This is a genomic window from Nonomuraea sp. H19 (genome assembly GCF_052068215.1).
In the GTDB taxonomy this organism is placed as follows: Bacteria; Actinomycetota; Actinomycetes; order Streptosporangiales; family Streptosporangiaceae; genus Nonomuraea.
Map to the genome: position 1 here is coordinate 1 of NZ_JBQHCV010000022.1, position 56,060 is coordinate 56,060.

A 56,060-nucleotide genomic window follows, 5' to 3' on the forward strand; every position below is an offset into this window, starting at 1 on the left:
ACCTACAACGAAGATGTCGCCTTCCAACCGCGATCGAAGGCCATGGCTTGACAACTTGGGCAGATCGGATGTCTGCGGCACCCGCTTAGGGAGAGCGGTGCTCCGGGCTAGTAGCGGTGCGGTCCGACGTGCCCCTCGAACAGCAGGCACGGCGCCGGCTCGTCCGCGTAGGGCGAGCGCGGATCGGCGTCGGGGTCGGCGCGTTCGGCCGGGCACGGCGGTAGCGTGAGGAGTTCGCGGGCGCGGATATTCCAGCGGATCCAGATGAACCGGTCCGGCTCGGGCAGCACCTGGACGTGCGCGGCGTGGGCGCCCGGGTGGCCGGGCTGCAGCTCGCACCCGTAGACGGGCTTGCGCTCGCGTGCGCCGCCCTCGGCCAGCGGGGCCCACTCGGCGTCGGTGAGCACGTTGTAGTGCGGGCAGTCCTGCTCACCGGTGTGCCGTTGCAGGCCGGTGGTCAGCGCGGCCGCCAGCCCCGCCGCGGTGAAAACCTGATGCACGGCATGGTGGACCAGCTCGACGTCGTCGTCGCTCAGCTCCGCCGCACCGAGCTGGTCGGCCAGCAGCCGCACGTGGGTCGCGAAGTGCCGACAGGCGTCGACCAGCGCGGTCACCGGAGTCACCGCGTCGTGCGGCGGGTCGGCCGGCGCGTCTTGATGCGTCACAATGACCACGCTACGCCGTCCTCCGGTCACGCGCACGACGGCGGGCGGTGCCGCCGGAGCCTGGCGAGGCCGCATGGTGCCGGGCCGTGCCGCTGGAGCGCCCGGTTAGGTCAGTTGCGCGACATTGAACCCGGCCAGCAGCTCGCCGTCGGACGGGATGACGCCGTAGCTGCTCTCCGGGAGCTCGTTCCAGGCTCCCGGCAGGTCGCCGAGCGGCTCGGACACGACCAGACGGGTGTCGCCGGACAGCCCGCGCAGCCACGCGACATCGGGGTGCAGCGCGCGCAGGGACTCGACGCTGGAACTGTAGAACAGCGTGCGCGACTCACGCCGGCTGGAGTAGCGGAAAACCCACACCCGCTCGCCGTTCGACGTCGCGACCGTCATCTGCAGCGGGAACTCGATACCGTGGTCGTGGCCGAGCCGTTCGACCAGGCCCGCCATGCGGGCCACGGCCCCCGGCGGATCGTCTTCCAGGCCGAACGTCAGCGCCAGGTAGAACATCACCTCCGAGTCCGTCGTGCCCTCGATGCGGGAGAACAGCGCGGGGTCGACGGCCATGCACAGCTCCCGCCGGAGCCGGTCGAAGCCCGCGACCACGCCGTTGTGCATCCACATCCAGCGTCCGTGACGGAACGGGTGGCAGTTGGTCTGCTGCACCGCCGTGCCGGTTGACGAGCGGATGTGGGCGAAGAACAGCGGCGAGCGGACATGGTAGGCGACCTCCCGCAGGTTGCGGTTGTTCCATGCCGGGCCGGTGTCCCGGAAGATGGCCGGGGTGGCGATGTCACCGGTGTACCAGCCGATGCCGAACCCGTCGCCGTTCGTCGTCTCCACGCCCATCCGGGAGCGCAGACTCTGGTCGATCAGCGACGGCTCCGGACGGTACAGCACGTCGCACAGCAACACGGGCGTCCCCGAGTAAACGAGCCATCGGCACATGAGCCACGCCTTTCCTCACCGGGTCGTACGATCTCAGCCGTACCCCCTCGCCCGCGTGGTATGGCGCGGCGGGTTCAGCGCATGACGGCCCGGCGGGTGAACAACTGGTTCCAGAACGTGAACTCCCGCGTGCCGCTGACCAGGCGATCGCATGTGCACATGTTGAACGACTACTTCCAGGACGTGGCCGACACCGCCGTCAACGCCCGGATGGGCGCGCAGGTGCTCGCCGAGGGGAACCAAAACGCCCTCCGCCCGCAGGATGCCAGGACACAGGTCTGCAGAACGCCGGCGCCGGCGTCATCGACGTGACGCCGTAGGCGGCGTCTCGCACGTCCGCACCTGCGGCGTGGCAAGACCAACGTGCGTCGTGGCGTCGGTGGCCATCCACTCGTCCAGGTCCCGTAAAGGGGGCGTTCGCCCGCTGGAGTCGCGCCGGTGAAAACGGCTTGTCGCGAGCAGGCATGATCGTGATAGTGGTTGACGATGGCGAAGCGAGCGAACGCACTGGATCGGGTGCTCAGGCAGGCGGGTGGCCCGGAGATCCTCGACACCCTGGCCGAACGCCTGCCCGGCGCCGACCTCACCACGCTGCTGCTGGAGGTGATGCGGCGGCGGGCGCGGGCGCTCACCCCCGCTGACGTCCTGCGCCGCTATGGCCAGGACCGGTTCGTCGCGCCCGCCCCGATCCCGTTCCGGCGGCTGCGGCGCGCGGAGGACGCCGTGCTGTCGGCGGTGCCTGACGGCGTCGAGCTGATCACCCTCGCCCCCGTGACGCCGCTCGGCGCCCACTCGGCCGTGGGGCCGGTCGATCAGAACAAGGTCGTCTCCACCATCAGGAACAGCGAGGTCGCCGCCGACCCCACCAACGCGCTCGCCCTGGAGGCGGCGCTACGCCGCCGCGCCGCACCCTCGCCCGAGCCGGTACGGCTGGCCACGGTGCAACGCGTCGTCCGCGCCCAGCGTTTCGAAGGCGCCGTCAGCTACGCGCACTTCACCCTGTTCGCGCTGGTGACCGCGGGCCGCGACACCGGTGACCTGGCGTTCGAACGACAGCACGCGGCCGAGCACCTGGCCATCCTGACCAAGGCCGTACGCGCCTGCGGAGTGCAGGCTCCCGAAGCCCGGGTCACGGTCCTGGACGAACGCTTCGAGCGGGTGGCGGCGCCGCTCGACGCCACACCGGACCCGGACCGGGAAGGCGGCCGCGGCTACTACAGCGGCCTGTGCTTCAAGATCTACGGCAACGGGCTGGAGGTCGGCGACGGCGGGTTCGTCGACTGGACGGCGCGCCTGCTCGGCAATCGCAAGGAACGCCTGCTGATCAGCGCCCTCGGCGTCGACCGGCTCGCCTGAGAAGGCAGCACGTCACAGGCCGCCGCCGAGGAGGGCGCGCTCGGCGGCCAGCTCCTGCTCCAGGCGCACCTTCTTCGGCACGCACATCCGCCACGCCTCCAGCACCAGCTCGCGCATCTCCGCCACGTCGATGGCCGACATCCGCACGACCACCCAGTTGAAGCGCAGATCCGACTCCCTCGGCATGAGGAACCTGTCCGGCTCGGCCGCGACCAGCGCCGCGCGCTCCTCCTTGGGAAACCCGAAGCCCATCAGCGTCTCGTCGCGTGAGAACGCCACGTAGACGATCTTTCCTACACGGAACTTCACGCGGTCCCTGATCAGGTGCTCCGACGAACGCGGGAGCGTGCGCGCGAACTGCCGTACATCGTCGACTGTGACCACGTGGCCACGTTACCGGTTGCCCTCCGCGGCCGAAATGTCGGCGAGCGCCGAGTTGGGGTCGCGTTCGAGCGCGAGGTCGCCGAGGCTGATGATGCCGACGGCGCGGCCGTCCTCGACCACCGGCAGCCGGCGCACGGCGTGCGAGCGCATGAGCTGCACGGCCTGCTCGATGCTGGTGTCGGGCCCGACGGCCTCGACGGACGCGCTGCACGCCTCGCGCACCGGCGTCTGCGGCGCCTTGTCGTCGGCGACCACGCGCACAGCGATGTCGCGGTCGGTGATGATGCCCTGAATGCGGCCGTTGTCGTTGACGATCACGGCGCCCGCGTCGTTGTCGCGCATCAGCGCCGCCGCGACGGACACCGGCTGGTCGGCCTCGACCGTCGCCGGGCGGGCCGTCATCACGTCTCCAACGGTCTTCGCCATGGGAATCCTCCTGTCGGTCGGGTTGAGCCGACCCCCTACCCGAGCGGATAAGCGATTCACGGACTTTGTCGGTTCTCTGCGTTCGGGCTAGAGGGTCTTGGCCGCCAGCCGGATCTCCTCGAGCAGGATGGTCAGGTCCTGCTCGGTGGTGTCCGGGTGCAGGAAGCAGGCGCGTAGCGCGGCGCGGCCGCCCAGCCGGGTGCCGGTGAGGAACGCGTTGCCGCGCGCCTGCACCGCGCCCGGGATGGCGTGGTTGAGCGCGTCCGACCCGGGGGCGTACCGGAAGGCGGTGATCGACGTGGTGACCGGGGCGAGCAGTTCGAAGTCGGGGTCATCCTCGACCATGGCGGCCAGCGTCCGTGCCAGGCCGGTCGTGTGGTTCACCAGGCGGGTGATGCCGGAGCGCCCGAGGTGCGACATGGTGGCCCAGGTCTTCAGCGCGCGGAACGGGCGGGTCTGCTCGGGCCCGTACTCGGCGAACCAGCCCAGGTCGCCGGCGTTGTCGTCGATCAGGTATGACGGCACCAGGCTGAACGCGGCCCGCGCGGCGGCCGGATCACGCAGCAGCGCGCAGCCGCAGCCCACCGGCACGCCGAGCCACTTGTGCGGATCAAGCGCCAGCGAGTCGGCCCGCTCCAGCCCGGCGTAGTGCGGGGCGGCGCCGTCGGCCAGGACGCCGAACGCGCCGTACGCACCGTCCACGTGGAACCAGAGCCCGTGCTCGGCGGCCACGTCGGCGATCTCGCCGAGCGGGTCGACGGCGCCGGAGTTGACGGTGCCCGCGCTCCCGGCCACGCAGAACGGCCGCAGTCCCGCTCCCAGGTCCTCGGCGATCATGGTGCGGAGCGCGCCCACGTCCATCCGGTAGGAGCCGTCCACCGGGACCGTGCGCACGTGCCGCGCCCCCAGGCCGAGCAACTGGGCGGCCTTGTGCAGGCAGCTGTGGCCCTCCGCGGTGACGTACATGACCATGGCCGGCCTGCCGGACAGTCCTTCCTCACGGGCGTCCCAGCCGTCGGCGAGCGCGGCCCGCTGGCGGGCGGCGGCCAGGCAGATCACGGTGGCCATGGACGCGCCGCTGGTCAGCAGCCCGCCGCCGGGCGGGTGCGGGAAGCCGACGAGCTCGGCCAGCCAGCGCACCACGGCGCGTTCGAGGTGCGCTCCCGCGTGGTCGCCACCGGCGCAGCTCGGGTTCAGCGCGGCGGCCAGCGGCTCGACCAGAACGCCCGCCGGGTTGGGCGGCGGGTTCACCCAGCCGAAGAAGCGGGGATGCCCGTTGCCCATCGGGTACGGCAGCACGTGATCGCGGGCGTCATCGAGGAGGTCGTCGAGGGCGCGGCCGGTCTCGGGCAGTTCCTGGCCGGTGAGCCGGGACCGGTCGGCGGCCGGCATCGGCTGCCAGACCGGCCGATCGCCGAGGCCCGCGAGATGATCGGCCACGATCGCGGCGGCTTTGACCCCGGCCGCGCGCAGCTCGCTTTCGTCCGCATCGGCGCGTCGCGGGCCGCCGCTCGCGCCCGTCCGCCGCGGGTCGTCCCCGTTCGCGTCGGCCTGGCGTGGGTCGTTCCCGTTCGCGGCGGACCGGTGCGGGCCGGGACCGTTCGCGTCGCGAGGGGTGAGGTCGGTCTGGCGCGGCTCATCCATGGAGCGGTTCCTTCCGTGCGTCGTGGTGCCCGGCTCCGCCCAGCTCCATGGCGAGGTAGTAGACGCAGTCGGCGGTGCCGTCGTTGGCGAAGGCGTGGCGGCAGTCGCCCGGGTAGTAGACCGAGTCGCCGGTGTCCAGCACGTACGGCCGGTCGTTGATGGTCAGCCGCAGGCTGCCGTGCTCGACCGCGAGATACTCCCGCGACCCCGGCGCGTGCGGCGCGAACTCGCCCGCGTCCACGCCCGGCCCGATGGTCGTGCGCATGAACTCGAACTCCACGTCCCCCAGCACCGGCGACAGCACCCGCCGCTCCCACCCCGACGGGTCGCGCAGCACCCGCTGCTCGGTGTGGCGCAGCACCCGCATCGCCCCGTGCGCCGGCTCGTCGAGCAGCCGGGCGATCGAGGTGCCGAGCGCCGTGGCCAGCCGGTCGAGCACCAGCACGGTGGGCGTCTTGGCGCCCCGCTCGACCTCCGACACCATGCTCCTGCTGATGCCGCTCAGCTCGGCCAGCCGCTCGACGGACAGTCCGCGCGCCCGGCGTTCCGTACGGATCCGCTGCCCCAGCTCGGCCAGCGACAGCCCGCTGGACAGCACCCCTTCGCCTGTCATTCCTCCACTATAGCGGCGGAGTCTCCACTATGGTGGAGTGGGCCTCCCGGTACGCGGCCAGCACCTGCTTGCGCCGCTTGGCCGGCAGCCGGTCGATGTAGAGGTGCCCGTCGAGGTGGTCGGTCTCGTGCTGCAGGCAGCGGGCCAGCAGGCCGGTGCCCTCGACCGTGACCGGGTCGCCGGCCGCGTCGAAGCCGTGCACCCTGGCGTGGTCGGGCCGGGGGAGCGGCGCGTACTGGCCCGGGACCGACAGGCAGCCCTCGTCGTCCGCGTCGAGCCGGCGCTCGCCGATCTCCGGCAGCTCCAGCGTGGGATTGACGACGACGCCCTTGTGATGCCGGCCGTCGGCGTCCGGGCAGTCGTAGACGAACACGCGCAGCGGCACGCCGATCTGGTTGGCGGCCAGGCCCACGCCCTCCGCCGCGTACATGCTGGCGAACATGGCCGCCACCAGCGCCGCCAGCTCGTCGTCGAACCGGGTGACCGGCTCGCACGGGTGGTGCAGCACGGGGTCGCCCACGTGCACGATCGGCCGTACCTCTGCCACGACCAGCGCCCTTCCTGGAGTCGCGAACGTTCCGCAGCGAAGTCTACGGCTTACCTCGTCTCGTATAGCAAGACATTTCTTCTTGGATTATGAGACAGACGCTAGGGTGATCGGCATCGGAGCAAACGAAGGAGTTTGGCGATGGACGCCGTCTACACGCATGGCCATCACGAGTCCGTGCTGCGCTCGCACCGCTGGCGCACCGCGGGCAACTCGGCCGCGTACCTGCTGCCCCACCTGAAGCCGCACATGAAAGTCCTGGACGTGGGCAGCGGCCCGGGCACGATCACCGCCGACCTGGCGGGCCTGGTCGCGCACGTGACGGCGGCCGAGGTCACCGAAGAAGCCCTCGGCCTGGCCAGGGCCGAGGCGGCCGGCAGAGGGCTGGACAACGTGGACTTCGCCGTGGCCGACGCGCACGCGCTGCCGTACGCCGACGCCACGTTCTGCGTCGTGCACGCCCACCAGGTGCTGCAGCACGTGAGCGACCCGGTGCGGGCGCTAAGGGAGATGGGCCGGGTGACCAAGCCGGGCGGGCTCGTGGCCGCCCGCGACAGCGACTACACGGCCTTCGCCTGGTATCCGCGCCTGCCCGCGCTGGACGAGTGGCTGGCGCTGTATCAGAAGGTGGCGCGGGGGAACGGGGGCGAGCCGGACGCCGGGCGGCGGCTGCTGTCGTGGGCCGGGGCGGCGGGCTTCGCCGACGTCACCGCCACCTCGTCCACCTGGTGCTTCTCCACGCCGGAAGACCGCGCCTGGTGGGGCGGCATGTGGGCCGAGCGGATCCTGCGCTCGGCCCTGGCCGAGCAGGCCCTGGCCACCGGCGTGGCCACGGAGGCCGGCCTGCGGCGGATCTCGGAGGGGTGGCTGGAGTGGGCGGACGCCGCCGACGGCTGGCTGTCCGTCCTGCACGGCGAGATCCTCTGCCGTGTCTGAGACCGCCTGCTACAGCCCCAGGGTCCGGGCCCGCTGCCACTGCGGGTCGCGGTAGAGGACCATGTCGGTGCCGAGCATCTCGTCCGGCGCCGACAGCATGGTGATCTCACCCGCGGCCTGCAACTGCAGCAGCAGGTCGCGCACGCGCGGCCCCACGGGCAGCCGTCCGCCGGGCAGCCCTAGACCCTCCCTGACCGTGTCGGCGATCTCCGACAGGTGGAAGGGGCCGTCGAAGCCCGCCACGACCCCGCGCACGATGGTCATCGTGATCAGGTGCTCGGCCTCGGCGTAGGCGAGCTGCCAGGTGATCTGCTCCCTGCGCCCCCCGGTCCCCGCGCACGCCGGGCAGGGGCGCGCCAGGCCGGGCACCACCTGCTCCTCCGCCGAGCCGAGGCAGGCCGAGCACAGGTCGTTCTCGGCGGCGTGCAGCTCGGCCGTCATCCGGTCGGCCAGCATCGTGCCGCACTCGCAGGCGAACACGTCACCCAGGATGCCGGTCTGCGGGAAGATCACATGCTTCGTCACCGAGCCGACTCTACCCCGGGCCGCATCCCCAGCGGCCCCAGGGCCGCCGTCATGCCCGGATGTCCGCCAGTCCGCGCAGCCGCCGCAGCGCCTTGCGGGCCGCGGCCGCGACCCGTTCGTCCGGATGGTGGTCGATGAACAGCTGCAGCACCCGCCCCGTCCACGGATGATCCCCGAACGCCAGGATCGCGATCGTGCCCGCCTGCTCCTCCGCGCCCATCCCCATGGCGATCGAGTCGATCACCTCGCCCGTCTCGCCGCCGAACTCCAGCAGCGCCGCCGCCATGTCCACCAGCACCCAGGCGATCTCGTCGGGCGCCGGCTGCCGCTCCTCGCGCCCGGTCCTGGCCGCGATCACCGCCCCCAGCTTGGGCTCCTCCAGCAGCCGGGAGAGCGCCTGCCGGCCGTCCTCGCCGAAGTCCGACGCCAGCAGCTCCACGCCGACCGCCCGGCTCAGCGGGCTCACCGTGCCCAGCACCGAGGCGATCTCGGCCGCCGCCGCGTCCGCGTCCCGGCCCTTCAGCCATCCCGCCAACTCCTCGCCGCGTTCGGGCTCGGGATAGGACCGCAGGCCGTGCAGCAGCGCCGCGGCGTCGCCGTCCGCCAGCGACCCCATGACGGGGATGTCCTGCCCGGTGGTGTCGGCGATGATCAGCCGTGCCGCCCACAGGCCGAGCCAGCTCAGCGTGTACGGCTCCGCGTGCCGTACCAGCCCCAGACCCGACAGCGTCTCCGGCACGTCGCCCTTGAGCGGCTCGCGCGACAGGAACAACCGGATGAGCTCCAGCAGCAGGCCCTCGTCGGCGGCCAGCCGCTCACGACAGTGATCCGCCCAGGCGGCCAGCACCTCGGCGTCGTCGCCTTCCGGTTTCAGCTCCGCCGCCAGCGGGGCGGCGCGCACGGCCGCGGCGAGCGTGGCCTTGTCGGGCAGCCGGACCGGCGGCTGCAGGGGCAGCGTGTCGTCGTCGTAGGAGCTCACCAGCCCATCCTGTCGTGATATTTCCGCTACGGTGCTCGCTGACGCTGAAAAATCGGAAGAAAGGAGGCGCTGAGATGTTCCGCATTGCCCTGGGCGCTCACCGCGCCCGTTTCCATTCCTCGGAGGAATCGTGCATTTCCGTCCCGCGGTCGAGACCGATCTAGACGACCTGCTCGGGTGCGTCGTCGACGAGTCCATCAGCTGGGCCCATCCCGACCGTTTGCTGTCGTTCCTGGAGAGCGGCAACTACCGCTATGACCACATGTGGCTCGCCGTCTCGGAAGACGACGGCGAGATCCTGGCCCGCGCCGTGTGGTGGGGCTTCCCCGGCGGCGACCGGCCGCTCGCCATGGACTGCCTGTACGTCCACCCGTCCGTCGGCGACCGCGTGGAACTGGCCGCCGAGCTGCTGCGCCGCGCCCACGCCGCCTTCGGCACCAAGCCCGCGTACCACGTGTTCGTCTCCAACGGCTGGCGCGAAGACCCGAAGGCGCTGGCCGCGATCGGCTGGCGCTGGGAGGCCGCCGGTCGGGCCGGGCTCACCGAGGAGCTGGAGCGCCTGCGGTACGAGTGGACCGCGGACGAGCCCGTACCGGAGCAGTCGGACCGGCTCGTGTTCCGCGGCGATGACGACGACGAGGTGTTCGTGGCGGCGTTCCGGCGGGTTGCCGAGGGCACGCTCGACCATCACACGCGTCAGGCCCTCACGACCATGGATCCGGAGGCGCAGGCGCGCGAGGACGTCGACGGTTACAAGTCCATGCCGGGGGACCGGTCGTGGTGGCGGCTGGCGTACGCCAAGGACGGTGACCTGGTCGGGGTCGCGCTGCCGTCGGCCAACAACGCCGGGCCCGTGGTCGGCTACCTCGGCGTGGTGCCCGGACACCGCGGCCACGGGTACGTCGACGACCTGCTCGCCGAGATCACCCGATTCCACGCCGAGCGCGGCGTCCAGCGGATCATCGCCGACACGGACCTGGGCAACGTGCCGATGGCCAGGGCGTTCGAACGGGCCGGGTACCGCAAGTTCTCCATCAGGCTCGTCCTGTCGGCCGATCCCGTGAACGCCTGATGTGCGCGGGCCGTCGTACCCGCGATCATTGATCCCATGACGTGGGACATTGAGAAGCTGGACCTGAACGCGTACCTGGCGCGCATCGGCTACGACGGCCCGCTCGACCCGACGGCCGAGACGCTGCGCGGCGTGCACCTGGCGCACGTCCGCTCCATCCCGTTCGAGAACCTGGACGTTCTTCTCGGCAGGGGCATCCGTCTCGACCTGAGCAGCCTGCAGGACAAGCTCGTGACGGGCGGGCGCGGCGGCTATTGCCACGAGCAGAACCTGCTGTTCGCCGCCGCGCTCGAACGCCTCGGCTTCACCCTGACCCGGCACCTGGCCAGGATCCGGCTGGGCCGCCACCACCTGCCGCGCTCGCACGCCACGCTCACCGTCGTGGCGGGCGGCCGCAGGTGGCTGGCCGACGTCGGCTTCGGCGGCGAGGGGCTGGTGGAGCCGATCCCCTTCGAGGAGGGCGCCACGCTGGAGTCCGGGGTGTGGCGGTGGCGGCTGGGCTGCGACGGGGACTTCTGGGTGCTGCACTCGGGGGAGACGGAGCTGTACGCGTTCCGGCCCGACGAGCCGCAGTATCCCAGCGACTTCGAGGTGGCCAACTACTACATCGCGAACCATCCGCAGTCGCCGTTCCGGCGGCACGTCGTCGTCCAGCGCACCACCGCCGACGCCCGGATCCGCCTGGAGGACCTGCCGGTGCCGGTCACGACGACGGAGGAGGCGGTGGCGGCCCTGCGCGACCACCTCGGCATCGCGATCCCCGAAGGGGACGCCCACGCCCTGTTGCCGCTACTGCGGGACGAACGGGCCTGAAAGGCCGCGGGCCTGGGCCGGCCGCCGACGGCCGGCCTGGGCGATCCCCTGTCACGTCAGCCACCCAGCCGCGCCCGTACCACCAGATCGTGCAGCGCGCCCTCCGCTGTGGCGCGCTCCGGCAGCACCGAGGAGTCCCGCGCCTCCTCCAGCGCCGCAGTCATCCGCTCGACGTCCGCCTCCAGCCCCGGCATGGCGGGGGCCCCTCCGTGCTCGGCGTCCCTCTTCAAAAGGACCAGTTCGGGCAGGTACGCGGGCCCGTACGCGTACAGCCGGGTCAGGTCGGCGACCAGCTCGCCGGTCCGCATGAGGTGCGTCCCCGTGGCGAGGACGCGGAAGGTGTACAGCAGCGGCTTGAGCTCCCGGGTCTTCTCGAACAGCCGCCACTGCGTACGAGCGAAGCCCAGGTAGTGATGGGCGTGGTGCCGCGTCAGGCAGCCAGAGGCCAGCGCGGCCAGCTCCTCGTGCATCGGCGACGACGCCACGACCAGCGGCGACAACAGCTGCTCCAGCACGTAGCCGTTGCGCCCGAGCAGCAGCCGGCAGAACTTGGCCAGGTCGTGCGTGACCAGGTCCAGCTCCACGCCGTCACGCGTCCACGACCGCTCCACCGTCTCCGGCCCCGTCCGCAGCCCCACGACCTCCACGGCCGGTAACACGTGCACTCCCCGGAGGTCGACGTCGGAGTCCACCGAGGGGAACCCGTACAGGTGCGCGCCGCTCACCGTGGCGAACGCCAGCGGGTACGGCTGCGCGCCGGGGATCTCGGAAAGCCAGCCGGGCAACTCGTTCACAGATTCTCCTTACGCACGTCGATCAGGAAATCCTCCACCCGATCCCGATCCGGCCGCTCCGGCAGGACGCTCGGCGTGGCGGCCAGCTCGGCCGACAGGGCGGCCCGCCAGGCGTCCACCTCGGCCCAGGGCAGCTCGCCGTGCTTGATCGCCAGCAGCCGCTCCCGGTGCGGCCCGACCTGGACCAGCGGCTCGCCGTGGCGTACCAGGTGCAGGCCGCTGAGCAGCAGCCGCACCATGTGCATGGCCTGCTTCCACTTGGGCGCGGCCGGGTCGAGACGGCGGAACTGGGCGTCGGCGTACCCGGCGAACGACTGGTGCGCCCGCGCCGACACGAACGCCCCGCGCAGCTCGCGCAGCCGCCGCCCGGCCGGCGTGATGACCTCCACGATGGGGGACCACAGGCACTCCAGGACGGTGGGGTTGGCGTCGAGGGCGAGCACGCAGAAGCGCTCGACCTCCCAGGAGAACTGCTCGGGCAGCGGCCCGTCCCGGTGCGTGGCCGGCTTGTCCAGCCGCCAGAACGCGGCCGTCGGCGCCGCGAACACGCCCCGCCGGTCGGTGTCCGAGTCGTCCGTGTCGAGCCCGTACGCCCGCGAACCCATGACGACGGAAAGGATCAGGTCATCGCTCACCCGAACATCTTGCGCCATCGGGCCGGGGGCTGGTCTGATCGATAAGTGGGCGGTTATGACGAGGCATATCAGCGCAGCATCCGGCACCCTGACGAGTTCTGGGCCGAGGCGGCGCGCGGGATCGACTGGGACGTGGCCCCGGCCACCATCTTCGGCGACGGCCGGTGGTTCCCCGACGGGCGGCTCAACACCTGCCACAACGCGCTGGACCGGCACGTGGCGGCCGGCCGCGGCGGGCAGGCGGCGCTGATCCACGACAGCCCCGTCACCGGCACCGTGCGCACATACACCTACGCCGAGCTGCTCGACGAGGTGGCGCGGACCGCGGGCATGCTGCGGGACCTCGGCGTGCGGGCCGGGGACACCGTGGTGATCTACATGCCCATGGTGCCCGAGGCGGTGGTCGCGATGCTGGCGTGCGCGCGGCTGGGGGCCGTGCACTCGGTGGTGTTCGGCGGGTTCGCGGCCAGGGAACTGGCCGTGCGCATCGACCATGCCAGGCCCAAGGTCGTGCTCTCGGCGTCGTGCGGGATCGAGCCGGCGCGGGTGGTGGCGTACAAGCCGCTGCTGGACGCCGCGCTGGAGCAGGCCACGCACCGGCCCGACCGGTGCGTGATCCTCCAGCGGCCCCAGTGCGCGGCGCGGCTCGCCGAAGGGCGCGACCTCGACTGGGCGGAGCTCGTACGCGACGCCGAACCGGCCGGCTGCGTGAGCGTGGCCGCCACCGACCCGCTCTACATCCTCTACACCTCCGGCACCACCGGCTCGCCCAAGGGCGTCGTCCGCGACAACGGCGGGCACGCGGTGGCGCTGCACTGGAGCATGTCCGCGATCTACGGCGCCGCGCCCGGCGAGGTCTACTGGGCGGCCTCCGACGTCGGGTGGGTCGTCGGACACTCCTACATCGTGTACGCGCCGCTGCTGGCCGGCTGCACGAGCGTGCTGTACGAGGGCAAGCCGGTCGGCACCCCGGACCCCGGGGCGTTCTGGCGGGTCGTGTCGACGCACGGGGTGCGGACGCTGTTCACCGCGCCGACCGCGATCAGGGCCATCAAAAAAGAGGACCCATCCGGAAATTACGCGAAAAAGTGGGATCTATCCGGGTTGCGGTACTTGTTCCTCGCGGGTGAGCGGCTCGACCCCGACACCTACCACTGGGCCTCCGACCTGCTCGGCATCCCCGTCATCGACCACTGGTGGCAGACCGAGACCGGCTGGCCGATCGCCGCCAACTGCGTCGGCCTCGAACCGTTGCCGATCAAACCCGGCTCGCCGACCAAGCCCGTGCCCGGCTGGGACGTGCACATCCTCGACGCCGACGGCGCCGACTGCCCGCCCGGGACCGAGGGCGCGGTCACCGTCAAGCTGCCGCTCCCGCCCGGCGCGCTGCCCACCCTCTATCGTGACGAGGCCCGCTTCGCCGGCTCCTACCTGGAGCGCTACCCCGGCCACTATCTCACCGGCGACGGCGGGCACCTGGACGCCGACGGCTACCTCTACGTCATGGGCCGCATCGACGACGTGATCAACGTGGCCGGGCACCGGCTGTCCACCGGCTCGATGGAGGAGGTCATCGCCGCCCACCCGGACGTGGCCGAATGCGCCGTGATCGGGGTGGCCGACGAGATCAAGGGCCAGCTCCCGATGGGGTTCGTGGTGCTCAAGGCGGGCGCCGACCGCGACCCGGAGGAGCTCGAAGGCGAGCTGGTCGCCCTCGTACGCGAGCGCATCGGCCCCGTCGCCGCCTTCCGCCGCGCCGTGGTCGTCGCCCGGCTGCCGAAGACCCGCTCGGGCAAGATCCTGCGCGCCACGATGCGGGACATCGCCGACGGCAACCCGTACGCCACCCCGTCCACCATCGAGGATCCGGCCACGCTGCCGGAGATCGCCGAAGCGATAGAAGGGAAAGCGACGGCGTGATCGCGGCGTACAACGCATGATGGGACACCCCGGTCCCCAGGAGAAGGCCATGATCGAAACGCCGAGCTACGCCGACGCCCTGAGGATTCTCGGATGCAAGGACAGCCGGCTCGCCAAGGTGATCGGCTTCGCCGCGGCCGCGGCGCGCACCGGCTGGGCGCTGGCCGGCGGCGGGCAGCTCACGGCGGGCCTGGCCGACATGCGCAAGGCCATCGTCGACTACGGCGAGGACATCGTGCGCCGCCTGCCCGAGCTGCGCACCGGCGTCGACCGGCACACCCGCACCCAGCGCCTGGCCGCGGCGCACACCGTGATCGTCATCTCGGCCTACTTCGAGGCGCTCGGCGAGGCCAAGCTGCCGTTCACGCTGGAGCAGCTCGAGCGGGGGGACCGGATCTCCCACGGCGTGCCGACCCACGAACGGTACGCCAGGCTGATGGCCGGGCTGCTGCTCGACCGGCTGCCCACGCCCGAGCCGCACCTGCCGTACGCCGAGACCCGGCTGGCCGTGGAACGTGCCTACCTGCGCATGTCCGAGGCCGTGGCCGCCTACGTGAGCGGCCTGGCGGTCTGGGACGAGCTCACCGTCGACGACCAGCTCCTGCTGCCCAGGATGCTCGCCGAGGGGCCGCCCGCGCACGCGCTGCGCATCTACGACGAGGACTACCGGTCGCTGGCCCTCGACAGCCACGAGCTCGTGGTCCGCAGTCTCGTCACCGAGCAGCCCTCGCCCGCCACGGCGCTGTCCCGGGTGGCGTGGCTGCTGGCCGAGCTGGCCCCGCCCCGAGTGGGCGACCGCCCGATGATCCACCTGGCCAGAATGGCCGCGAACGCCCTCGACCAGCCGCTCCTGCTCGCCGGCAAGCTGCCCGAGGACGTCAGCCTGCCGCTGCTCGGCGAGGGCTACCTCACCCCGCGCTGCCGCGTCGCGGAGCTGACCCGCGAGGCCGCGCCCTCGCTGCGCGCCTGGTGGGAGGAGCAGCGGCTGCTGCCCGACCCCGAGGCGTTCCTCGTGGGGCACCTCACCTCGTTACGCGCCACCCAGGCGCCCCTGCTGGTGCTCGGCGAGCCCGGCTCGGGCAAGACCAAGCTGACCGAGGTGCTGGGCGCCCGGCTGGCCAGGTCGGAGTTCCTGCCGATCCGGGTGGAGCTGGGCGGCGTGGCACCGCGCGCCGGCGTCACCGAGCAGATCGAGCAGGCCATCCAGGCGGTCCTGGCGGAAGAGGTGCGGTACGCCGACCTCGTGACGGCCGCCGAGGGCGCGCTGCCGGTGATCCTCCTGGACGGGTTGGACGAGCTGGTGCAGGGCGGCGTCAACCGCTACGACTACCTGGAACAGGTCCAGGAGTTCCAGCGCCGGGAGGCCGGCCTGGGGCGGCCCGCAGCGGTGATCGTCACCAGCCGGACGGTGGTGGCCGACCGGATCAGGTTCCCCGAAGGGCTGCTGGCGCTGCAGCTGCAGCCGTTCGAGGACGACCAGGTACGCCAGTGGTTGGACATCTGGGACCAGGCCAACCGCGCCCTGCTGGCCAGGCGCGATCTGAAGCCGCTGCCCGCCGAGGCCGCGCTCGCCCACGGCGAGATGGCCAGGCAGCCGCTCCTGCTGCTGCTGCTCGCCCTCTACGACGCCGGGAGCAACGCGCTCCAGCGCGCCACCCCCGGACCACTCAAACGCGCCCGCCTCTACGAGGTGCTGCTGCGCGACTACACCGAACGCGAGACCGGCGGGGCCCGGCGCGTGCAGATCGACCAGGAGCTGGTCCTGCTCGGCACGGTCGCCCTGTCCATGCTCGCCCGCGGCCGCCAGGTCATCACCGATGAGGCCCTCAACAGGGACCTGCCCGCGCTGTGCCGGGGCGGCGAGGACGACGACCCGGACGAGGACGAGGACCGCGCCGGCTGGGCGCGCAAGGCCACCGAGCGGTTCTTCTTCGTCCGCAGGAACGGCCACGCGTTCCTGCACGCCACGTTCGGCGAGTTCCTGGTGGCCTGGCTGACCATGTACGCGCTGCGCGACTTCGACAGGAGGCGCCGCCAGGCCGGCGACGAGCCCCTGGCCCTGGTGCAGAGCGTGGACGACGACCTGCTGTACGCCGTCATCTCCCACTCCTGCCTGGCCGAGCACGGGCCGACGGTCGGGTTCATCCTGGAGCTGCTGGACGAGCTGCCCGGCGCGGTGCGGGCCCGCTGCGCCGAGCTGCTGGCCGGGCTGCTGCGGCGTTCCCTGCACGAGCGGCGCCGCCGCCACTTCACCGGCTTCCGGCCGGTACGGCACCCGCTGACCCGCCGCCTGGCCGCGTACTCCGCCAACCTGACCCTGCTCATCGTCGCCGCGTCCGAGGAGCCGGTCGCCGTCTCCTCGATCCTGCCGGGACCCGACTACCTGGAACGCTGGTCCGCGCTCACCCACCTGTGGCGCGGCGAGCTGGGGGAGGAGGGCTGGATCGGCCTGACCGCCGCCCTGTCGGCGCACCGGGTGATCGAAGGAGGCGGCGAAGGAGGCGTCGAAGGAGGCAGGGAGGACGTCATGCTCGGCGCCGCCGAGACGGGCGGCATGGGCGACGTCGTGGCCGCGGTCGCCACCGGTCACACGCCCCGGCATCGCCGGCTGCTCGACCTGCTGCTGCGGGCGCTGGGGGAGGGGCGCGGGCTGCCGTACCGCGACCGGGTCGCGATCCTGGAGGAGCTGCTGCGTACGGTGGCGGACCGGTCGCCGGCCATGCACCGGGCGCTGGGGGCGATGTGGACGGAGGAGGGGGCCGACCACGCCGGGCTGCGGCCGCTCCTGCGCCTCATGCTCGCCGACCCGGCCGACCGGAGGGGGACGTGGGAGCAGCTCGTCAAGGCCGGCATCCCGGAGACGGTGCTCTGGGACCTCCACCAGACCGCCGGCTCGCCCCCCGAACACCACAGACCGGACTGACCGGCCCGCCCCCCGCACCGCCCCACCGTCATGGTCATCACGGCCATCACGCCGTCACATCGCGCGGCGTCATGCTGTGCGGGCCGTGGTGAACTGGTCGGCGGGGAGACGGGCGGCTGAACCAACGGGAACGGCCGTCGTGTCGCAGTGGACGGAGCAAGCGGAGCCGGACGTCAGGGAACGGACGCATCGACCGGCAGCTCCACGGTGATCGTCAACCCGCCCTCATCCCTCGGCCGCGCGGTGACCGTGCCGCCGTGGGCCTCCGCGATCACGCGGACGATGGACAGTCCCAGCCCGCTGCCCCGCTCCGACCGCAACCGGTCCCCGTGCAACCTCCGGAACGGCTCGAAGATCGTCTCGATCTCGTACGGCGGAACGTGCAACCCCGTGTTGGCCACGACCAGCTCCACCTGCTCGGTCCGCCGCCGCGTCGTCACCCACACCTCCCCCTTGGCGTGGTTGTGCCTGATCGCGTTCTCCACCAGGTTCTGCACGAGCCGCTCCACCAGCACCGCCTCGCCGGTCGTCGGGGCGGAGTCGAGCAGCCGGTGCATGGTCACCTCCCGGTCGGCCGCCTCGGCCACCGCCTGGTCGAGCACATGCTCGGCCACGTCCGTCAGGTCGAACGGGCGCCGGTCCAGCACCGCCTGCTCGCCCTCGGTCAGCGCCAGCAGGCCGTCGATGAGGCGCTCGTGCCGGGCGTTGACCAGCAGCAGCGACTCGCCCAGGCGCTTGACGTCGTCGGTCGCGTCCGGCCTGCGCACCGCCACGTCCACCAGCGTTCTGTTGATCGTCAGCGGAGTGCGCAGCTCGTGCGAGGCGTTGGCGACGAAACGCCGCTGGCCGTCGAACGAGCGCGCCAGCCGGCCCAGCATCGTGTCGAAGATGTCGGCCAGCTCCTTGACCTCGTCGGGCGGGCCCTCGTACCCGATGCGCTCGGTCAGGTCGTGGCTCTGGGCCACCCGCCGCGCCGTCTCGGTGACGGTCTTGACCGGTCGCAGCACCCACCCGGCCGCCCGCCGGCCGAGCCCGAAGGCACCGCCCGCGGCCGCCACCACGACCAGTGCGCCGACGTTGCGGACGTTGCGGAGGGTGTCGCGCTGGTAGACGGTCCGGACCTGCATCGCCCGCGCCCGCGCGGCCTCGTAGGGCTGGGTGTACCGCTCGAACCAGCCGGGACCGTACTGCGCCGCTATGTTCACCTCGATGTGCGAGGGCGTGAGCAGATCGTCGCGATATTCGAGGCTCTGCCGCACCACGAAGTAGACCCCCGCCAGGACGAGGCCGCCGAGAAGCAGCGAAACCCCGGCGCAGGCCAGGGCGAAACGCATGCGGATGCTCATGGAATGCGATACCCCGATCCCGGCACGGTCTCGATGACCTGGGGTTCGCCGAGCTTCTTGCGTAATTTCATCATCGTCGTGCGGACCGTGTTCGTGAACGGGTCGATGTGCTCGTCCCACACCTTCTCCAGCAGGGTCTCCGCCGACACCACCGCCCCCTGGGCGCGCAGCAGCTCGGCCAGCACGCCGAACTCCTTGCGCGCCAGCGGGACGTACCGGCCGTCGCGGAACACCTGCCGGTGCGCCCAATCCAGCCGCACCCCCGCCCGCTCCAGCATCGGCGGATCCGCCCGCCTGGCCCGGCGGCCCAGCGCGTGCACCCTGGCCACCAGTTCCTCGAACGCGAACGGCTTCGGCAGGTAGTCGTCGGCCCCCAGCGACAGCCCCGCCACGCGCGACCGCACGTCCCCGGCCGCGGTCAGCATCAGCACCCGTACCAGCCAGCCCCGTTCGACCACGGCCTTGCACACCTCGTCCCCGTGCAGCATCGGCAGGTCCCTGTCGAGGATCAGCACGTCGTAGTCGTGCACGCCGAGCCGTTCGAGCGCCGCTTCCCCGTCATAGGCGACGTCGACGGCCAGCGCCTCGCCGCGTAAGCCCTCGGCGATGGAGTCGGCGAGCATCCGCTCGTCCTCGGCCACCAAAACCCGCACCGTTCCCCCAAAGATCTTAAGTGCCGCCAGTCTGGACAGGCTTGCATAACGCGGGCATAACCAGAATCGGTGACGTTCACGCTAGAGGCCTCCCACAGGACTGGCGCGTGTGTGGCTGCTGCGCCGGTCGTACGCCGCCGAGGCAGTGGCACGCGCCGGAGGTCCGACTGCCCGTGACCCTTGACGTCGAGGGCGAGCAGCGGCAGGACGTGCGCCAGGGTCATTACCTCCGCGGCTACGATCATGTTTTGCGTGTTCGCCGCTTTCGGCACGTTCGACGAGCGTGCGCTGCGCATCATGGGCGTGGGGCTGGCCGCTGCGGTGCTGGTCGACGCCACGGTGGTGCGGCTGGTTCTGGTGCCCGCGGCCATGGAAGTGATCGGTGAGCACAATCGGTGGTTCCCGGCCATGACGACTCGGAGGCTGACACTCAAGCGAAATGTTACGTAATATCCGAACATCACGAGCGTTGGGGGCGCCAGGGTGCCAGGACAGAGCGTGGGAGTGGTCGTCGATCCGGCGGTGCCGCCGGAAGTCGCCGGGTTGCTGCGTGCCAATGTCCCGCTGCTGTCCAGGATCAGAGCCGGATGGGTGCCGCCCGCCGACGTACACCTCCCGCGCCGCGCCAGCCCCTCCAGCGCGATGCTGCTGGCCGCCACGCCGGTGGTGATCGCGCTCATGGCCGTCCTGCTCGCCTCGCCGTTCGCGCCGGCCGGGTTCGTGCTGCTCGGCACGTACGTGTTCATCGTCCTCATCAAGATCGCGTCCATGAGCGAGGTGCCCGAGGACGACCGCCCGCACGAGCGCGGCGTGTACGAGCAGGCCCGCTGGTACGACGGCCGCTACCTGCTGCCCGAGGACTTCGACCAGGACGCCAGGCTCGTCCTGACCAGGGCGCAGCGCGCGATCGGCTCGGTCCTGCGCTCCCACGTCAACGCCGAGGGCCTGCTGGACGACGCGCGCAACGCCGTGATGCTGCCCGCCCAGGAGTGGGAGATCGCCCGCCTGCTCGCCAAGCTGTCGGCGCTGCGCGGCGAGCACAGGGAGCTGCTGACCAGGGGCATCGCGCCAGAGGTGCAGTCGGTGATCGAGCCGCTCGAACGGGCGCTGGTCAACAGTGAGGCCGCCGTGGTCGCCCGCGTCGAGGCGCTGGAACGTTACGCCCGCCACGTCGCCGAGGCCGAGCGCGCCTACCACGCCCGCGGCCAGATCGAGGAGCTGCGTGCCCGCCTGCCGCGCTATGAGGAGCTGCTGGCCGAGTCGGGGGCCGACGCGCTGGCGGTGCCCGAGATCGAGCGGCTGGCCGAGGACGCCGACGTGCTGGAGCGCACGTTACGGCGCAGCGTGCGCTCCGCGCACGAGGCGTTCCGCTACCTGGAAAGCTGACGTTCGGACAGAACGGCACATAGGATCAATAACGTGCCCGGACGTCATGCGAAGGTGATCGTCGATCCGGCCGCGCCCGCCGACGTCGCGGACCTTTTACGTGCCAACCGCAAGCTCCTCGTACGCATCCACGCCGGCTGGGCGCCCACCGGCAAGCGCCCCCGCCCCGCGACGGGCGTCCTGGCCAGTGCGACGGCCACCGCGGCGGCCGCGGCGGCCATCGTCTACGGGCTCGACCTCTTCCTCGCCGAACGCTACACGCCCTTCGTGGTGGTCATGACAGGGGCCGCGCTGCTGATCGTCGCGGTGCTGCTCAGGCCCAGGCCCGACGCCGAAGTGGAGCGCCGCCACGCCCTCGAGCGCGCCCTCTACGACAAGAGCCGCGAATACCACGGCCGGTACGTCCTGCGCGAGCACCTCGACGAGCCCGCCCGCGCGCTCATGACCCGCACCCAGTCGGCCGTCGAGCAGGTCATGGACTCCGGCGTCAACGCCGAGGGGCTGCTCGACGACGTGCGCAACGCGGTGATGCTGCCCGCCCAGGAGTGGGAGATCGCCCGGCTCCTGGCCAAGCTGTCCGAGCTGCGCGCCGAGCACCAGGAGGTCGTCTCCGAAGGCGTCACCCCCGAGGTCGCCGCCGTGGCCGAGCCGCTCGCCCAGGCGCTCGACAGCAGCCAGCAGGCGGTGCTCGCCCGCGTCGAGGCGCTGGAACGTTACGCGGGCCACGTCGCCGACGCCGAGCGCGCCTACCGCGCCCGATACCAGATCGAACGCCTCAGCGCCAAGCTGCCCCGCTACGAGGAGCTCCTCGCGGAGTCGGGCGCCGACGAGTCGGCCGTTCCCGAGCTGAGCAGATTGTCGGACGACGCCGGCCGCCTTGAGCAGGCACTACGCGACAGCGTCAGCTCCGCACACGAAGCTTTCCGCCACCTTCGCGGCTGAGTTCGCTTAGTATCCGAATTCGTGGCGGATGTGGTGGTTGACCCAGGAGTACCGCCGGATGATGCGCAACTGCTGAGAGAAAGCCGGCGGGTGCTCATCAAGATGCGCCAAGGCTGGGTGCCCCAGCCGCGGCCGGTTCTGTCCGGCGCGCACTGGCGGATGGTGGCGACGTTCGCGACGGTGGCCTTCTTCGGGCTGATGCTGGGTTTGAGCACCGTGGCCGGCCGGGGCCTGGGGCTGCTGATGATCGTGCTCTTCGGCATCCCCCTCATGATCGTGATGTTCGTCCGCGGCGAACTGACGGGTGAGGACGAGGAAGACGACTTCGAGCGCGACATCTACGAGCAACTGCGCTGGTACGAGGGTCGCTACGTGCTGATCGACGACCTCGACGAGGCCTCCAGGCGGCTGCTCGGCCGCGCCCGGCGGGCCATCGCGACCGTGACCGGCTCCCGGGTCAACGCCGAGGGGCTGCTCGACGGCGCGCGCAACGCGGTGATGCTGCCCGCCCAGGAGTGGGAGATCGCCCGGCTCCTGGCCAAGCTGTCGGCGTTGCGCGCCCAGCATCGGGAGACCGTCTCGCAGGGGCTCACGCCCGAGCTCGAGGCCGTGGCCGCGCCTCTGGCCAGGGCGCTCGACGGCAGCGAGGCGGCCGTGGTCGCCCGCGTCGAGGCGCTGGAACGTTACGCGGCCAACGTCGCCGACGCCGAGCGCGCCTTCCGTGCCCACCATCAGATCGAGGAGTTGCGCGGCCGGCTGCACCAGTATGAGGAGCTGGTGGCCGAGACCGGGGCGGACGGCTTCGCCGTACCGGAGCTGGAGCGGCTGGCCGAGGACGCCGACCGGCTGGAGCAGGCGCTGAGGCGGAGCGTGAGCTCCGCCCACGAGGCGTTCCGCTACCTCGACCCCGGCCCTCCGAAAGAGCCGAACGAACCGAAGGACCCGGGCTCCGACGGACCCTGAGCCCCGGGGGACCCGTAGAGCCCATGCGATCCGGACGAGGGGCCGTGGGTTCCGGGTGAGCCGGACGAGGGGCCGTGGGTTCCGTGCGACCCGGACGAGGGGTTGTGGGTCCCGGGCGTGCCTGCCGACGGGCCGCCGGCCCCGCCCGGCGCGTGGGTGTGGGCCGCTTGCAGGAGCACGTCGCACAGGGCGTCGGCGGCGTCCACGCGGCCCAGCCCGGCGGCGGCCTGCCCCATCGCCTGCCGCAGCTCCGGATCGGCCAGCAGGGGCATCAGCTCGGCCAGTAGCTGCTCGCCCGTCGGATGCGGCTCCAGCAGCGCGCGCGCCGCGCCCGCCGATGCCAGGTAGCCGGCGTTCTTGCGCTGCTCGTCGCCGCCGGTCGGGATCAGCGGGATCAGCACGGACGGCTTGCCGATGGCGGTCAGCTCCGACACCGTGCCGGCGCCGCTGCGCGAGATCACCACGTCGGCCGCGGCGAACAGGTCGGCCAGCTCGCCGCCCACGTACGGCACCGGGTGATAGCGGTCGGCCAGGTCGGCGGGCACCTCGATGGCGCGCATCTGCTCGATCCAGGCCGGTCCGCACTGGTGCACGACCTGCGCGTGCGGCAGCAGCCGCGGCAGGATCTCGGCGATCAGCGTGTTGATCTGCTTGCTGCCCTGCGCGCCGCCCGTCACGTAGATCAGCGGCACCTCGAACGTCAGCCCGAACATGTCGTAGGCCGCCGCCCTGTTGCCCTGCAGCAACTCAGGACGGATCGGGTTGCCCGTCACCACGGCCTTCTTCCTGGCCGAGGCGGGCAGGTAGTTCAGCGACGACTCGTGCGAGAGCGCGATCCTGGTCGCCAGCCGGGCCAGGATCCGGTTGGCCAGCCCCACCACGGTCGTCTGCTCGTGCATGACCAGCGGCCGCCGGATCAGCTTGGCCGCCACCCCGATGGGCACCGCCACGTAACCCCCGGTCGAGAGCACCACGTCGGGCAGATAGCGGGCGGCGTGCCCGATCGCCTGGCACACCCCGATCGGGATGCGGAACACGTCGGCGATGTTGGTGCCCAGCTCCCGCAGGTTCGGGCGGCGGCGCAGCTTCCCCGTCGTGATCGCCTTGAACGGGATGCCGTGCTCGGCCGTGATCCGCGCCTCCAGGCCGTTCGCCGTGCCCACCCAGAGCACGTCGTGCGGCACCTGACGGCGCTGGACGGCCGACAGGGTCGTCAAAGCCGGATAGGTGTGACCACCGGTGCCGCCGCCGGTGATCAGCAGTCGCAGGGTTCGTGACATGCGCTCAGACTATGGCCGCGCAGCGGAAACCCGTGTGCCCGGTCGAGGAGTCCGGAGTGTTGGCGGTGCGGGCCGCCACGCGGTAGCGGTTGCAGTAGGAATCGTGGCACATGTACGAGCCGCCGCGGATCACCTTCGCCGTGCCCTCGGCCGGGCCGGCCGGATTGTCGGCGGACGGCTCCCAGGAGGTGCCCCACCAGTCGCTCGTCCACTCCCACACGTTCCCGGACACGTTGTACAGGCCGTACCCGTTCGGCTGGAACGACTTGACCGGCATCGTCCCCTTGCTGGGCGCGCTCGGGAAGTGGCCCTGCCAGATGTTGCACCGCTGCCGCCCCTTGGGCGCCAGCTCCTCGCCCCACGGGTACCTGTTCTGCTCGAGCCCGCCGCGGGCCGCCATCTCCCACTCCGCCTCCGTGGGCAGGCGCTTGCCCGCCCAGGTCGCGTACGCGGTGGCGTCGTTCCAGGACACGTGCACGACCGGATGGTTCTGCCGGCCGCCGACCGAGGATCCGGGTCCTTCCGGGGAGCGCCAGGAGGCGCCCGCCACGCCCGCCCACCAGGGCGCGCCCGGCACGGTGGCGTCCATCACCCCGCCGGTCGCGAACCGGTGGAACACGAACGACCAGCCGATCTGCTCGGCCTCGGTGACGTATCCCGTCTCCTTGACGAACGTGGCGAACTGCGCGTTCGTCACGCACGCCGGATCGATCATGAAGGGGTCGAGCCGCACCTCCCGCACCGGCCCCTCGCCGTCCTCGGGACGGCCGTCGGGGTCGGCCCCGCCCATGAGGAACGTCCCGCCGGGAATGCGCACCATCCCGCGCGGCACCGCCCGCCGCACGGCGATCTCCACAGGCTCCTGGTACGGCCCGGCAGCGGTGTCTCTGCTCGGACCACAACAAGCGCTCAAAGATCCCCCAAACGTGTCGCGACACCAAGGAAGGGTAGTGCCTGGAACATGCTCACGATCACGCGGCCATCCCGGATCGCGCTCCGCCAGCGCAACCTCGGTTTCGCCGTAAAAGCCGCAGACCGGTAGCGTTTTCCTATGCGACTCGGCGTGTTGGACATCGGCTCGAACACCGTTCATCTCCTGGTGGTCGACGCCCACCGCGGCGCCCGGCCGATGCCGGCCTACTCGCACAAGGAGAACCTGCGCCTGACCGAATACCTCGGCAAGGACAACCGGCTCGCCGACAAGGGCATCGAGCGGCTCTGCGACTTCGTGGAGGAGGCCGTTCGCCTGGCGGAGGACAAGGGGGTGGAGGACCTGCTGGCCTTCGCCACCTCCGCCGTGCGCGAGGCCGCCAACGGCGAGCAGGTCCTCGCGCAGGTCGAGGAGCACTGCGGCGTGCACATCGACGTGCTGTCCGGGCGCGAGGAGGCCAGGCTGACGTTCCTGGCCGTGCGCCGGTGGTTCGGCTGGTCGTCGGGGCGGCTGCTGGCCTTCGACATCGGAGGCGGCTCGCTGGAGATCGCCGGGGGTGTGGACGAGGAGCCCGACGTGGCCGTGTCGCTGCCGCTGGGCGCCGGGCGGCTGACCCGCGACTGGTTCACCGCCGACCCGCCTTCTCCCGAGGAGGTGCGCAGGCTGCGCAAGCACGTACGCACCGAGATCGCCCGCACGGTCGGCGACATCGTCAGATACGGCGAGCCCGACCGCGCGGTGGCCTCCTCCAAGACCTTCAAGCAGCTCGCCAGGATCGCCGGGGCCGCGCCCTCCAGCGAGGGCGCGTACGTCTCGCGCGCGCTGTCCAGGCAGGACATGGCCGACTGGGCAATCAAGCTGGTCTCCATGTCCGCGGCCGAGCGGGCGGAGCTGTCCGGTGTGTCGGAGGGCCGGGCGGCGCAGCTCGCGGCCGGGGCCCTGGTGGCCGACGCGGTCATGGACCTGTTCGAGGTGGACCGGCTGGAAGTGTGCCCGTGGGCGCTGCGCGAGGGAGTGATACTGCGCCGGCTCGACCTCCTGCCCGGACGTCTCGACCCGTCCACCGCGGCCCCGGAGTAAGGGCGTTATATCCCCGTAAACTTGCATAAAGCACTGGTGGACGGGCACTTTCCGGCGAATGTTAGCAGTGCTCGGCACCATCGGATCCCTGCTGGTCGTACTCGTGCTCATCGTCCTGGCCGTGCTCGTCATCTCGGTGATCGTGCTGATCACGATGGCGGCGATGGCCGGCACGATGGCCGACTGGCGCGGGCTGTGGCGGCGGCTTACCCGCAGGCACAGAACGCTGAGCCTGAAGCTCAGCGGCAGTGGGGTGCCCGCCCGGCGGCGGGCGGAGCTGAGCGGGAGCACGCCCCGGCTGCGGCGGCGCTTCCGGCTCGGCGGTGCCGCGCCGGAAGAGGGGCGGCGGCGCCCCGCGGCGCGTGGTCACCGGCCCGCGGAGCGTCGCTCGGCGCTGTAGTCGTCAGTTGGTCATGAAGTGCGGCCCCGGCGAGTCCGGGGTGTAGCGCAGCCGCTTTTCCAGACAGACCATCGCGCCGTTGTCGTGCCTGTTGGTGAAACGGATCTCGTCGGCGAGCGCGCGCATGATCTGCAGCCCTCGCCCGTGCTCGGCGCCCGGCTCAGGGGCCAGCACCGCGCGTGGATCGAAACCGTTGCCCGTGTCGACGACCCTGATCACGCAGAGATGATCGTGGACGGCGGCGCTCACCGTGTAGTCGTCGCTCGGCTCGGCGTGCCTGATCACGTTGGAGCACGCCTCGGTGAGCATGAGCTCGATGTCGTCGCGTATCTGCTCCACCACGCCGAGCGAGCGCAGCGTGCTTTCCAGCAGCTGCCTGATCAACGGGACGCTCGCCGCATCCCTGGGCAGTCGGAGCGCTATCGTGGCCTCCACTGCGTCTCCTCCCGTCGGATGCGTGTGAGCCTCCTGCCCCCGATCCTCTGCCCCAATCGTCCCTTTCGACGGTAAAAGTCCGGAAAGGCTATGGCTCCAGCAGCCGCATGGCCACCTCCATGGACGCCTTGCCGACCTCGTCCTCGCTGAGATCGTCCAGCTTCAGCCACCTGCCCGCGTGCAGCGCGAACAGCGCCACCGAGCGGCTGACCCGCTCCACGGGCGTGGCCTCGGGCCCGCTCATCTCGGCCGTGAGCGCGATCACCGTCTCGCGCATCTTGGTCAGCCGCGGATGGTCGCGCATCGCCGTCTGGTTGCGCTCCAGGAACCTGGCGACCTCGAGATAGCGGGGCTGCGTGAGCTGGTCGGCGAAGCGCTGCAGCAGTTCGCGCCGCATCTCCGGCGTCTTGGGCTGGCGCTTGGCCCAGGCGAGCAGCTTCTCGACCTCGGCGAGGCGAAGCTCGACGAGACTCGACACTATGTCGTCCTTCGTCTTGAAGTGGTAGTAAAGAGCGGCCTTCGTCACCCCGAGCTCCTCGGCGATCTCGCGCAGGGAGGTCGCCTCGTACCCCTGCTCGGTGAAGAGCCTCAGCGCGACCTCCTGGATCCGAGTCCGCGTGTCTTCCCGCACTTTGCACCTATTTCGACTTGACGGCCGGTAAGTAAGTATCTAGCTTATTCTATGCTTGCCGGGCGGCAAGTAAGCAAGATCCGAATTGCGGGGGGTTGTAGTGGCGGAGGCAGTCGGGCGGCGCCGGGAAGTCATGGTCGTCCTGCCCGGGCTCATGCTGGCGATGGTCCTGGCGATGCTGGACAACATGATCGTGGGCACGGCGATGCCGCGGATCGTGGGCGAGCTCGGCGGTCTGTCGCATCTGTCCTGGGTCGTGACGGCGTACGTGCTGGGCACGACCGTCTCGACTCCCATCTGGGGCAAGATCGGCGACCTGTACGGTCGCAAGAACATCTTCCTCGTCTCGATCGTCATCTTCATGATCGGCTCCGCGCTGTGCGGCATGGCCGGCTCGTCGCTGCTCGGCGGGCCGGACGGCGGCATGGTCGAGCTGATCGCGTTCCGCGCGATACAGGGGCTCGGCGCGGGCGGCCTGATGGTGAACGTCATGGCGATCATCGGCGACCTGGTGCCGCCCCGCGAGCGCGGCCAGTACCAGGGCATCATGGCCGGCGTCATGTCGCTGGCGATGATCGCCGGCCCGCTGGTCGGCGGCTTCATCACCGACCACCTCGACTGGCGCTGGGCCTTCTACGTGAACCTGCCGGTCGGCGCGGTCGCGCTGGTCCTCATCATGATGAACCTGCACCTGCCGAAGCTGCACAACAAGGTCCGCATCGACTGGGCGGGCGCGATCCTGCTGTCGATCAGCATCACCGCGATGGTGCTCATCACGACCTGGGGCGGCAACGAATACACGTGGGACTCCTGGCAGATCCTCGGCCTGGCCGCGGTGGCCGTGGTCACGCTGGTGGCGTTCATCCTGGTCGAGCGCAAGGCCGTCGAGCCGATCATGCCGCTGCAGCTGTTCCGGATCCGCAACTTCACGCTGATCTCGGCCATCGGCTTCCTGCTCGGCTTCGCCATGTTCGGCGCGATCAACTTCCTGCCGCTGTTCCAGCAGACGGTCCAGGGCGCCTCGGCCACCAACTCCGGCCTGCTGCTCCTGCCCATGATGGGCGCCGCCATGGGCGTGTCGCTGTTCGTCGGCAAGGCCATCACCAGCACCGGCAAGTACAAGATCTACCCGGTGATCGGCGGCGTCGGCATGGCGGCGGGCATGTGGCTGCTGTCCACGATGGGCGTCACCACGCCCGCCTGGCTCACCGGCGTCTACATCGCGGTGCTGGGCCTCGGCATGGGCTTCCTCATGCAGACCACCATGCTGATCGCCCAGAACAGCGTCGAGCAGAAGGATCTGGGCGTCGCCAGCAGCGCGAGCACGTTCTTCAGGTCGATCGGCGGCTCGTTCGGCGTGTCGCTGTTCGGCGCGATCTTCAACAACCACCTCCTGTCGGAGCTGACCGCGAGGTTCGGCACGCAGGCGGGGGAGCGGATCGCCACGGGCGGCGGCCAGATGGATCCCGCGGCCCTCGCCCAGATGCCCCCGGCGCAGCGGACCGGCCTGCTGGAGGCGCTGGCGAGCTCGATCTCCGGCGTCTTCTGGTGGGCGATCGCCTTCGCGATCGTGGTGCCGGTGCTGGCGGCGTTCATCAAGGAGATCCCGCTGCGCGGATCGGAGCCGAGTGACGCGGCCAAGCAGGACGCGGTCAAGGCGGCAGGCTGACCGGCGCCTGCCAAGCGGCCGGTGGGCTGTCCCACCGGCCGGAGCGGCGGCACCGGAAAATATGAGGCGCAGAACGGCTGATGCGTGCACAATTCCTCGCATGCATCGCATCAGCCGGCCGCGGGTGGAAGACGCCGCCGCCATCCACGCGCTCGTCGCCGCCTATGACACCTCGGTGATCGGCGCGCCGGACATGACCCTGGACGACCTCGCCGACCAGCTCGTCGAGCCCGGCTTCGACCGCGACAGGGACGGCTGGCTGGTGCACGACGCGGACGGCCGCCTCATCGCCTGGGCGTGGGCGTACGCCAACGGCGACAGCGACCTCGTGGACGTCGAGGTGATCACCCGCGTCGAGGGGCTCGCCGAAGAGCTGTGGCCCGTCGTGCTCGAGCGCGCCCGCGAGCTGGCCGCCGAGCGCGGCCACGACGGCGTCACCGCCGACATCGGCGTCTACCGCGCCGACCACGGCAAGCAGGCCCTGGCCAAGATCCACGGCTTCGAGGCCGCGACCAGCTTCCACCGCATGCGCATCGACTTCGACCATCCGGTGGAGCCGCCCGCCGTCCCGGCGGGGCTCACGCTGCACACGGGCGAGAGCGAGGAGGTGCGGCGCGAGGCCCACCGGGTGCAGCAGGAGGGGTTCGCGCAGCACTTCGGCTTCGTCAAGCTCGACTACGACCAGTGGTACGAGCGGCGGCAGGCGATGAGCGTCACCGACTGGAGCCAGCTCACCCTCGCCCGGTTCGACGGGCGGCCGGCGGCGGTGCTGATCGGCAACAACCAGTTCGTGAGCGACGAGGACTGCGGTTACGTGGCCACGCTGGCCGTGCTCGCGGAGTTCAGAGGGCGGGGGCTCGGGCGCTTCCTGCTGCGGCACGCCTTCGCCGCCGACGCCGCGCGCGGCCGCAAGGGCACGATCCTGCACGTGGACTCCAACAACACGACCCCGGCGCTCGGACTGTACGAGTCGGCCGGGATGCGCCCGGTCATGGTCTTCGACATCTGGCGCCGCCGCCTCTGACGCCGGCCGGTCCCGCTGTGCCCGCGTCCGGCCGTGCGTGCGCCCGGCAGGCGACTGGGGCGGGCTACACGCGGTGCCGGGACAAGTGCTCCAGGACCGCCTGGTTGGCCTCCCACCCGTCCGGGAACTTCACCGGCACGCCCAGCTGCACCGGCTCCGCCGACGGATGGGCGTCCAGCAGCTCGGCGATGCCCGCCCTGGCCACCACCACGCACGCGTGCCGATGCCGTGAGGCCAGCACGCACAGCCGCCCCGACTCCAGGTGGAAGGCCGTGGCGTCGCGGCGTCCCGACAGCGGGTGCAGCACGATCGTGACGTCGTACTCCCGCCCCTGCAGCCGGTTCGCGGTGTCCACGGTGATCTCCGGCGGCAGGCCGGCCGCCCGGATGGCGGCCACCTGGTCCCGGTGCGCCGCGCCGACTGCGATCCGGTCCGCCGTCACCGGCCGCTCGCCCTGCTCCGAGCTCGCCACCGCCCCCCGCTGCAGCAGCCGCTCGGCCAGCAGCGCGACCGCCTGGACGGCCTCGCCGTCGGTGCGTACGGTATGCCGGTTCGGCAGTTCGAGCAGCGCCCACCCCGACCGGGCCGCCTCCTCCAGCGCCCGGTCGTGCACGGTGCCCATGCCGCCCGTGACCAGCTCCAGCCGCCGGTCCCCGGGGCCGGTGCCCGAGCGGAACCCGGTGAACGGGTAGAACGCCTGCGACACCACGGGCGCGGCCGACGCCGGGAGCCGCCACGACACCGGCAGCCGGTGCACGGGCAGGTCCGGGTTGTGCCGCAGCAGCACCGACACCGCGCTTTGCAACGGATCCCACGACAGTCCCGACCAGCGGTCGCCGTCCACGATCGAGAACGGGTCGAGCTGCCCGGGATCGCCCACGAACAGTGCCCGCTCGAACAGCCCCGCGATCCGCAGCAGCTTGTCCGAGCGCATCTGGTACGCCTCGTCCACGATCGCCCACGGCCACACCCGATCGCCGATCCACGCCCACTTGTCCGCCGTCGCCAGCACGATGTCCGGATCGCCGAGATCCTGGATCCTGGTGCCGAACCGGACGCCGGGCAGCTCCAGCAGGCGCAGCGGCGGCACGTACCCGCCGGCCGACAGCCGCCCCACGGTCAGGCGCGGGTGCTTGTCGGAGATCCGGGTCACCAGGTCGTCGACCTGCTCGTTGGTCTGGGCGACGATCATCAGCGGCTCGCCGGTGGCGGCGATGTGCGCGGCCGCGCGGACGACGAGGGTGGACTTGCCCGCCCCCGGCGGCGAGTCGACGATGACGCCCCGGTGCCGGGGCAGGTCGGCCAGCACGTTCGCGATGACCTGCTCCGGGCTGTCGGTCACGACCATTCCTCCTGGGCGTCCTCGTCGTCGGGCACGTAGTCCTGGGGCGGCCCGCCGTGCGTCCACGGCGTGGACTCGGCGTCGGGCAGGTTGGGCGAGCCCTGGAAGTCGTCGGTGAGCGAGGTGTAGCAGACCTGCTCGCCGACCTCGGGCACGGCGCCGGGCGCGGCCGTCTTGCCCCGGCCCATGCCCTTGGTGATCTTGATGGTGATGAGCCCGTCGTGGGCGGACACCAGCTCGGCGCCCTGGGCGCGGCGCTGCGGGGTGCCGAGCGACGTGCCGGGCGGGAGGCGTACCGGGTCGTCGGTTTTGATCACCACCAGCGGGCGGAGCTTGCGGGAGCGGCCCTCGCCCTCGACGTTGCCGGGGACGGTCTCGAGCACCTCGCCCGCGAACGCCTCCCCGGTGAGCCGGTATTCCGCCATGACCAGCGGGTCGTCGTAGGCGCGCTGCACGTCGTACGCGGCCTGGGCGCGTTCCATGCGGGCCAGCTTGGCGGCGGCGGTGATCGCGCCGTCCCGGCGCGGCTGCGGCGGCGCGCCCTCGGCGATGTGCGCGGCCATGCCGCTGAACGAGCCGCGGTCCTGCTCCCACCGCTGCGCCACGCTCGCCCCCTCCTCAAGCCCTGAGAGCAGGTCGATGGCCTGCCACATGAGCCGCCAGGTGGGCTCCAGCTGGGTCCGCAGCGCCTCGGTGATGCGCTCGGCCGACCCGCTCTCGATCGCCGGCGCGAGCACCTCCGCGTCGAACCCCGGGTCGGTCGCCGGCCCCGCGGGCGGCCAGATGAGCGGGTCCTCGGCGGCGTCGGAGGGCCCCTCGGTGATCCAGCCGAGCAGCGCCGCCAGGTTCGCGTCCTCCAGCGAGCTCTGCCCGCTGGCCCAGTGCCGGCCCAGCTCCTCGGTCGCGGTCAGCATCAGCGACGAGCCGGGGTAGGCGGCCCGCTCCCCGAAGTACGTCAGCCACCGCCCCAGCAGCGGCACCTCCGCCGGCACCGGATAGGGCCCATCAGCCCGCCGGAACCGCGTCGAGCGCCCGAGCAGCCTGGTGAAGGCCACGCCGGCCGGGTTCGGCACGATGAGCTGCGGCGCGTCCAGCACCCGCTCGTAGGGGTCGGCGCCGCGCCGCTCCACGGTCTCGGTGTCGTGGACGAAGCCCTCGATGTACGCCAGCAGCACCCCGGCCAGCTCGGCCGTCCACGCGAAGCGCAGATCGCGGTTGCGCGGCTGGGTGACGACGAGCAGGCGCGGCCGGTCCCGGTCGGTGCCGAGCATGGCGGCCAGCGGCGCGGCGGCCTCGCCTGACAGCTTGAGCGGGATGAACACCATCGGCCGCGCCGGCAGATGGCAGTGCCGCACGGTCGCGATGGGCTGCGCGATGCCCTCGTCCAGGGCCCGCAGCCGGGCGAGCGACGTCAGCAGGCTCACTTCTCAGACACCCCCGAGGCACTCCCTGCGCAGGCGTTCGGCGTTGCGGAGCAGCCGGGCGATCTCCTCCTGGCCCTCGGCCGGGTCGCGGGCCCCGTCGGCCAGGCCCAGCGCCTCCGCGACCGAGGCGACCCCGCCCAGCTCGTCGCGTACCTGCCGGCCGAGCAGGTCGGAGGCGCCTTCCTGGCGGGACTCGTCGCGGCAGAAGAAGCACAGGTCGCACGTGGACAGGCAGTCGGGCGCGTAGCGCGCCGTCGTCCTGCGCAGCGCGTCGGACAGCTCGGCGACGGGCCTGGTGGGCCTGCCGTCCTCGTCCGGGCGCAGGTCGAACGTGAGATCGTCGGGCAGCCCGGCCAGCAGCCGGTCCAGCGAGGTCATCCTGGTGAGCTGGCGGCGCAGCACGGCCAGCTGCTTGCGCACGTCGACCAGCGTGGCGACCGGACGGTTGGCGAAGTTCTCCGGGCAGACCAGGACCACGTCGTGCGACACCTTCAGCGGGTCGTGCCCGAGTTCCTCCAGCAGCGTGCGCAGCGCCAGCACGTACACCGCCGCCTGCCGCGCGGCCGCCGCCACCGCCGACGGGTCGGCCTGCCCGTCGATCACCGCGAACGATTTGATCTCCACGATGTGGAAGCGGCCGCCGAGCTGGAAGGCCACCACGTCGGGCTCCAGGTAGGCGGTGTGGCCGGCGATCTGGAGGGTGAGCAGCGGGTGGTCGTAGAGCGTGCCCGCGTCCTGCGCGTCGCTCGCCGCCCGGTCGATCAGGGCGCGGGTGTGGGCGTGACGCAGGTGCGCGCCGACGTTCTCCACGTCGTGGTAGGCCACCTCGGCGAGCGGCAGGCCGAGCAGCTCGCGCAGCATCCGCAGCAGCTCCGCGCACCCGTCGGCCTTGACCAGAGCCTCGAACACGTTGCCGCGCGTGATCGCGAACGGCGACTGCCCGAACGGCGCGGGGAAGCCCAGATGCCGCGCCGCGGCATCCTTGTCGATGCCGGCGCCGTCCATGAGGGCGCGGCGGGTGCAGCCGGGGTTGGCGGCTAGGGCCGCGATGGCGCGGGCGTCGTGCGGCCGCGGCGGCGTCGTGCCCCGCAGCGCCTCGAGCCGGTGTATGGGGTCGCCTTCGCGCTTCAAGCCGCTCAACTGATGTACTCCTTCTTGATCGTGCTCAGCGTAGCGGCGCCGAACAGCCGGGCCACGTCATCCAGCTGCGTGGCGGCGCGTTGCGCCAGCTCGGCGCGGTCACGCGTGTCGCGGTCCGCGTGCACGGCGAGCTCGGCGCGGGCCGCCTCGATCACCCGGTCGGGGTCCGGCGGGCCCAGCGTGCGGTCGGTGGCGCCGGGGATGTTCCTGGCCATCCGGACGAGTAACCGGGCCGCCCGCTCGTCCTCGCTCTTCTGCCGCGCCACCGCGATGGCGCAGGTCAGGAAGTCGACGCGCGGGCTGAGCGGGCCGACCACGCGCCGATCCAGCGGCCAGGCGCTGAGCGCGAGCAGGCCGCGGGCGGGGGAGAGGCGGTCGGTCAGCGCCGCGCACAGGTAGTACGGCCGGCCGTGCGGCGCGGACCGGAACGAGCGCTCCTCGTCCCTGCGCAGGCTGGTGAGCTGGTTGCTGCGGATCGTGCCGCCGAAGAACGCCTCGCTGACGGCCACGACCAGCCGCGGCTGCGCGGTCGCGCCCAGCAGCCGCAGCCCCTGGTGCACCTGCTCGCGCACGGTGACCAGGCGGGGCTGCTCCGGCCTGGCCCTGGGCTGCTCGCCGCTGACCAGGGCGTCCCAGGCGCGTTCGGCGGTGCGGAGCTCGGCACGCAGCACACGGGCCGTGGCGCCGTCCCTGGCCCGCATCGCCTTGCGCACGCCGGCCCGCAGCTCGTCGATCCGCCGCTCGAGATCGTCCAGCCGGTCACTCATGGCGGCGAGCGTATCAACAGTCCCAGTATTTTCCAGTATTTTGGCCAAATCACGTGAATCTACGATGTAAAGGCGCTCAGTCGCAGCCGGCTACGCGCCGTGGTCTGGGGGAGCAGGGAGGCCGGACATCACGTCGGGGTCGGCTCCTGCGGCGCAGGGCGCTCCGGATCGGGCACGGAGGACGGGAGGCTCGCGCACATCCCCGACAGCCGCATGACGCGCCACAGCCACAGCTCGATGACCGTCGGCCCCGCCGCGGCCGTCCCATCGTGATCAACCACATCGTCCACCATGGACACCCGCTTCCCGGCGCGGCCCCAGGCCACGCGGTCCAGGGCATAGGCGCGCGAGGACTTGACGGAAGGCCTACCGAGGGACGCGCGACCGCACGCGCCCATTGGCGCGGCGTGGTGGTGACCAGCGGGGGCAGGCCAGTGATCACGCTCATCGGCCGGTGCCGGGTGCGCTTGACGGCCCTCCGTCCCGGTGTGGCCGCGGCCCGGAACGGAGGGCCGTCAAGGAAGGCCCCGCACGTCGCCGGGCGGGTGCGAGCCCTGTGGAATGGTTCGGTCAGGTCTTGCCGCGCGTACGGGTCGTGCCGGTCCGCGTGGATCCCTTGGCAGTGTTCTTGACCGGGGCTCCGACCGGGGATGGCCGCACCACCGACTCCTGCTTCTTGCCCACAGGAGCTCCGACCGGAGACGGTTTGACGACGGATTCCTGCCTGCGGCCCGGGATCCTGGCGGGGGCGGCCTTGGGCTTCGCCGCCTGGGAAACCTCCTCGAACTCGTGCGCGGCCTCCCGGCTGAAACTGCTGACGATCTCACGGCCGCGGACGGCCAGGTCGTCATAGACCCTGGTGACCCGGTCCACGGCGTCGCCGACGTAACCGCGGGCCCTGGCGGGCAGGTCCCGGGTGATGGTCTCGGCGGTCTTGCCCTGCAGGGTGCGGGCCGTCGCCGGGACGTCGCGGGAGCGCATCTTGCGCCATTGGTCGGCCGCGTAGCCGCCGGCGCCCGCCACGGCGCAGAACGGCTTGGACTCGGCGATCCTCTTGAATTCGTCGGCGAACTTCATGGGCCACTCTTTCTTTTGTCTGGTATGGCATGACCGTCCAGGCAGTGCATCGCCGCCGGGCTCAGCCGCAGGTGCCGGCCTGGTGTGCGCGGCCTTGGCGTGGTTCTCTTTCTGGAACGACTCATAGATGTCGATCAGCATCCGGCGTTGCCGCCTGGTGATGCTGACGTCGGCCTTGATCGCAGCCGGCGTCCGGCTGCGGGCACCGGGACCCTCGCCCAGCCCTGGCGTGTGCAATGTCCGGGCCGAGCTCTGCAGTGCCGCGGCGAGGCCGGTCAGGAGCCGGGCGCCCGGCCTGCGCAGGACCTGCCCGGCATCCCTCGTCATCACGTCCCGAACGCGGCGTGTCATAGCAGTTCCCCAACCGGCGGCAGCACTCGTGGCCGGGAGGCCGGCACAATGCCGCAGCCGGTCGGCACGCGGCGACCACCGGCGCTCCCGCCTCGACACTGCCCCGCGCACAGGCACGGAAGTCACATCCGTGGCCGATTTTGCGGCCTAGAGCAGGTATCCCAACAGTCCAGAAGGCCACGCGCCGGGCACACTCTGCCCCGGAGAGCAAACAGGCCGATTCGTCGCGCTTCAGAAGATCGGCAAGGGGGTCACGGCGCCTCCACGGGCATGCGCGAACCCATGGACATTGCCATGATCCGGGACTGTATCGGTCAAATCCCGCGTTGCCCGTCCGGTCCGCGGGTACGGATGTAGCCGGGAAGCATGCTTCTAGAGCGGACCGCCGCACCCTGAATAAGCCGATCATCGCGAGGTGAGAGCGGCAGGAAGCGCTCGCTGCTTTCCTTTGCACCAGGCCCCAAGGAAGTCAGCGCAGCTCAAGCCCGGAAATCAGGTCATCCATCGGGATGCGTACCCTGTAGAGAAGGCGCACCGTGACAAGGGGGTCCGGTAAGCCATGTGGAAGATTCCGTCGACGGTGGCGAACGGGTTCGACACCGTAGCCAGGCTGGGCGGTGCCCTGCAAACGGGGATGCGCTCAGCGGCCGAGCTCTGCATAGGGACGAGCAGGCGTGGCGGTTCGGTCATGCCGGTGGCGGGCGACCCCGGCCACCCTGACCGGGATCGCGTGTCCGCCAAGGCGGCGTCCTTCGTGGAAGGTCACGCGGAAGGACTGACCGCGATCACCGCGGCCTACGATCGGCAGGGCACCGGCGAGCCCGTGGTCCTGCTGCACGGCATCGGGCAGGACCGGCATGCCTGGGACCGGGTGATCCCGTTGCTCGCCGCCGGACGCGACGTGATCGCGCTGGATCTGCCGGGCTTCGGGCAGTCTCCGGACTTGCCCGCCTGCGCGCCGCGCGACCTGCCGACCATGGTGACCGCGCTGGGTGCGGTGTTCACCGCGCTCGGCCTGCGACTGCCGCACGTGGTCGGTCATTCGCTCGGCGGCCTGATCGCGCTGCGGCTGGCTCAGGCCGGGCACGCGCGCAGCGTGACCGCACTGGCGCCGGCCGGATTCTGGAACGACGTCGAGCGACGCTACGCCTTCGCCGTCCTGACGACCGCGCGCCACCTCGCCCGGCTGCCCGACACCGTAGTGGAACGGATGGCCGCCACGGCCGTCGGACGGGCGGCCATGAACGGCACCCTGTACGGACGTGCCGAATTGTGCGAGCCCGACACCCTCGTGGCCTGCCTGCGCGCCTTGCGCCAATCGGTGGCATTCCAGGCCACCTTGCGAGCCGGACGGGCGCCGGATCTGTTCACCGGCACCATTCCCGACATGCCGGTGACCATCGCCTGGGGCACACACGACCGGCTGCTGCCCGGCCGCCAGGCCGTCCGCGTCACGGCGATGATCCCTGGGGCCCGGCTGGTCCAGCTGCCCGGCTGCGGGCACATCCCGATGTATGACGCACCCGAGCAGGTCGCCCGGCTGATCCTGCAAACCACCGTCGCCCACCGCAACGGCTCCACGAAGTAGCCAGATGGCCGGCTTGCGACCCATCCGCGCGGTCGCGTTCTCCGCCCCTCCTCCCCTGCCGTCTGATTGGCTGGGGTCCCTTGGATCTCGCCGCGACCGGATGGGGAGACCCAAGGGCGACCGGCAGTCTCGGACGACCCCCCGATTCCACCCGGGAAGTCCGGCCACCGATCCTCCTGGGAGGCAGTGATCAACCAGCACACACCCCGTGAGGCGACAGCTCAGGACACCCGCCGGCACGTGCCCCGCGAGGCTCGTCATCTGATGGGAGCCGCCGCCGGCCTGGCCGCCCTCGCCCCCGTGTACTACCTGACCGAGGCAGGCGCCAAAGCCCTGCGTACGGGCCTCGCCACGGCCGTCCCCGCCCCAGCGGGACTCGCCTGTCTGGCGGCGGTGGCGGTGATCGTCGCCGTGCTGGCCGTCTGGCCGGCGGCGGCGCTCGCCTGCGGCCTGCCCCTCGCCGCCGCCGGCGTCCTGTTCGCCCTCGACGCCGAGGCCGCGCTCGGCGTGGCGGCCACCCTGCCGTGGTCCGGCGCGGGCGGCCTGCCGTGGTCGCAGCCGGACGCCCTGCCGTGGGCGGAACTGGCCGAGCCGCCCGGCACACTGGCCGGGACGACCGGCCTGTACGCGCTCATCGGCGCACTGCTGATGATCTCGGCGCTGTTGCCGGGCCGGTTGCGATCTATCCTGGGCGGGTGAGCGGACGGGACCCGGATCGGCGCAGGGCGTTGCTGGACGCCGCGGATCGCGTCATCTCGAGCGAGGGCCCCGAGGTGTCCATGGCGGCCATCGCCGCCGCGGCCGGCGTCACCAAGCCCATCCTCTACCGCCACTTCGGCGACAAGAGCGGCCTCTACCAGGCGCTCGCCGACCGGCACGCGCGCACGGTCATCGCCCAGCTGCGGCCCCGGTTCGCCGAGGCGGGCGCCGACCTGCGCGGCCGGGCGAGGGCGACCATCACCGCCTACCTCGACCTGATCGCGGCCAACCTCAACCTCTACCGGTTCCTGTTCCACCGGGCCAGCGCCGAGGACAGCAGGATCCGCTCCCACATGACCTCGCTGGTGCGCGGCCTGGGCGAGGAGCTCGGCGCCGTGCTGGCCGCTGAGGGCGTGGTGCCGGATCCGGTGCGGGCGCAGGTGCTCGGGCACGCCTTCGTCGGCATGGTGCAGACGACCGGCGACTGGTGGCTGGAGCACCCCGAGGTGGACCGGACGCAGGTGGTGGAGGGCCTGGTGGACGTGATCGCGGCCGCGCTCAGTCCCCGAAGCGCGAGAGCTTCCCATGCCGCCGGGCGTACGTGAGCGCCCACGCGAACAGCGCCAGCGTCGCCGCCAGATAGCCCACGTTGAGCGCGGCCGCCCAGGCCAGCCGGTCCCACGGCACCGCGCCGCCCTCCAGGACCGTGCGCATGCCCTCGAACACGTGCGAGGCGGGCAGGAACCACGACACGGCCTGCAGCGGCGCCGGCAGCACCGACACCGGGTAGAAGATCCCGGCCAGCGGCTGCACCACGAACACCAGCGACCAGGCGATCACCTGGGCGTTCTCGCCGAAGCGGAGCACCGCCGCGATCCCCACCAGGCCGAGCGACCAGCCGAGCACGAGCAGCACGCCCATGAACGGCACCAGCCCCACGCCCAGGCTCGTCACCCCGAACCCGTAGAGGGCGAGCGCGAGCCCGGCCATGACGGCGACCGCGAACGCCACCTTGCCCAGCGAGAACAGCACCAGCCCGACCAGGTATTCGACGCTGGACAGCGGGCTGACCTGCACGTTGAGCAGGTTGCGCGACCAGATGTCCTCCAAGAACGCGATCGAGATCTCGTTGCTGGCCTTCTGCAGCACCTGCCACAGCAGCACCGCGCCGAGCAGGAACGACACCACGAACGGCACCCGCTGCGCCTGCAGGAACAGCGTCACGAAGCCCCACAGCACCAGCTCGATGGTCGGCCAGAACAGGATCTCGAACATGCGGATCGGGCTGCGCCGCAGCGCCGCGAAGTCACGCCGGACCACGCCGAGGACGCGCATGCGCCGGGCGGCCAGGCTGAGCGGGGGCAGGGTCAGGCTCGTCATCCGCGCGCCACCTTCAGGAACACCTCTTCGAGGTCCTCGGCCCCGTAGTGCCCGGCCAGCTCCGCGGCGCTGCCGGCCGCCACGATCACGCCGTCCGACATGAAGTGGATCCGGTCGCACATGCGCTCGACCTCGCGCATGTTGTGCGAGGTGATGAGCATGGCGCTGCCGTTCTCCCTGGCCAGGCTGGACAACAGGCCGCGGATGCGGTCGCCGGCGTCGGGGTCGAGGTTGGCCGTGGGCTCGTCGAGCACCAGCAGCCGGGGCGCGTTGAGCAGCGCCTTGGCCAGTTGCACGCGGGTGCGCTGCCCGGAGGACAGTGCCATCACCGGCCGCTTGCTGATGGGGCCCAGCTCGAACAGCTCGATCACCTCGGCGACCCGCCGGCGCGGGTGCCGTACGGCGTAGAGCCGGGCGAACGCGTCGAGCACCTCGTGCACTCTCAGCACGCCGGGCAGGTCGACGTAGCTGGCGGCGAAGTTGACCTGGCTGAGCGCCTCGGTCCGGTGCTGGGCCAGCTCCAGCCCGAACAGCTTGATGCTGCCCGCGTCCGGGGTGATCAGGCCGAGCAGCATGTGCAGGGTGGTCGACTTGCCGGCGCCGTTGGGGCCGAGCAGCGCCACCACCTCGCCCTCGCCGACGGTGAGGCTCAGATCGCGTACGGCCGTGACCGGTCCGAACCGTTTGAGCAGATGGGACGCCTGCAGGATGGCCACTGGTCAAGCGTGCGGTCCCGAGGGGAGGAAAGGCAACCGGGTTTTCCGCGGCATCAGCAACAGATGGCCGCCCGATCACCGAGGCCGGCGACGGCGGGCGAAACACGCACGTGACGCGCGGGTGACCGTTCGGCGCGAGCAACCGACCATTCGCCGATCGGCCGTCCCGATCGCGGCGTTCTCGTGATTAAGGTGCCATGACGAGCGCTGCCTCGTCTCAAATGTTGAGATATCATTTCGACATTTAGGCCAAACCGTAACATAACGGGTCATTGGGTTTAATATCCCCGCAAAGTACTCTCCCTTCGTTGACTACCTGTTCAGGAGCCGGTCACTACCGGTTGCTGATTCCAACATCGGAGGGTCGATGACTACCGGGGAACCCGGGCAGCCACGCACTGACCGCAGCCCGTGGAACTGGCTGCTGGTCCTGCCGATCGTGCTGCCCCTGCTGACGTTCCTGTTCAACTCCGACGAGCCGCGCCTGCTGGGCTTCCCGCTCTTCTACTGGCTGCAGCTCGCCTTCATCGCGGTGGGCGTCGTGACCACGACCATCGTCTACAGGATGACCAAATGAACGTCCACACGACCGAGCTGGTCATTTTCACGCTGCTGTTCCTGATCGTCAGCGCCATGGGCTTCGTGGCGGCCCGCTGGCGCCGCCCGGCCGACATCGAGAGCCTGAACGAGTGGGGCCTGGGCGGCCGGAACTTCGGCTCCTGGGTCACCTGGTTCCTGGTGGGCGGCGACCTCTACACGGCCTACACGTTCGTGGCGGTGCCCGCGCTGGTGTTCGGCGCCGGGGCCATGGGCTTCTTCGCCGTGCCGTACACCGTGATCATCTATCCGATGGTGTTCCTGGTCCTGATCAGGATGTGGTCGGTGTCGCACGTGCACGGGTTCGTCACGCCCGCCGACTTCGTACGGGCCCGCTTCGGGTCGCCCACGCTGGCGCTGCTGGTGGCGATCACCGGGCTGGTGGCGACCATGCCGTACATCGCGCTGCAGCTGGTCGGCATCGAGGCGGTGCTGGCGGCGATGGGCGTCACCGGGCACTGGCCGATCGTCATCGCCTTCGCGATCCTGGCCGCCTACACCTACCAGTCGGGCCTGCGCGCCCCGGCGCTGATCGCGTTCGTCAAGGACACGCTGATCTACATCGTGATCCTGGCGGCGGTCATCTACATCCCGGCCAAGCTGGGCGGCTGGGGATCGGTCTTCGACGCGGCGAAGGCGAAGTTCGACGCCTCCCCCGCGCCGGGCGACGGGATCCTCCTCAACGCCGGCAACCAGCTGCAGTACATCACGCTGGCCTTCGGCTCCGCGCTGGCGCTGTTCCTCTACCCGCACAGCCTCACCGGCGCGCTGGCGTCGAAGAACCGCAACGTGATCAAGCGGAACATGTCCGCGCTCCCCGCCTACAGCCTCCTGCTCGGCCTGATCGCGCTGCTCGGCTACATGGCCATCGCGGCGGGCACCAAGCCGGTCATGGGCGAGAACGGCAAGCCGCTCTCCAACACGATCGTGCCGGCGCTGTTCGACCAGATGTTCCCCGACTGGTTCACGGGCGTCGCCTACGCGGCGATCGGCATCGGCGCGCTGGTCCCGGCGGCGATCATGTCGATCGCGGCGGCCAACCTGTTCACCCGCAACATCTACCGCGAGTACATCAACCGGCAGGCCACCGACCGGCAGGAGGCCAAGGTCTCCAAGGTGGTCTCGCTCGTGGTCAAGGTCGGCGCGGTGCTGTGCATCCTGGTGCTCGACCCGCAGTTCTCCATCGACCTGCAGCTCATCGGCGGCGTGGTCATCCTGCAGACGCTGCCGGCGGTGGCGCTCGGCCTCTACACGCGCTGGTTCCACCGGGGCGGCCTGATGGCGGGCTGGGCGGCCGGCATGGCGGCGGGCATGTGGATGCTGTACCTCATCCCGAACCCCGCCACCGGCAAGGCCCACTTCGGCGGCTCCGCCTTCGGCCTGTCGAACCTGGGCTTCGACACCAAGATGACGATCTACGCCGGGTTCGTGGCGCTGATCGTCAACCTGGTCGTGGCTGCGCTGGGCACGCTGCTGTTCCGGGCCCTGAAGGTGGCCGACGGCGCGGACGCGACCAAGCGCGACGACTACTTCGCCGACGAGGGCGACCCCAAGGTCAAGGACCTCGACCTCACCGGCTCGCACTGATCGCCGCGGCCCGCCTCGCCTGGGGCGGGCCGCATGTCATCTGATATCCCCCTAAGGCCGGCGGATACGATCATTTATCCGGATCCGATCGGCGAAGGGCTAGCCTGCCAGCCATGCGCACAGAGTCTCCCCCCGCATCCGCCCCGGTGCTGGGACCGAAGCTCATCAGGGCCGAGGTCATCGCCGTGTTCTCGGTCTCTCTCGGCGCCAGCGGCCTCGTGGCGCTCGTGCGGCTGATCGGCGCGCTCACGGCGCCGCGGGAGCTGAAGAACCAGCAGGCCGTGCTCGTCGGCTCGCTGGCCCCGGGGCGGCCGTGGCTGGACCTGACGTTGCAGCTCGTCCAGATGGCGATCGCGGTGGCGCCCGTCGGACTGGTGGCGTACCTGCTGGTGCGGTCCGGGGAGTCGTTGCGGACGATCGGCGCCGACTTCCGCCGGCCGGGGGGCGACGTGGCGCGCGGGGCGCTGCTGGCGGCCGCGATCGGCGGCACCGGACTGGCGTTCTACCTGGCGGTTTGGGCGGCCGGGGTGAATCTGACGGTCGTTCCCGGGGCGCTGCCCGAAGTGTGGTGGCAGGTGCCGGTGCTCCTGCTGGCGGCCGCGCAGAACGGCGTGCTGGAGGAGGTGCTCGTCGCCGGCTACCTGCTGCACCGCCTCGGCCAGGCCGGATGGGGGCCGTGGCGGGCCATCGCCGTCTCGTCGCTGCTGCGGGGCTCGTACCACCTGTATCAGGGGTTCGGGGGGTTCGTCGGGAACGTGGTGATGGGGGTGGTGTTCGGGCGGCTGTACCAGCGGTGGGGGCGCGCGATGCCGCTGGTGGTCGCGCACACGCTCATCGACGCCGTCGCCTTCGTCGGGTACGCGTTCCTGCGCGGCCGCGTCACCTGGCTGCCCTGAGACCACGGCCGGCGGCATCCGCGGGAAAACATGACATGAGGTGTCCTCTTTTCCCGTCACCATCGCGGACATGATTGCTTTGGTGGCGGGCGCGACCCGCGGCACAGGACGAGGGATAGCGGTCGAGCTGGGCGCGATCGGCGCGACGGTCTACTGCACGGGCCGGAGCACACGCGGGCAGCGCTCGGAGATGAACCGGCCGGAGACCATCGAGGAGACGGCGGAGCTCGTCACGGCGGCCGGCGGCACGGGGATTCCCGTCCAGGTCGACCACCTGGAGTCCGGCCAGGTCAAGGCGCTGGCCGAGCGGGTGGAGCGCGCGCAGGGGCGACTCGACGTGCTGGTCAACGACGTGTGGGGTGGCGACCACCTGTGGGAGTGGAACACCCCGGTGTGGAAGCACGACATGGACAAGGGATTCCGGCTGCTCCGGCTGGCGATCGACACCCACATCATCACCAGCCGGCACCTGCTGCCGCTGCTGATCAGGAACGAGGGCGGGCTGGTCGTCGAGGTCACCGACGGCACCTGGGCGTTCAACGAGACGCACTACCGGGAGAACGTCTACTACGACCTGGCCAAGATGTCGGTGAACAGGCTGGCGTTCGCCTGGTCGAACGAGCTGCGCCCGTACGGCGGGACGGCGGTGGCGGTCACACCCGGGTTCCTGCGCTCGGAGGCCATGCTGGACAACTTCGGCGTCACCGAGGACAACTGGCGTGAGGCCGAAGTGGACAGCGCCTGGCAGGTCTCCGAGACGCCCGCCTACGTCGGCCGCGGCGTCGCCGCCGTCGCCGCCGACCCGGACAAGCAGCGCTGGTCGGGCAAGTCGGTGGACAGCGGCGAGCTGGCCGAGGCGTACGGCCTCACGGACGTGGACGGCAGCCGCCCGCAGGTGTGGCGCTACCTGGCCGAGGTCCGCGAGCCGGGCAAGGAGATCGACCCGGCCGAGTACCGCTGACCATGGGCGCAGACACCGCTACCTGCGGTCGTACAGGGCGGACATGCGGGCGGCGGCGTCGGCGATCATCGCCCGCAGCTCTGGCGGGTCCAGTACCTCCGCCTCCGGTCCGAACCGCAGCACCTGCGAGTACGCCACCGGCACCGACTCCGCGGCCAGCCGCACGGTGCCGTCGGGCTGGAGCGAGGCGAGCGCGTCGTCGACCGCGGCCGGGTCGGCGATGTGCCGCAGCATGCGCACCCCGCGCTCGCTGAGCCGCAGCGTGACCACCTCCCGCAGCAGCGACCGGGTGAACTCCGCCGACTGCGCCGCCCAGAAGGCCGCCAGGTCGAAGCCCGGGTCCCGGTCGAAGGGCTCGGGAAGCACGGTGATCTCGCCGAACCGGTGCACCCGGAAGATCAGGAACCGCGTCCCGAGCCGGGCCACCAGGTACCAGGCACCCGCCTTGAGCACCAGCCCGTACGGCTCCAGCGTCCGCGGGTTCCCCTTGTAGGAGGCCTGGACGCGGCGGTCGCTCCACACCGCCCTGGCCAGCGGCGCGAGCGCGGCAGGCGGCGGGTCGCCGGCGGCGAACCAGCCCGGCGCGTCCAGGTGGAAGCGCTGCGCCGCGGTCGCCGGCGCGTCCCGCAGGGCGGGGGACAGCGCGGCGGCCGCCTTCAGCCGGGCGGTCGCCGCCACCTCCTCCAGCCCCATCTCGCGCAGCGCCGCCGGCACCCCCGACAGGAACAGCGCCTCCGCCTCGGCCCGGTCCAGCCCGGTCAGCCGGGTGCGGTACCCGTCGAGCAGCCGGTAGCCGCCGCCCCGGCCGCGGTCGGCGTACACCGGCACGCCCGCCTCCGACAACGCCAGCACGTCGCGGTGCACCGTGCGCTCGGAGACCTCCAGCTCCCTGGCCAGCTCGGCCGCCGTCATCCCGCCGCGGCCCTGCAGCAGCAGGACCAGCGACATCAGCCGCGAGGCGCGCACAGCGGCAGCACCACGGCCGAGGGCCGGTCGGGGGAGTGGAACACCTCGACGTCGGCCGGCACCATCGGCCCGGCCCCGTCGAGCGGGTCCCCGGTGCCGGGATTGCGGGCGATCGTCGGGTACGCCCCGGCCGCCACGTGCACCCGGATCCGGTGGTCGCGCCGGAACCGGTGCGCGATCGGCCACAGGTCCACCTCGACCCGCCGCACATTCTCTTCCCCGCCCAGGTCCCCCGGGAAGAAGGGCCCGAGGCGGCGCACGCCCTCGCACACGTTGTACGAGCGCCCGTCCGGGCGCACGTCGCACACCCGCACCACCACGTCCACGTAGGGGGTACTCGACCGGACGAACACCTCCGCGCGTACCGGCCCGATCATCTCCACATCCTGCCCCAGCGCGGGTGAACTGTAGACCAGCACGTCGCGGCGCTGCTCCAGCCGCCGCTGATCGCGCGGCCTGGAGTCGCCCAGCAGGACGGGACCGCCGATCACCGGCGTCGGGTGGGAGGGGTGGTAGCGGAACCGGTCGGGCTCGGCCTCACGCGGGCCCTCGACGCCGAGCCCGAAGCCGTGCTGCAGGTGCCAGCGCTGCTCCCGCATGCCCGGCACCGGCCAGTCGGGGTAGTCGCGCCACTCCTCGGCCCCGGTCACGTAGATCCGCACCGGGTCCGGCCGCAGCCCCGACACATCGCCCAGCAGGTGCGCGCGGAACCAGGCCGTCGCCTCGGCCATCGCGGGCCGGGTGTGCCGCGTGTCCACGTGGTACCAGGGGCCGATCGTCAGGTACGGCCGCCGCCCCGCCGCCCGCATCGCCGTGTAGTCCTTGAGCTGCCACGGCAGGAACACGTCGTACCAGCCGCCCAGCATGGTGACCGCCGCGTCCACATCGCCGACCTTCAGGGAGAAGTCCCGCTTGTCCCAGTACGGTCCCGCCGGGTCGGCGTGATAGGCCAGCAGGTCCTGGTAGAACTGCAGCGGCCGCCCCGCCGAGGCCACGTCCAGCTCCGCCATGGGACGCCCGGACAGGACCGCCCTGCGGGTGAGCCGGGGCGCGGTCAGCGCCGCGGCGCCGCCGAAGCGGCGGGACATGCCGTCGGTGAGGGTCGTCCAGCTCAGCGCCGACTCCAGCGCGAACGCGCCGCCCACGTAGGCCGCGTCCCTGAACTGGGACGCGGTGATCTGCGTGGCCATGGCCTTCAGCTCGGGCCCGGCATAGGGCGCGATCGCCCACTGCGTGTAGCCGAGGTAGGAGGGGCCGAACATCGCGAACGAGCCGCCGTACCAGGGCTGCTCGCGCAGCCAGGCGACGGTGGCCAGGCCGTCGTCGTGCTCGTCGCCGAGCGGGTCGAGCAGCCCGCCGGAGCCGAAGCCGCCCCGGCAGCTCTGGATCACGGCGTGGAAGCCCTGTCTGGCGAACCCCCGGCCGAAGAGCCAGCCGAACAGGCCGCGCCGGCCATAGGGGGAGCGCATCAGGATGACGGGGGCCCGCTCGCCTCCGGCCGGAGCGTAGTGGTCGGCCAGCAGCGTCACGCCGTCGGGCATCGGCACGGGAAGATCCCGCTGGAGCCGCACGCGTTTCATGTACTAACCAGTAACATATGCCGTCCGGAGTGCGGTAGCCGGGGCGCCCGCGGAATCCCCGCCGAGCTATATGGCGAGGTCGCGGCCACGGCCCCGGATCGGGGCCGGGCCTGGATGAGCCCGCCCCGGCGGCGGGGCGGGCTCAGCAGCGCGCTACGGAGTCGCCCGGTCGGGGCGCTCCGAGATGCGGATGGCGTTGACGATCGGCGCGCCCTCGCGGGTCGCGAAGCGCACGTTGAGCTGGCCGTCGGTGACCTTCACCGTGTACTGCCTGGCCACGGCCGTGTACGTGCCCGCCTCCAGCGCCAGGTCCAGCGCCGGGATCGCGAGCTGCCCCTCGACCAGCACGTCGAACACGCGCTTGCCCATCTGCGTGCTCCTGATCTCGGCGAAGTCCAGTTCGACGGTGTACGTCCCGTTGGGCACTCCGTCGAAGCGGTACTCCAGCATGGCCTCGCGCGCCGTCCTGAACAGCGCCTGGTCCTGCGTGCCGGCGATGGTCCTGGACGTGCTCTGCGTCCGTTGCTGGGTGGCGACATAGCCGTAGGAGCCCTGGACGTACTTCTTGTCCGCGGTCCAGGTGTCACCGGCGACGTCGTTCACGCTCTTGGAGCCGCCCACGTCGATCGCCACCTGGTGCTTGGGCACCACGACCGTCACCACGATCTCGATGGTCGGCTGCCGGCCGCTGGCCGACTCGACGAGTATCTTGCCCCGCCGCATCGTGCCGGGCGCGACGCCGGCGCTGGAGAGCGTCACCTTCAGCGTCACCGCCTGCCCCTTGGCCAGCTCGCCCGCCGCCGGGCTCACGCCCGCCCAGCTCTCCCCGGTCACCTTGTACGGTGTCGCCGAGCCGAGGTTCGTCAGCTCCAGCGTCCGGGTGCGGGTGCTCTCGCCCGGCAGCACCACCGTCAGCTCGCCGGCCGATGCGCTGACGCGGCCGGTGACCAGGGTGGTGTCCAGCTTCGTCACCGTCGCCGGCGCGACCGTGACGGGCTTGGTGAACGTGCCGTAGTGGTCCTTGGACACCACGACCTCGTAGTCGCCCGCCAGCACCTGCCCGTAGAACGCGCCGTCCGCGCCGGTCGTGAACGTGGCCACGTCCCCGACCTTGACGGTCGCGCCGGGCAGCGGATCCCCGTCGTTGGCGTCGGTGACCACGCCGGTGACCAGGCCGTGCCTGCTGGCGGTGAAGGCGATGCCCTGCCCGCCGGCCAGCGCCGGCTCCTCGTAGGAGTACAGCAGCGCGTCGTTGCCCGCCGCGTTCTCGACGCCGACCGTGGCGCTGCTGCCCTGCTCGCGCTCGCTCTCGACGTCCTTGTACCGGAAGCCGATCGAGCCGTCCTCGCCCAGCAGCGCCGCGAACGACAGCCGCTGGCCGCTGTCGTTGTAGAAGCTGACGTTGCGCCATTCCACGACGAACGTGCGGTGCGGCGCCGTGCCGGTCACCGCCGTGTAGACCCCGGCCTGGGCGTCCACCGTCAGGTCGTCCCAGTACGGGTAGACCGCGTTGTTCGGCGTGCCCGACGTGGGCAGCCGGCCGTTGCTGGCGGTGGTGCTCCGGTCGGTGAAGGTGAGGAACCCGTTGGTGGCGATCCACGCCTTGCTCTGGCCCGTTCCGTAGAACGGCACCGGGAACGGCAGCGTCACCTGCACGGCCTCGTCGTCGCCGGTCAGCGCCAGCTTCTCCGTGCCCGCCACGTACGCCTGCGCGCCGCTCTTGCACGTGTAACCGAAGTTGTCGCCGCGCAGCGGCAACTCGACGTCCTTGACCACGTCGCCGGCCACCGTCACGGCCGCCGTCGCGCCGCTGGCGCACCGCGACACCGGCGTGACCTTCAGCTCGTACGTGCCGTGCGGCAGCGTCAGGCTGTAGCGGCCGGCCGCGTCGGTCACCGCGCTCACCGGCGTGCCCGCCACCTGGACGGTGGCGCCGGGCTCGGGCGTGCCGGCCGTGGCGACCGTGCCGGAGACCACGCCGTTCGGCAGCCGGTTCATCGTGACGTCCGCGGTCGCCGCCTGCCCGGCCGTGATCGTCGCGGTGACGGTGGCCTTGTCGTAGCCGAACTTCTCCGCGGTGATCTGGTAGTCGCCGGCCAGCAGGCGCGGGAGGGCGTACGTGCCGTCCTCCCCGGTGGTCACGGTGCGGCTCATCGGCCCGGAGACCGTGACGGTGACGCCGGACAGGGGCGCGCCGGAGGCGGTGACCGTGCCGCGGAGGTCGCCGAGGTCGGCGGCGGGGGCGGCGCTGACGGCGGCGTAGGCGTCGAGCCGGCCCTCGCCCCAGACGTTGTTGTCGGCCGCGGTGCCGCCGCAGCTGGTGTCGGAGACGTCGACGGCGGTGCTGTCGAGCAGCGGCCGGGTGGCGGCGATGTCGCCCTGCAGCGCGGGCGCGGCCGACCAGATCAGCGCCACCGTGGCCGCCACGTGCGGCGAGGCCATCGACGTGCCCGTGAAGGAGCCGTAGCTGTTGCCGGGCGTCGAGGAGCGCACGTTGACGGCGGGCGCGGCGATGTTCGGCTTGATCTCGCCGCCCTCGCCCTCACCCTTGCTCGACCGGTTGTACAGCGCGTTGTTGACGTCGAAGCCGCCGGCGCTGTAGCTGGTCACGTACTGGCCGGGCGAGCCGGAGGTGTCGCAGGCCGGGCCCTCGTTGCCGTTGGCGAACGCGGGGAAGATCCCGGCCGCGACCCACGCCTCGACCGTCTCCTTGTACCAGGGGTCGAACCCCTCGCCGCCCCAGGAGTTGTTGACGATGTCGGGCGCCAGGTCCGGGCGCGGGTTGGCGCCCGACGCGTCCGTGGGCGCCAGGATCCACTGGCCGGCCGCCAGCAGCGAGGCGTCGGTGCAGGTGTTGACCTCGCAGCCCTTGGCGGCGATCCAGCGGGCGCCCGGCGCGACGCCGATGCCGTTCGCGCCGACCATCGTGCCCATGACGTGCGTGCCGTGGCCGTTGTTGTCGCACGGCGCGGAGGTCGGGCAGACGCGGGCCGGGTCGAACCAGTTGTAGTCGTGCGTCACCGAGCCGTCCGGGTTCTTGCCCCGGTAGCTCGCGGCCAGCTCGGGGTGGTCGAACTGGGCGCCGGAGTCGATGTGGGCGACCACGATGCCCTCGCCCCGGTTGCCGGTCTCGCCCCACACGCGCGGGGCGTTGATCCTGTCGATGTTCCACTCGACGGCGTTGACTTCAGCCTCGGCCCGGCCGGTCACCGGCTTGGGTAACGCGAGGGTGCGGACCGGGGCGATCCTCTCGACCTCGGGTAATTTCGCGATCTCGCCGGCCAGCTTCTCGTCGGCGGTCACCCGTACGGCGTTGACGATCCAGTAGGGGGTGTAGTCGGCGGCGCGGGAGTCGAGCAGCTTGCGCAGGCTCGCCTGTGAGGTCCTGGCGCGCTCGGTCTTGGCCTCGAAGACCAGCTCGGCCTTGGCTTCCTTGGTGCCGGCCCGGCGGGCGCCGCTCAGGTCGGCGGCCCCCTTCATCCGGACCCAGAAGGTGGCCTTGCCGTCCTGCGCCAGTCGCGCCTGGACGGCTGTGTCGATCTTGTCGGGATCTGCCGCCGCATGGGCGGCGGCCTGCGGGACGAGCAGGCCGGCGGCGGTGACGATCCCGGCCAGGATCGCACGCCAGCGGAGGGTGTTGGGCACGCGCTCTCCTTCTCGTGCAGTGGGCGTAGTGATCTTTACGCCTCTGTCGAGAAGAGTGAATCGATCATGTCCGGAAAGCAATAGGTGTCGTGAACCGTAACGTAACGAGCTGAAATGTAATCTGGTCAGCTCCAATGTCCCCACCTGGGCCAGGCGGTCCGGCCAGTTTTGTCCGGGTTTATCGCGGGTGTCGCGCGGCTCGGGCCGGCGGATCGAAGGAGCTCTGTATGGTCTGTAGGGGAAGGCGCGCTGACGGGGATCCCGCCGCAGGGCACATGGTGGAGGTTCGCGTTGCGCGATCTTGAATGGCCGGTTAACCTATCCGCATGCGAACCCGCGCTCAGCTCCAGTGGTGGCGCCGCTTCTAGGCGGCGCGAGTTTCGCATTCCTCAACGGACGGCCGCCCCGGATGGCGGCCTTTCTCGTGTCCGCCCCCGGGGCTCGATCATATGACGTGGTAAGGGGCAGCAAGTGGAGACCAGCGGATATACCACCGCCGGGGGCATCGGAGTCGAGCGCGAGGCTCGCGAGGTGGACGAGGCGGCGCTCGAAGAGATCGTGACCGCCCTCGGCGAACGGCGCGGCGGCGCCTTCTCCTCGGGCATGGACTACCCGGGCCGCTACAGCCGATGGGCGTTCGGCTACGTCGATCCGTGCCTGGAACTGGTCGCCAAGGGCCGCACCATCGCGGCGACCGCGCTCAACGAGCGCGGCCGGGTCGTGCTGCCCGCCATCGCCTCCTGCCTGCTGGCCGCTGGCAAGCCGGTCGCCGAGCCCACGATCGACCGGGTCGAGGTGCACGTGCCCGAGTCGGAGGACCTGCTGCCGGAGGAGATGCGCAGCCGCCGGCCCACCGTGTTCACCGCGATCCGCGAGGTCATCGCCGCCTTCCACGGCGACGACCCGCACCTGGGGCTCTACGGCGCCTTCGGCTACGACCTGGCCTTCCAGTTCGAGCCCATCCGGCAGGAGCTCGTGCGCCCCGACGACCAGCGCGACCTCGTACTCCACCTGCCCGACCGGCTGATCGTGATCGACCGGCAGCGCGAGAGCTGCGTCGAATACCGCTACGAGTTCACCGTGGACGGGACCACCACCCGCGGCCTGGAGCGGACCGGCGCCAGCACCCCCATCGCCGTCCCCGGCGAGCTGCCGGCCAACCCGGAAAGGGGCGAATACGCCAAGGTCGTCGCCGCCGCCAAGGAGAAGTTCAAGCGCGGCGACCTGTTCGAGGTCGTGCCCGGCCAGGTCTTCCACGCCGCCTGCACCGACCCCGCGAGCTTCTACCGCGGCCTGCGCCACACCAACCCGGCGCCCTACGAGTTCATCATCAGCCTCGGCGAGGGCGAGCACCTCGTCGGCGCCTCGCCCGAGATGTACGTCCGCGTGAGCGGCGACCGCGTCGAGACCTGCCCCATCTCCGGCACGATCGCCCGCGGCCGCAACCCGGTCGAGGACGCCGAGGCCATCCGCACCCTCCTGTCGAGCGTCAAGGAGGAGTCGGAGCTGACCATGTGCACCGACGTCGACCGCAACGACAAGTCCCGCATCTGCGTGCCGGGCACCGTCAAGGTCATCGGCCGCCGCCAGATCGAGCTCTACTCCCGCCTCATCCACACCGTCGACCACATCGAGGGCCGGCTGCGCCCCGAGTTCGACGCCCTCGACGCCTTCCTCACCCACATGTGGGCCGTCACGGTCACCGGCGCCCCCAAGACCTGGGCCATGCAGTTCATCGAGGACCACGAGGCCACCACCCGCAGGTGGTACGGCGGCGCCATCGGCTTCATCGGCTTCGACGGCTCCATGAACACCGGCCTGACCCTGCGCACCGCCCAGATCAAGAACGGCGTGGCCACCGTCAGGGCCGGCGCGACCCTGCTGTTCGACTCCGACCCCGAGGCCGAGGAGCGCGAGACCGAGCTCAAGGCCAGCGCCCTGCTCGGCGCCCTGGCCACGGTCAACCAGCCCGGCGATGTCCCGGTCGCCGAGCCCAGGCCGCAACCGGGCCAGGGCATGAAGGTGCTGCTCGTCGACCACGAGGACTCCTTCGTCAACACCCTGGCCGACTACTTCCGCCAGGAAGGCGCCGAGGTGGTGACGCTGCGGCACGGCTTCCCCACGCACATGGTCGACGAGATCGCGCCCGACCTGGTGGTGCTCTCACCGGGCCCCGGCTGGCCCACCGACTTCGGCATGGCGGCGCTGCTCGAGGAGATCTACGCCCGCGACCTGCCGGTCTTCGGCGTCTGCCTGGGCCTGCAGGCCATGGTCGAGCAGGCCGGCGGCACCCTGGAGCTGCTCGACTACCCCGAGCACGGCAAGCGCGGCCAGGTCTCGCGGCTGGGCGACAGCGCGCTGCTCGACGGGCTGCCCGAGGTCTTCACCGCGGCCCGCTACCACTCGCTGCACGCCAAGCGGCCCGGCGTGGTCGGCTTCACCCCGACCGCGCTCACGCCCGACGGCAACATCATGGCCATCGAGGACGTCGAACGGCGGCGCTTCGCCGTGCAGTTCCACCCGGAGTCGATCCTGACGCAGGAGGGCGGCGCGGGCGCGAAGATCATCGCGAACGTGCTGCGCCTGTGCCGCCGCCAGCCCTGACCGCGGGCCGGCCTCGTGAAACGCGGGTGGCGCGTGCGGAGGTCGTAAAACGTCGGCGGGGGCATGCGGACCTCCCTTAGAGTCTCCGCATGCTCCCCGTAGACCTGCCCGGCACGGTGCGTGACGCGCTGCTGGCCCCGCTCGTCGACCACCACTGTCACGGGGTGCGGCGCGACGACCTGACCAGGGCGCAGTTCGAGCTGCTCATCAGCGAGGGCGGCAGCCCCGCCCCGCCCGGCACGACCCACTTCGACACCCCGCTCGGCCTGGCGCTGCGCCGCTGGTGCGCGCCCCTGCTGGACCTGGAGCCGCACGCCCCGCCCGCCGTCTACCTCGCCCGCCGCGCCGAGCTGGGCGCCGCCGAGGTCAACCGGCGGCTGCTGGCCGGGGCGGGGGTGGTGGCGTTCCTGGTGGACACGGCTTCGGACGACGCCGGACTGCTGTCGGCGGCGGAGATGGGCCGTCACGGCGGCGCGGCGGCCGACGAACTGGTCAGGATCGAGCAGATCGAGCGGGACGTCGCCGAGCAGGCCCAGGCCGCCGTCGACTACCTGGACGGCCTCGGCGAGGAGCTGGCCGCCAGGGCCGGCAGGGCGGTCGGGCTCAAGACGGTCATCGCGACCCTGTGCGGCCTCGACTTCGACCCGCCCAGGCCGGCCAGGGGAGCGGTGATCGCGGCGGTCAACCGGCGGCTGGCCGCACCCAAAGAGCCGCTCACGGACCCGATCGTGCTGCGCCACCTGCTCTGGAGCGCGATCGACGTGGCCCGGGAACGCGGCCTGCCCATGCAGTTCCACACCGGTTTCGGCGGCGCCCCGCAGCTCGGGCTGCACCGCACCGACCCGGCCAGGCTGAGCGCGTTCGTCGCCGCGTTGCAACCCCTCGGCATGCCGGTGATCCTGCTGCACTGCTACCCGTACCACCGCCAGGCCGCCTACCTGGCCGGCAGCTACCCGCACGTCTACGTGGACGTCGGCCTGGCGCTGCCGCACACCGCCGCCGCCTCGGCCAGGGTCATGGACGAGCTGCTGGAGCTGGCGCCGTTCCACAAGCAGCTGTTCAGCTCCGGCTGCCACGGCCTGGCCGAGATCGGCTACCTGGGCGCGCTCTACTATCGGCAGGCGCTGGGCGCGGCGCTGGCGACCAGGCTCGCCGCGGGGGAGTGGAGCCCGGCCGACGCGGCCAGGGTCGCCCACATGATCGGCTCAGGCAACGCCCGCCGGATCTACCGCCTGTGACCTTGTCGTCCGCACGCTCGCGCCAAGCGGGCAATGCTCGTTCGAGAACCTCCAAGTGACTGCTGACCTGGGCAAGTATGCGGTGCGGCGGTGGGCGGCCGGCGACTCGCGCGAAGCCGCGTGAGCTGGTTTGCTTGGGGTCGTCACCACACCACCGACCTGAGCGGGGGCTCTCCATGGGCGCTGTCGAACCAGAGATCGAGATGAAGTTCCGTAGCGACATGGACGTGGAGCTGGTCAAGTCCGCCGCGTCGGACGCCGACGTGCTGTGGGCGGCGCGCGTATCCACCAAGGGGGAGGCGTCGCTGGCCGAGATCGAAGCCGACCCCCAGCGTTCCAAAGGTCTCATCAACTTCCTGATGCGGGACAGGCATGGCACGCCGTTCGAGCACTCGTCCATGACGTTCTACATCAGCGCGCCGATCTTCGTTTTCCGGGAATTCATGCGGCACCGTACCTTCTCCTATAACGAGGAATCGGGCAGGTATCGGAAGCTGGTGCCGGTTTTCTACGTGCCAGGACCTGAGCGGAAGCTGGTGCAAGAAGGCAAGCCTGGAAAGTATGTGTTCAAAGACGGCACCCCTGAGCAGCACAAGCTGGTCACCGAGGCGACTCAGGAGAGCTATCGGCAGTCCTATCGTGCCTATCTGGAGATGCTCGAAGCCGGAGTCGCCCGTGAAGTGGCCCGCACCGTGCTTCCGGTCGGCCTCTACTCCTCGATGTACGCCACCTGCAACGCCCGCGCCTTGATGAACTTCCTGTCGCTGCGCGTCAAGCGTGAGGACTCCGCGTTCCCGTCGTTCCCGCAGCGGGAGATCGAGATGGTCGCCGAGCAGATGGAGGCGCTGTGGGCGGAGCTCATGCCGTTGACCCATGAGGCATTCGAGGCGAATGGCCGCGTCTGTCCGTAAAGGGGTCCATGGAGTCCCCGGACGGTCGCCGCAGTCGGCCTGCGGCGATCGTCGAGGGAAGGCGTTCAGGCCAGCGCGGGCAGCACGTAGACCTCGGCGCCCGGCGGCAGAGCACAGTCCAGACCGCCGAGCCCCCGGGTGTTCTCCCCGCACACGATCATGTTGATGTGCCGGCGGATGCGCCCGTATTCGTCGCGCAGCCGCTCCTCCAGCAGCGGATGAGCGCGCCGGAGCCGGTCGAGGGCCGAGCCGAGGGTGGGCGGGGAGTCGCGGTCGGCGCCGACGGCGAAGACCTTGACCTCCGTCCGCCCGCTCACCCATCGCCGCAGCGTCGCCGGCAGCACGAACACGACCATCGTCACGGGTCTGGTCATCGGCTACAGCACCGCCGCGCGCACCGTGAGCACGTCGGGCAGGTGCCGGCCGACCTGCGACCAGGTCTCGCCGTCGTCGCGCGAGCAGTAGACCTCGCCGTCGCGGGTGCCGAAGAACAGCCCGGCCTCCGACATGGTCATCGCGTCCCGCAGCACCGTCGCGTACACCGGCTCCTCGGGCAGGCCCTGGCCGAAGGGCTGCCACGTCGCGCCCGCGTCGTCGCTGCGGAAGATGCGGTAGCGGTGGTCGACCGGCGTGCGGTCCATGTCGGCGTGCAGCGGCAGGACGTAGACCGTGTCAGG

General features: G+C 71.4%; 55 protein-coding genes (1 of these 55 running past the window's edge). 25 read left to right on the plus strand and 30 right to left on the minus strand.

Annotated features, from left to right (window positions below; translation table 11 throughout):
• Positions 1–107 precede the first annotated feature (107 nt).
• Together ACTMTI_RS38495 and ACTMTI_RS38500 are read right to left on the minus strand one after the other, a co-directional pair.
• Positions 108–665 (minus strand): hypothetical protein, encoded by a 558-nt coding sequence (locus ACTMTI_RS38495; RefSeq protein ID WP_441125644.1) that lies wholly within the window; start codon positions 663–665, stop codon positions 108–110.
• A gap of 105 nt (positions 666–770) precedes the next feature.
• Positions 771–1,607 (minus strand): class II glutamine amidotransferase, encoded by an 837-nt coding sequence (locus tag ACTMTI_RS38500; RefSeq protein WP_441125645.1) that lies wholly within the window; start codon positions 1,605–1,607, stop codon positions 771–773.
• A gap of 81 nt (positions 1,608–1,688) precedes the next feature.
• Between ACTMTI_RS38500 and ACTMTI_RS38505 the strand changes: the two genes are divergently transcribed.
• Together ACTMTI_RS38505 and ACTMTI_RS38510 are read left to right on the plus strand one after the other, a co-directional pair.
• Complete coding sequence (locus tag ACTMTI_RS38505; RefSeq protein ID WP_441125646.1) at positions 1,689–1,919, plus strand: pectate lyase family protein; 231 nt, start codon at positions 1,689–1,691, stop codon at positions 1,917–1,919.
• A 174-nt stretch (positions 1,920–2,093) separates the two neighbouring features.
• Positions 2,094–2,963: a hypothetical protein gene (locus tag ACTMTI_RS38510; RefSeq protein ID WP_441125647.1), complete on the plus strand. Its 870-nt coding sequence runs from the start codon at positions 2,094–2,096 to the stop codon at positions 2,961–2,963.
• 12 nt (positions 2,964–2,975) lie between these two features.
• Here ACTMTI_RS38510 and ACTMTI_RS38515 read toward each other — a convergent pair whose 3' ends face one another.
• The 5 genes from ACTMTI_RS38515 to def all read right to left on the minus strand — a co-directional run bounded on the left by ACTMTI_RS38515 (position 2,976) and on the right by def (position 6,577).
• A complete protein-coding gene (locus tag ACTMTI_RS38515; RefSeq protein WP_441125648.1) occupies positions 2,976–3,347 on the minus strand; it encodes an MmcQ/YjbR family DNA-binding protein in 372 nt (123 codons plus the stop codon).
• A 9-nt stretch (positions 3,348–3,356) separates the two neighbouring features.
• Positions 3,357–3,773 (minus strand): CBS domain-containing protein, encoded by a 417-nt coding sequence (locus ACTMTI_RS38520; protein ID WP_441125649.1) that lies wholly within the window; start codon positions 3,771–3,773, stop codon positions 3,357–3,359.
• 87 nt (positions 3,774–3,860) lie between these two features.
• Entirely contained in the window at positions 3,861–5,417 is a 1,557-nt protein-coding gene (locus ACTMTI_RS38525; protein WP_441125650.1) for a pyridoxal phosphate-dependent decarboxylase family protein, read from the minus strand.
• The gene (locus tag ACTMTI_RS38530; RefSeq protein WP_441125651.1) at positions 5,410–6,030 is read right to left on the minus strand and encodes a helix-turn-helix domain-containing protein; all 621 of its coding nucleotides are present in this window, start codon (positions 6,028–6,030) and stop codon (positions 5,410–5,412) included. Before ACTMTI_RS38530 ends, ACTMTI_RS38525 begins: the two co-directional genes overlap by 8 nt.
• Before the next feature lie 7 nt (positions 6,031–6,037).
• A complete protein-coding gene (gene def, locus ACTMTI_RS38535) occupies positions 6,038–6,577 on the minus strand; it encodes a peptide deformylase (RefSeq protein WP_441125652.1) in 540 nt (179 codons plus the stop codon).
• Positions 6,578–6,718: 141 nt separating this feature from the next.
• Between def and ACTMTI_RS38540 the strand changes: the two genes are divergently transcribed.
• Positions 6,719–7,513 (plus strand): class I SAM-dependent methyltransferase, encoded by a 795-nt coding sequence (locus tag ACTMTI_RS38540; RefSeq protein WP_441125653.1) that lies wholly within the window; start codon positions 6,719–6,721, stop codon positions 7,511–7,513.
• 9 nt (positions 7,514–7,522) lie between these two features.
• On the opposite strand, the gene ACTMTI_RS38545 is transcribed toward ACTMTI_RS38540, so the two are convergent.
• Complete coding sequence (locus tag ACTMTI_RS38545; RefSeq protein ID WP_441125654.1) at positions 7,523–8,038, minus strand: hypothetical protein; 516 nt, start codon at positions 8,036–8,038, stop codon at positions 7,523–7,525.
• A gap of 49 nt (positions 8,039–8,087) precedes the next feature.
• Entirely contained in the window at positions 8,088–9,017 is a 930-nt protein-coding gene (locus ACTMTI_RS38550) for a hypothetical protein (protein WP_441125655.1), read from the minus strand.
• 130 nt (positions 9,018–9,147) lie between these two features.
• On the opposite strand from ACTMTI_RS38550, the gene ACTMTI_RS38555 reads away from it, so the two are divergent.
• Together ACTMTI_RS38555 and ACTMTI_RS38560 are read left to right on the plus strand one after the other, a co-directional pair.
• On the plus strand, positions 9,148–10,089 hold the full coding sequence (locus ACTMTI_RS38555) for a GNAT family N-acetyltransferase (RefSeq protein ID WP_441125656.1): 942 nt from the start codon (positions 9,148–9,150) through the stop codon (positions 10,087–10,089).
• 36 nt (positions 10,090–10,125) lie between these two features.
• Positions 10,126–10,902 (plus strand): arylamine N-acetyltransferase family protein, encoded by a 777-nt coding sequence (locus ACTMTI_RS38560; protein WP_441125657.1) that lies wholly within the window; start codon positions 10,126–10,128, stop codon positions 10,900–10,902.
• Positions 10,903–10,958: 56 nt separating this feature from the next.
• On the opposite strand, the gene ACTMTI_RS38565 is transcribed toward ACTMTI_RS38560, so the two are convergent.
• Positions 10,959–11,696 carry a nucleotidyltransferase domain-containing protein gene (locus tag ACTMTI_RS38565; RefSeq protein WP_441125658.1) on the minus strand — a complete coding sequence of 246 codons (738 nt, stop codon included), beginning with the start codon at positions 11,694–11,696 and terminating at the stop codon, positions 10,959–10,961.
• A complete protein-coding gene (locus ACTMTI_RS38570) occupies positions 11,693–12,331 on the minus strand; it encodes a nucleotidyltransferase domain-containing protein (protein WP_441125659.1) in 639 nt (212 codons plus the stop codon). The genes ACTMTI_RS38565 and ACTMTI_RS38570 overlap by 4 nt, the downstream gene beginning before the upstream one ends.
• A gap of 45 nt (positions 12,332–12,376) precedes the next feature.
• Between ACTMTI_RS38570 and ACTMTI_RS38575 the strand changes: the two genes are divergently transcribed.
• A complete protein-coding gene (locus tag ACTMTI_RS38575; protein ID WP_441125660.1) occupies positions 12,377–14,251 on the plus strand; it encodes a propionyl-CoA synthetase in 1,875 nt (624 codons plus the stop codon).
• Between the two features lie 49 nt (positions 14,252–14,300).
• Positions 14,301–17,174, plus strand: coding sequence for an NACHT N-terminal helical domain 7-containing protein (locus ACTMTI_RS38580; RefSeq protein ID WP_441125661.1), 2,874 nt, complete (start codon positions 14,301–14,303; stop codon positions 17,172–17,174).
• A gap of 173 nt (positions 17,175–17,347) precedes the next feature.
• On the opposite strand, the gene ACTMTI_RS38585 is transcribed toward ACTMTI_RS38580, so the two are convergent.
• Positions 17,348–18,520 carry a HAMP domain-containing sensor histidine kinase gene (locus ACTMTI_RS38585; RefSeq protein ID WP_441125662.1) on the minus strand — a complete coding sequence of 391 codons (1,173 nt, stop codon included), beginning with the start codon at positions 18,518–18,520 and terminating at the stop codon, positions 17,348–17,350.
• Positions 18,517–19,173: a response regulator transcription factor gene (locus ACTMTI_RS38590; RefSeq protein WP_441125663.1), complete on the minus strand. Its 657-nt coding sequence runs from the start codon at positions 19,171–19,173 to the stop codon at positions 18,517–18,519. Before ACTMTI_RS38590 ends, ACTMTI_RS38585 begins: the two co-directional genes overlap by 4 nt.
• Positions 19,174–19,353: 180 nt before the next feature.
• Between ACTMTI_RS38590 and ACTMTI_RS38595 the strand changes: the two genes are divergently transcribed.
• The 4 genes from ACTMTI_RS38595 to ACTMTI_RS38610 all read left to right on the plus strand — a co-directional run bounded on the left by ACTMTI_RS38595 (position 19,354) and on the right by ACTMTI_RS38610 (position 22,464).
• The gene (locus ACTMTI_RS38595; RefSeq protein ID WP_441125664.1) at positions 19,354–19,623 is read left to right on the plus strand and encodes an MMPL family transporter; all 270 of its coding nucleotides are present in this window, start codon (positions 19,354–19,356) and stop codon (positions 19,621–19,623) included.
• A gap of 48 nt (positions 19,624–19,671) precedes the next feature.
• On the plus strand, positions 19,672–20,559 hold the full coding sequence (locus ACTMTI_RS38600; protein ID WP_441125665.1) for a hypothetical protein: 888 nt from the start codon (positions 19,672–19,674) through the stop codon (positions 20,557–20,559).
• A 33-nt stretch (positions 20,560–20,592) separates the two neighbouring features.
• The gene (locus ACTMTI_RS38605; RefSeq protein WP_441125666.1) at positions 20,593–21,501 is read left to right on the plus strand and encodes a hypothetical protein; all 909 of its coding nucleotides are present in this window, start codon (positions 20,593–20,595) and stop codon (positions 21,499–21,501) included.
• Positions 21,502–21,591: 90 nt separating this feature from the next.
• Positions 21,592–22,464, plus strand: coding sequence for a hypothetical protein (locus tag ACTMTI_RS38610; protein WP_441125667.1), 873 nt, complete (start codon positions 21,592–21,594; stop codon positions 22,462–22,464).
• Here the strand turns inward: ACTMTI_RS38610 and ACTMTI_RS38615 are convergent.
• Both ACTMTI_RS38615 and ACTMTI_RS38620 read right to left on the minus strand, forming a co-directional pair.
• Entirely contained in the window at positions 22,398–23,744 is a 1,347-nt protein-coding gene (locus ACTMTI_RS38615; RefSeq protein ID WP_441125668.1) for a UDP-N-acetylglucosamine--N-acetylmuramyl-(pentapeptide) pyrophosphoryl-undecaprenol N-acetylglucosamine transferase, read from the minus strand. The two genes, ACTMTI_RS38610 and ACTMTI_RS38615, sit on opposite strands and share 67 nt — an antisense overlap.
• Before the next feature lie 4 nt (positions 23,745–23,748).
• Positions 23,749–24,564, minus strand: coding sequence for a formylglycine-generating enzyme family protein (locus ACTMTI_RS38620; RefSeq protein ID WP_441125896.1), 816 nt, complete (start codon positions 24,562–24,564; stop codon positions 23,749–23,751).
• Positions 24,565–24,795: 231 nt separating this feature from the next.
• On the opposite strand from ACTMTI_RS38620, the gene ACTMTI_RS38625 reads away from it, so the two are divergent.
• Together ACTMTI_RS38625 and ACTMTI_RS38630 are read left to right on the plus strand one after the other, a co-directional pair.
• The gene (locus ACTMTI_RS38625; RefSeq protein WP_441125669.1) at positions 24,796–25,755 is read left to right on the plus strand and encodes a Ppx/GppA phosphatase family protein; all 960 of its coding nucleotides are present in this window, start codon (positions 24,796–24,798) and stop codon (positions 25,753–25,755) included.
• 58 nt (positions 25,756–25,813) lie between these two features.
• On the plus strand, positions 25,814–26,155 hold the full coding sequence (locus ACTMTI_RS38630; RefSeq protein ID WP_441125670.1) for a hypothetical protein: 342 nt from the start codon (positions 25,814–25,816) through the stop codon (positions 26,153–26,155).
• Between the two features lie 3 nt (positions 26,156–26,158).
• On the opposite strand, the gene ACTMTI_RS38635 is transcribed toward ACTMTI_RS38630, so the two are convergent.
• The gene (locus ACTMTI_RS38635) at positions 26,159–26,590 is read right to left on the minus strand and encodes an ATP-binding protein (RefSeq protein WP_441125671.1); all 432 of its coding nucleotides are present in this window, start codon (positions 26,588–26,590) and stop codon (positions 26,159–26,161) included.
• Between the two features lie 88 nt (positions 26,591–26,678).
• A complete protein-coding gene (locus ACTMTI_RS38640) occupies positions 26,679–27,221 on the minus strand; it encodes a TetR/AcrR family transcriptional regulator (protein ID WP_441125672.1) in 543 nt (180 codons plus the stop codon).
• Positions 27,222–27,321: 100 nt separating this feature from the next.
• Here ACTMTI_RS38640 and ACTMTI_RS38645 point away from each other — a divergent pair, with 100 nt between their 5' ends.
• Together ACTMTI_RS38645 and ACTMTI_RS38650 are read left to right on the plus strand one after the other, a co-directional pair.
• Positions 27,322–28,890 carry an MDR family MFS transporter gene (locus ACTMTI_RS38645; RefSeq protein ID WP_441125673.1) on the plus strand — a complete coding sequence of 523 codons (1,569 nt, stop codon included), beginning with the start codon at positions 27,322–27,324 and terminating at the stop codon, positions 28,888–28,890.
• Positions 28,891–28,990: 100 nt separating this feature from the next.
• Complete coding sequence (locus ACTMTI_RS38650; protein ID WP_441125674.1) at positions 28,991–29,914, plus strand: GNAT family N-acetyltransferase; 924 nt, start codon at positions 28,991–28,993, stop codon at positions 29,912–29,914.
• 64 nt (positions 29,915–29,978) lie between these two features.
• On the opposite strand, the gene ACTMTI_RS38655 is transcribed toward ACTMTI_RS38650, so the two are convergent.
• From ACTMTI_RS38655 to ACTMTI_RS38680, 6 genes are all read right to left on the minus strand, one after another.
• Positions 29,979–31,262, minus strand: coding sequence for an AAA family ATPase (locus ACTMTI_RS38655; RefSeq protein ID WP_441125675.1), 1,284 nt, complete (start codon positions 31,260–31,262; stop codon positions 29,979–29,981).
• Positions 31,253–32,680, minus strand: a complete 1,428-nt coding sequence (locus ACTMTI_RS38660; RefSeq protein WP_441125676.1) for a hypothetical protein — start codon at positions 32,678–32,680, stop codon at positions 31,253–31,255. Before ACTMTI_RS38660 ends, ACTMTI_RS38655 begins: the two co-directional genes overlap by 10 nt.
• Before the next feature lie 3 nt (positions 32,681–32,683).
• Positions 32,684–33,820 carry a hypothetical protein gene (locus tag ACTMTI_RS38665; RefSeq protein ID WP_441125677.1) on the minus strand — a complete coding sequence of 379 codons (1,137 nt, stop codon included), beginning with the start codon at positions 33,818–33,820 and terminating at the stop codon, positions 32,684–32,686.
• On the minus strand, positions 33,817–34,587 hold the full coding sequence (locus ACTMTI_RS38670) for a hypothetical protein (protein ID WP_441125678.1): 771 nt from the start codon (positions 34,585–34,587) through the stop codon (positions 33,817–33,819). Before ACTMTI_RS38670 ends, ACTMTI_RS38665 begins: the two co-directional genes overlap by 4 nt.
• 128 nt (positions 34,588–34,715) lie before the next feature.
• A complete protein-coding gene (locus ACTMTI_RS38675) occupies positions 34,716–34,868 on the minus strand; it encodes a hypothetical protein (RefSeq protein ID WP_441125679.1) in 153 nt (50 codons plus the stop codon).
• Between the two features lie 289 nt (positions 34,869–35,157).
• Positions 35,158–36,015 carry a hypothetical protein gene (locus ACTMTI_RS38680; RefSeq protein ID WP_441125680.1) on the minus strand — a complete coding sequence of 286 codons (858 nt, stop codon included), beginning with the start codon at positions 36,013–36,015 and terminating at the stop codon, positions 35,158–35,160.
• A gap of 559 nt (positions 36,016–36,574) precedes the next feature.
• Here ACTMTI_RS38680 and ACTMTI_RS38685 point away from each other — a divergent pair.
• From ACTMTI_RS38685 to ACTMTI_RS38695, 3 genes are all read left to right on the plus strand, one after another.
• Complete coding sequence (locus tag ACTMTI_RS38685) at positions 36,575–37,603, plus strand: alpha/beta fold hydrolase (RefSeq protein ID WP_441125681.1); 1,029 nt, start codon at positions 36,575–36,577, stop codon at positions 37,601–37,603.
• A gap of 186 nt (positions 37,604–37,789) precedes the next feature.
• Positions 37,790–38,302 (plus strand): hypothetical protein, encoded by a 513-nt coding sequence (locus tag ACTMTI_RS38690; protein WP_441125682.1) that lies wholly within the window; start codon positions 37,790–37,792, stop codon positions 38,300–38,302.
• A complete protein-coding gene (locus tag ACTMTI_RS38695) occupies positions 38,299–38,907 on the plus strand; it encodes a TetR family transcriptional regulator (protein WP_441125683.1) in 609 nt (202 codons plus the stop codon). Before ACTMTI_RS38690 ends, ACTMTI_RS38695 begins: the two co-directional genes overlap by 4 nt.
• Here ACTMTI_RS38695 and ACTMTI_RS38700 read toward each other — a convergent pair.
• Both ACTMTI_RS38700 and ACTMTI_RS38705 read right to left on the minus strand, forming a co-directional pair.
• Entirely contained in the window at positions 38,861–39,682 is an 822-nt protein-coding gene (locus ACTMTI_RS38700) for an ABC transporter permease (protein WP_441125684.1), read from the minus strand. The two genes, ACTMTI_RS38695 and ACTMTI_RS38700, sit on opposite strands and share 47 nt — an antisense overlap.
• Positions 39,679–40,398 carry an ABC transporter ATP-binding protein gene (locus tag ACTMTI_RS38705; protein WP_441125685.1) on the minus strand — a complete coding sequence of 240 codons (720 nt, stop codon included), beginning with the start codon at positions 40,396–40,398 and terminating at the stop codon, positions 39,679–39,681. Before ACTMTI_RS38705 ends, ACTMTI_RS38700 begins: the two co-directional genes overlap by 4 nt.
• 367 nt (positions 40,399–40,765) lie before the next feature.
• Between ACTMTI_RS38705 and ACTMTI_RS38710 the strand changes: the two genes are divergently transcribed.
• From ACTMTI_RS38710 to ACTMTI_RS38725, 4 genes are all read left to right on the plus strand, one after another.
• Positions 40,766–40,975 carry a DUF3311 domain-containing protein gene (locus tag ACTMTI_RS38710; protein ID WP_441125686.1) on the plus strand — a complete coding sequence of 70 codons (210 nt, stop codon included), beginning with the start codon at positions 40,766–40,768 and terminating at the stop codon, positions 40,973–40,975.
• Positions 40,972–42,582 carry a monocarboxylate uptake permease MctP gene (gene mctP, locus ACTMTI_RS38715; RefSeq protein ID WP_441125687.1) on the plus strand — a complete coding sequence of 537 codons (1,611 nt, stop codon included), beginning with the start codon at positions 40,972–40,974 and terminating at the stop codon, positions 42,580–42,582. Before ACTMTI_RS38710 ends, mctP begins: the two co-directional genes overlap by 4 nt.
• Positions 42,583–42,695: 113 nt before the next feature.
• Entirely contained in the window at positions 42,696–43,478 is a 783-nt protein-coding gene (locus ACTMTI_RS38720) for a CPBP family intramembrane glutamic endopeptidase (RefSeq protein WP_441125688.1), read from the plus strand.
• Positions 43,479–43,548: 70 nt separating this feature from the next.
• Positions 43,549–44,439 (plus strand): SDR family oxidoreductase, encoded by an 891-nt coding sequence (locus ACTMTI_RS38725; RefSeq protein ID WP_441125689.1) that lies wholly within the window; start codon positions 43,549–43,551, stop codon positions 44,437–44,439.
• A gap of 18 nt (positions 44,440–44,457) precedes the next feature.
• Here the strand turns inward: ACTMTI_RS38725 and ACTMTI_RS38730 are convergent, their stop codons facing one another.
• The 3 genes from ACTMTI_RS38730 to ACTMTI_RS38740 form a co-directional block, all read right to left on the minus strand.
• Complete coding sequence (locus ACTMTI_RS38730) at positions 44,458–45,405, minus strand: helix-turn-helix transcriptional regulator (protein WP_441125690.1); 948 nt, start codon at positions 45,403–45,405, stop codon at positions 44,458–44,460.
• Positions 45,387–46,985: a CocE/NonD family hydrolase gene (locus tag ACTMTI_RS38735; protein WP_441125691.1), complete on the minus strand. Its 1,599-nt coding sequence runs from the start codon at positions 46,983–46,985 to the stop codon at positions 45,387–45,389. Before ACTMTI_RS38735 ends, ACTMTI_RS38730 begins: the two co-directional genes overlap by 19 nt.
• A 153-nt stretch (positions 46,986–47,138) precedes the next feature.
• Positions 47,139–50,630 carry a S8 family serine peptidase gene (locus ACTMTI_RS38740; protein ID WP_441125692.1) on the minus strand — a complete coding sequence of 1,164 codons (3,492 nt, stop codon included), beginning with the start codon at positions 50,628–50,630 and terminating at the stop codon, positions 47,139–47,141.
• 471 nt (positions 50,631–51,101) lie between these two features.
• Here ACTMTI_RS38740 and ACTMTI_RS38745 point away from each other — a divergent pair, with 471 nt between their 5' ends.
• The 3 genes from ACTMTI_RS38745 to thyX all read left to right on the plus strand — a co-directional run bounded on the left by ACTMTI_RS38745 (position 51,102) and on the right by thyX (position 55,383).
• Entirely contained in the window at positions 51,102–53,234 is a 2,133-nt protein-coding gene (locus ACTMTI_RS38745) for an anthranilate synthase component I (protein ID WP_441125693.1), read from the plus strand.
• An 89-nt stretch (positions 53,235–53,323) separates the two neighbouring features.
• Positions 53,324–54,472 carry an amidohydrolase family protein gene (locus tag ACTMTI_RS38750; RefSeq protein ID WP_441125694.1) on the plus strand — a complete coding sequence of 383 codons (1,149 nt, stop codon included), beginning with the start codon at positions 53,324–53,326 and terminating at the stop codon, positions 54,470–54,472.
• A gap of 176 nt (positions 54,473–54,648) precedes the next feature.
• On the plus strand, positions 54,649–55,383 hold the full coding sequence (thyX, locus tag ACTMTI_RS38755) for an FAD-dependent thymidylate synthase (protein WP_441125695.1): 735 nt from the start codon (positions 54,649–54,651) through the stop codon (positions 55,381–55,383).
• Positions 55,384–55,448: 65 nt separating this feature from the next.
• Here thyX and ACTMTI_RS38760 read toward each other — a convergent pair whose 3' ends face one another.
• A complete protein-coding gene (locus ACTMTI_RS38760; RefSeq protein ID WP_441125696.1) occupies positions 55,449–55,757 on the minus strand; it encodes a molybdopterin synthase sulfur carrier subunit in 309 nt (102 codons plus the stop codon).
• Between the two features lie 3 nt (positions 55,758–55,760).
• A protein-coding gene (locus tag ACTMTI_RS38765; protein WP_441125697.1) for a WD40/YVTN/BNR-like repeat-containing protein crosses the window boundary here: on the minus strand, positions 55,761–56,060 show its 3' portion. The gene runs 780 nt beyond the window's last position; 300 of the gene's 1,080 nt are visible here — the last part of the coding sequence; its start codon lies beyond the right edge, outside the window — the gene reads right to left on this strand; its stop codon occupies positions 55,761–55,763.

What these genes read in the sequence shown, in the direction of transcription:
- ACTMTI_RS38500 (WP_441125645.1), bottom strand. Translation starts at nt 1,607, where the DNA reads ATGTGCCGATGGCTCGTTTACTCGGGGACGCCCGTGTTGCTGTGCGAC.
- ACTMTI_RS38505 (WP_441125646.1), top strand. Translation starts at nt 1,689, where the DNA reads ATGACGGCCCGGCGGGTGAACAACTGGTTCCAGAACGTGAACTCCCGC.
- ACTMTI_RS38510 (WP_441125647.1), top strand. Translation starts at nt 2,094, where the DNA reads ATGGCGAAGCGAGCGAACGCACTGGATCGGGTGCTCAGGCAGGCGGGT.
- ACTMTI_RS38520 (WP_441125649.1), bottom strand. Translation starts at nt 3,773, where the DNA reads ATGGCGAAGACCGTTGGAGACGTGATGACGGCCCGCCCGGCGACGGTC.
- ACTMTI_RS38525 (WP_441125650.1), bottom strand. Translation starts at nt 5,417, where the DNA reads ATGGATGAGCCGCGCCAGACCGACCTCACCCCTCGCGACGCGAACGGT.
- ACTMTI_RS38530 (WP_441125651.1), bottom strand. Translation starts at nt 6,030, where the DNA reads ATGACAGGCGAAGGGGTGCTGTCCAGCGGGCTGTCGCTGGCCGAGCTG.
- ACTMTI_RS38540 (WP_441125653.1), top strand. Translation starts at nt 6,719, where the DNA reads ATGGACGCCGTCTACACGCATGGCCATCACGAGTCCGTGCTGCGCTCG.
- ACTMTI_RS38560 (WP_441125657.1), top strand. Translation starts at nt 10,126, where the DNA reads ATGACGTGGGACATTGAGAAGCTGGACCTGAACGCGTACCTGGCGCGC.
- ACTMTI_RS38580 (WP_441125661.1), top strand. Translation starts at nt 14,301, where the DNA reads ATGATCGAAACGCCGAGCTACGCCGACGCCCTGAGGATTCTCGGATGC.
- ACTMTI_RS38585 (WP_441125662.1), bottom strand. Translation starts at nt 18,520, where the DNA reads ATGAGCATCCGCATGCGTTTCGCCCTGGCCTGCGCCGGGGTTTCGCTG.
- ACTMTI_RS38615 (WP_441125668.1), bottom strand. Translation starts at nt 23,744, where the DNA reads ATGTCACGAACCCTGCGACTGCTGATCACCGGCGGCGGCACCGGTGGT.
- ACTMTI_RS38620 (WP_441125896.1), bottom strand. Translation starts at nt 24,564, where the DNA reads ATGGTGCGCATTCCCGGCGGGACGTTCCTCATGGGCGGGGCCGACCCC.
- ACTMTI_RS38625 (WP_441125669.1), top strand. Translation starts at nt 24,796, where the DNA reads ATGCGACTCGGCGTGTTGGACATCGGCTCGAACACCGTTCATCTCCTG.
- ACTMTI_RS38630 (WP_441125670.1), top strand. Translation starts at nt 25,814, where the DNA reads ATGTTAGCAGTGCTCGGCACCATCGGATCCCTGCTGGTCGTACTCGTG.
- ACTMTI_RS38650 (WP_441125674.1), top strand. Translation starts at nt 28,991, where the DNA reads ATGCATCGCATCAGCCGGCCGCGGGTGGAAGACGCCGCCGCCATCCAC.
- ACTMTI_RS38655 (WP_441125675.1), bottom strand. Translation starts at nt 31,262, where the DNA reads ATGGTCGTGACCGACAGCCCGGAGCAGGTCATCGCGAACGTGCTGGCC.
- ACTMTI_RS38670 (WP_441125678.1), bottom strand. Translation starts at nt 34,587, where the DNA reads ATGAGTGACCGGCTGGACGATCTCGAGCGGCGGATCGACGAGCTGCGG.
- ACTMTI_RS38680 (WP_441125680.1), bottom strand. Translation starts at nt 36,015, where the DNA reads ATGACACGCCGCGTTCGGGACGTGATGACGAGGGATGCCGGGCAGGTC.
- ACTMTI_RS38685 (WP_441125681.1), top strand. Translation starts at nt 36,575, where the DNA reads ATGTGGAAGATTCCGTCGACGGTGGCGAACGGGTTCGACACCGTAGCC.
- ACTMTI_RS38700 (WP_441125684.1), bottom strand. Translation starts at nt 39,682, where the DNA reads ATGACGAGCCTGACCCTGCCCCCGCTCAGCCTGGCCGCCCGGCGCATG.
- ACTMTI_RS38710 (WP_441125686.1), top strand. Translation starts at nt 40,766, where the DNA reads ATGACTACCGGGGAACCCGGGCAGCCACGCACTGACCGCAGCCCGTGG.
- mctP (WP_441125687.1), top strand. Translation starts at nt 40,972, where the DNA reads ATGAACGTCCACACGACCGAGCTGGTCATTTTCACGCTGCTGTTCCTG.
- ACTMTI_RS38720 (WP_441125688.1), top strand. Translation starts at nt 42,696, where the DNA reads ATGCGCACAGAGTCTCCCCCCGCATCCGCCCCGGTGCTGGGACCGAAG.
- ACTMTI_RS38725 (WP_441125689.1), top strand. Translation starts at nt 43,549, where the DNA reads ATGATTGCTTTGGTGGCGGGCGCGACCCGCGGCACAGGACGAGGGATA.
- ACTMTI_RS38735 (WP_441125691.1), bottom strand. Translation starts at nt 46,985, where the DNA reads ATGAAACGCGTGCGGCTCCAGCGGGATCTTCCCGTGCCGATGCCCGAC.
- ACTMTI_RS38750 (WP_441125694.1), top strand. Translation starts at nt 53,324, where the DNA reads ATGCTCCCCGTAGACCTGCCCGGCACGGTGCGTGACGCGCTGCTGGCC.
- thyX (WP_441125695.1), top strand. Translation starts at nt 54,649, where the DNA reads ATGGGCGCTGTCGAACCAGAGATCGAGATGAAGTTCCGTAGCGACATG.
- ACTMTI_RS38760 (WP_441125696.1), bottom strand. Translation starts at nt 55,757, where the DNA reads ATGACCAGACCCGTGACGATGGTCGTGTTCGTGCTGCCGGCGACGCTG.